The organism is Aquabacterium lacunae, assembly GCF_004310865.1.
GTDB lineage: Bacteria > Pseudomonadota > Gammaproteobacteria > Burkholderiales > Burkholderiaceae_C > Aquabacterium > Aquabacterium lacunae.
Genome location: NZ_SIXI01000002.1, coordinates 684,030 through 741,700, shown reverse-complemented (window position 1 = coordinate 741,700; position 57,671 = coordinate 684,030). Strand labels below are relative to the sequence as shown.

36 protein-coding genes (2 of these 36 cut by a window edge) are annotated in these 57,671 nt (G+C 64.6%); 16 read left to right on the top strand and 20 right to left on the bottom strand.

The window, feature by feature from the left end:
- Positions 1-1,444, top strand: the 3' portion of a protein-coding gene (gene ppk1, locus EYS42_RS07035) for a polyphosphate kinase 1 (protein ID WP_425358872.1). The gene continues 647 nt to the left of window position 1, outside the view; only the last 1,444 of its 2,091 coding nucleotides appear in the window; its start codon lies beyond the left edge, outside the window; it ends in the stop codon at positions 1,442-1,444.
- Positions 1,445-1,466: 22 nt separating this feature from the next.
- On the opposite strand, the gene EYS42_RS07030 is transcribed toward ppk1, so the two are convergent.
- From EYS42_RS07030 to EYS42_RS07015, 4 genes are all read right to left on the bottom strand, one after another.
- Positions 1,467-2,531 (bottom strand): acyltransferase family protein, encoded by a 1,065-nt coding sequence (locus EYS42_RS07030; protein WP_130967138.1) that lies wholly within the window; start codon positions 2,529-2,531, stop codon positions 1,467-1,469.
- A gap of 71 nt (positions 2,532-2,602) precedes the next feature.
- The gene (locus tag EYS42_RS07025; protein WP_165456655.1) at positions 2,603-7,846 is read right to left on the bottom strand and encodes a calcium-binding protein; all 5,244 of its coding nucleotides are present in this window, start codon (positions 7,844-7,846) and stop codon (positions 2,603-2,605) included.
- A gap of 349 nt (positions 7,847-8,195) precedes the next feature.
- Positions 8,196-16,655 carry a calcium-binding protein gene (locus tag EYS42_RS17425; RefSeq protein ID WP_165456654.1) on the bottom strand — a complete coding sequence of 2,820 codons (8,460 nt, stop codon included), beginning with the start codon at positions 16,653-16,655 and terminating at the stop codon, positions 8,196-8,198.
- A 317-nt stretch (positions 16,656-16,972) separates the two neighbouring features.
- Complete coding sequence (locus EYS42_RS07015; RefSeq protein ID WP_130967133.1) at positions 16,973-20,431, bottom strand: calcium-binding protein; 3,459 nt, start codon at positions 20,429-20,431, stop codon at positions 16,973-16,975.
- Between the two features lie 296 nt (positions 20,432-20,727).
- Between EYS42_RS07015 and EYS42_RS07010 the strand changes: the two genes are divergently transcribed.
- From EYS42_RS07010 to EYS42_RS06990, 5 genes are all read left to right on the top strand, one after another.
- A complete protein-coding gene (locus EYS42_RS07010) occupies positions 20,728-21,198 on the top strand; it encodes a SixA phosphatase family protein (protein ID WP_130967131.1) in 471 nt (156 codons plus the stop codon).
- A 39-nt stretch (positions 21,199-21,237) separates the two neighbouring features.
- A complete protein-coding gene (gene sbcB, locus EYS42_RS07005; protein ID WP_130967129.1) occupies positions 21,238-22,698 on the top strand; it encodes an exodeoxyribonuclease I in 1,461 nt (486 codons plus the stop codon).
- Positions 22,695-23,216: a M48 family metallopeptidase gene (locus tag EYS42_RS07000; RefSeq protein WP_130967127.1), complete on the top strand. Its 522-nt coding sequence runs from the start codon at positions 22,695-22,697 to the stop codon at positions 23,214-23,216. The genes sbcB and EYS42_RS07000 overlap by 4 nt, the downstream gene beginning before the upstream one ends.
- A 189-nt stretch (positions 23,217-23,405) precedes the next feature.
- Positions 23,406-23,972, top strand: coding sequence for an OmpA family protein (locus EYS42_RS06995; protein ID WP_130967125.1), 567 nt, complete (start codon positions 23,406-23,408; stop codon positions 23,970-23,972).
- Entirely contained in the window at positions 23,969-24,940 is a 972-nt protein-coding gene (locus EYS42_RS06990; protein WP_130967124.1) for a patatin-like phospholipase family protein, read from the top strand. Before EYS42_RS06995 ends, EYS42_RS06990 begins: the two co-directional genes overlap by 4 nt.
- A gap of 10 nt (positions 24,941-24,950) precedes the next feature.
- Here EYS42_RS06990 and EYS42_RS06985 read toward each other — a convergent pair whose 3' ends face one another.
- The gene (locus EYS42_RS06985) at positions 24,951-25,745 is read right to left on the bottom strand and encodes an alpha/beta fold hydrolase (RefSeq protein ID WP_130967122.1); all 795 of its coding nucleotides are present in this window, start codon (positions 25,743-25,745) and stop codon (positions 24,951-24,953) included.
- 117 nt (positions 25,746-25,862) lie between these two features.
- On the opposite strand from EYS42_RS06985, the gene EYS42_RS06980 reads away from it, so the two are divergent.
- Positions 25,863-26,417 carry a winged helix-turn-helix transcriptional regulator gene (locus EYS42_RS06980; RefSeq protein ID WP_130967120.1) on the top strand — a complete coding sequence of 185 codons (555 nt, stop codon included), beginning with the start codon at positions 25,863-25,865 and terminating at the stop codon, positions 26,415-26,417.
- Here EYS42_RS06980 and EYS42_RS06975 read toward each other — a convergent pair.
- The 4 genes from EYS42_RS06975 to EYS42_RS06960 all read right to left on the bottom strand — a co-directional run bounded on the left by EYS42_RS06975 (position 26,355) and on the right by EYS42_RS06960 (position 32,548).
- On the bottom strand, positions 26,355-27,299 hold the full coding sequence (locus EYS42_RS06975) for an AEC family transporter (protein ID WP_130967118.1): 945 nt from the start codon (positions 27,297-27,299) through the stop codon (positions 26,355-26,357). The genes EYS42_RS06980 and EYS42_RS06975 overlap by 63 nt on opposite strands.
- A gap of 75 nt (positions 27,300-27,374) precedes the next feature.
- Complete coding sequence (locus tag EYS42_RS06970) at positions 27,375-28,043, bottom strand: hypothetical protein (RefSeq protein WP_130967116.1); 669 nt, start codon at positions 28,041-28,043, stop codon at positions 27,375-27,377.
- 136 nt (positions 28,044-28,179) lie between these two features.
- The gene (locus tag EYS42_RS06965; RefSeq protein WP_165456653.1) at positions 28,180-29,988 is read right to left on the bottom strand and encodes a lipase family protein; all 1,809 of its coding nucleotides are present in this window, start codon (positions 29,986-29,988) and stop codon (positions 28,180-28,182) included.
- Between the two features lie 172 nt (positions 29,989-30,160).
- Entirely contained in the window at positions 30,161-32,548 is a 2,388-nt protein-coding gene (locus EYS42_RS06960; RefSeq protein ID WP_130967112.1) for a penicillin-binding protein 1A, read from the bottom strand.
- Positions 32,549-32,660: 112 nt separating this feature from the next.
- On the opposite strand from EYS42_RS06960, the gene EYS42_RS06955 reads away from it, so the two are divergent.
- Positions 32,661-32,990, top strand: a complete 330-nt coding sequence (locus EYS42_RS06955; RefSeq protein ID WP_130967110.1) for a YkgJ family cysteine cluster protein — start codon at positions 32,661-32,663, stop codon at positions 32,988-32,990.
- A 109-nt stretch (positions 32,991-33,099) separates the two neighbouring features.
- Here the strand turns inward: EYS42_RS06955 and acnB are convergent, their stop codons facing one another.
- From acnB to prpF, 3 genes are all read right to left on the bottom strand, one after another.
- Positions 33,100-35,691: a bifunctional aconitate hydratase 2/2-methylisocitrate dehydratase gene (acnB, locus tag EYS42_RS06950; RefSeq protein ID WP_130967108.1), complete on the bottom strand. Its 2,592-nt coding sequence runs from the start codon at positions 35,689-35,691 to the stop codon at positions 33,100-33,102.
- Between the two features lie 253 nt (positions 35,692-35,944).
- Entirely contained in the window at positions 35,945-36,436 is a 492-nt protein-coding gene (locus EYS42_RS06945) for a hypothetical protein (protein WP_130967106.1), read from the bottom strand.
- A gap of 60 nt (positions 36,437-36,496) precedes the next feature.
- A complete protein-coding gene (gene prpF / locus EYS42_RS06940; protein WP_130967104.1) occupies positions 36,497-37,684 on the bottom strand; it encodes a 2-methylaconitate cis-trans isomerase PrpF in 1,188 nt (395 codons plus the stop codon).
- 269 nt (positions 37,685-37,953) lie between these two features.
- On the opposite strand from prpF, the gene EYS42_RS06935 reads away from it, so the two are divergent.
- Positions 37,954-39,189: a lipase family protein gene (locus tag EYS42_RS06935; RefSeq protein WP_165456652.1), complete on the top strand. Its 1,236-nt coding sequence runs from the start codon at positions 37,954-37,956 to the stop codon at positions 39,187-39,189.
- 110 nt (positions 39,190-39,299) lie between these two features.
- A complete protein-coding gene (locus EYS42_RS06930) occupies positions 39,300-40,712 on the top strand; it encodes a S8 family peptidase (RefSeq protein WP_165456651.1) in 1,413 nt (470 codons plus the stop codon).
- 117 nt (positions 40,713-40,829) lie between these two features.
- Here the strand turns inward: EYS42_RS06930 and acnD are convergent, their stop codons facing one another.
- The 3 genes from acnD to prpB form a co-directional block, all read right to left on the bottom strand.
- Positions 40,830-43,454, bottom strand: coding sequence for a Fe/S-dependent 2-methylisocitrate dehydratase AcnD (acnD, locus tag EYS42_RS06925; RefSeq protein WP_130967099.1), 2,625 nt, complete (start codon positions 43,452-43,454; stop codon positions 40,830-40,832).
- Positions 43,455-43,545: 91 nt separating this feature from the next.
- Positions 43,546-44,712, bottom strand: a complete 1,167-nt coding sequence (prpC, locus tag EYS42_RS06920; RefSeq protein ID WP_130967097.1) for a bifunctional 2-methylcitrate synthase/citrate synthase — start codon at positions 44,710-44,712, stop codon at positions 43,546-43,548.
- Between the two features lie 33 nt (positions 44,713-44,745).
- Complete coding sequence (prpB, locus tag EYS42_RS06915; protein WP_130967096.1) at positions 44,746-45,630, bottom strand: methylisocitrate lyase; 885 nt, start codon at positions 45,628-45,630, stop codon at positions 44,746-44,748.
- 318 nt (positions 45,631-45,948) lie between these two features.
- Between prpB and prpR the strand changes: the two genes are divergently transcribed.
- Complete coding sequence (gene prpR / locus EYS42_RS06910; protein WP_245503534.1) at positions 45,949-47,955, top strand: propionate catabolism operon regulatory protein PrpR; 2,007 nt, start codon at positions 45,949-45,951, stop codon at positions 47,953-47,955.
- Between the two features lie 8 nt (positions 47,956-47,963).
- On the opposite strand, the gene EYS42_RS06905 is transcribed toward prpR, so the two are convergent.
- The 3 genes from EYS42_RS06905 to EYS42_RS06895 all read right to left on the bottom strand — a co-directional run bounded on the left by EYS42_RS06905 (position 47,964) and on the right by EYS42_RS06895 (position 49,595).
- The gene (locus EYS42_RS06905) at positions 47,964-48,350 is read right to left on the bottom strand and encodes a hypothetical protein (RefSeq protein ID WP_130967095.1); all 387 of its coding nucleotides are present in this window, start codon (positions 48,348-48,350) and stop codon (positions 47,964-47,966) included.
- 35 nt (positions 48,351-48,385) lie between these two features.
- Positions 48,386-48,736: a hypothetical protein gene (locus EYS42_RS06900; protein WP_130967094.1), complete on the bottom strand. Its 351-nt coding sequence runs from the start codon at positions 48,734-48,736 to the stop codon at positions 48,386-48,388.
- A gap of 181 nt (positions 48,737-48,917) precedes the next feature.
- The gene (locus EYS42_RS06895) at positions 48,918-49,595 is read right to left on the bottom strand and encodes a PEP-CTERM sorting domain-containing protein (RefSeq protein WP_165456650.1); all 678 of its coding nucleotides are present in this window, start codon (positions 49,593-49,595) and stop codon (positions 48,918-48,920) included.
- 233 nt (positions 49,596-49,828) lie between these two features.
- Here EYS42_RS06895 and EYS42_RS06890 point away from each other — a divergent pair, with 233 nt between their 5' ends.
- The gene (locus EYS42_RS06890) at positions 49,829-51,754 is read left to right on the top strand and encodes a B12-binding domain-containing radical SAM protein (RefSeq protein ID WP_130967092.1); all 1,926 of its coding nucleotides are present in this window, start codon (positions 49,829-49,831) and stop codon (positions 51,752-51,754) included.
- A gap of 12 nt (positions 51,755-51,766) precedes the next feature.
- On the opposite strand, the gene EYS42_RS06885 is transcribed toward EYS42_RS06890, so the two are convergent.
- Both EYS42_RS06885 and EYS42_RS06880 read right to left on the bottom strand, forming a co-directional pair.
- Complete coding sequence (locus tag EYS42_RS06885) at positions 51,767-52,780, bottom strand: HpcH/HpaI aldolase/citrate lyase family protein (RefSeq protein WP_130967091.1); 1,014 nt, start codon at positions 52,778-52,780, stop codon at positions 51,767-51,769.
- A 115-nt stretch (positions 52,781-52,895) separates the two neighbouring features.
- A complete protein-coding gene (locus EYS42_RS06880) occupies positions 52,896-53,882 on the bottom strand; it encodes a malate dehydrogenase (protein ID WP_130967090.1) in 987 nt (328 codons plus the stop codon).
- Positions 53,883-54,125: 243 nt separating this feature from the next.
- Here EYS42_RS06880 and EYS42_RS06875 point away from each other — a divergent pair, with 243 nt between their 5' ends.
- The 4 genes from EYS42_RS06875 to sdhA all read left to right on the top strand — a co-directional run.
- Entirely contained in the window at positions 54,126-54,929 is an 804-nt protein-coding gene (locus EYS42_RS06875; RefSeq protein ID WP_342635515.1) for a GntR family transcriptional regulator, read from the top strand.
- Positions 54,930-55,072: 143 nt separating this feature from the next.
- The gene (gene sdhC, locus EYS42_RS06870) at positions 55,073-55,510 is read left to right on the top strand and encodes a succinate dehydrogenase, cytochrome b556 subunit (protein WP_130967088.1); all 438 of its coding nucleotides are present in this window, start codon (positions 55,073-55,075) and stop codon (positions 55,508-55,510) included.
- 31 nt (positions 55,511-55,541) lie between these two features.
- Complete coding sequence (gene sdhD, locus EYS42_RS06865; RefSeq protein ID WP_130967087.1) at positions 55,542-55,904, top strand: succinate dehydrogenase, hydrophobic membrane anchor protein; 363 nt, start codon at positions 55,542-55,544, stop codon at positions 55,902-55,904.
- Positions 55,905-55,906: 2 nt separating this feature from the next.
- Positions 55,907-57,671, top strand: partial view of a succinate dehydrogenase flavoprotein subunit gene (gene sdhA / locus EYS42_RS06860; protein ID WP_130967086.1) — the 5' portion only. The gene runs 8 nt beyond the window's last position; 1,765 of the gene's 1,773 nt are visible here — the first part of the coding sequence; it begins with the start codon at positions 55,907-55,909; the stop codon falls past the right edge of the window.

Genomic DNA, 57,671 nt, shown 5'->3' with positions numbered 1-57,671 from the left:
TGTGGTGCGGGCCCACCTGACCGAGCTGTTCCCGGGCCGCGAGATCAAATCGTTTTCGCAGTTCCGCCTCACGCGCGATTCCGACATCGACGTCGACGAAGACGACGTGACCAACCTGCGTCAGGCCCTGCGCTCGAAAATGAGCACGCGCCAGTTCGGTCAGGCCGTGCGCCTGGAAGTGGTGGCCTCGTGCCCCGCCGAGCTGTCTGACTTCTTGCTGGAGCAGTTCAGCCTGAGCGAGCAGTCGCTGTACCGGGTCGATGGCCCGGTGAACCTGGGGCGCCTGACTCAGCTGGTCGACCAGGCCGACGCTGACCACCTGCGCTTTGCGCCCTACCTGCCTGGCTGGCCCGATGACCTGCCGCGCCATGGCGATGTGTTCGAGCGCATCAGCGAGGGCGATGTGATGCTGCATCACCCCTTCGAAACTTTCGATGCCGTGGTGCATTTCCTGCGCGAAGCCGTGCACGACCCCGACGTGCTGGCCATCAAGCAGACCATCTACCGCACGGGCAGCGAGTCGGTGCTGATGGAGCTGTTGCTGGAAGCCGTGCGCCGGGGCAAGGAGGTGCTGGCCGTGGTGGAGCTGAAGGCACGCTTCGACGAGGAAGCCAACATCAACTGGGCCGAGCGCCTGGAGGCCCTGGGTGCCCAGGTGGTGTACGGCGTGGTGGGCCTGAAAACCCACGCCAAGATGCTGCTGGTCACGCGCCGCGAGGGCAAAAGCCTGCGCCGCTATGCCCACTTGTCGACCGGCAACTACAACCCGCGCACGGCCAAGCTGTACACCGACGTGGGTTGGCTGACGGCCAGCCCCGAACTGACCAGCGACGTGGACATGATCTTCCAGCAGCTGGCCAGCCTGACCCAGCTGAAGGCGCCCAAGCAATTGCTGCTGGCCCCGTTCACGCTGCACAAGCGCATGCTCAAGCACATCGAGCAGGTGGCGCATGCGGCCGATGCCGGCCAGCGTGCGCGCATCGTGGTGAAGGTCAATGCCCTGACCGACGAGCCCCTGATCCGCGCCCTGATCGATGCGGCCCAGCGCGGCGCCCAGATCGACCTGATCGTGCGCGGTGCCTGCATGCTGCCGCCGGGTGTGCCTGGCCTGACCGACCGCATCCGCGTGCGCTCGGTGGTGGGCCGCATGCTGGAGCACACCCGCGTGCTGTATTTCAGCTGGGGCGAGGGCGATGCGCATGAGGCGCTGTACCTTTCGAGCGCCGACTGGATGAACCGCAACATGAGCCGGCGCGTGGAAGTGGCCTGGCCTGTGAACGATGCGGCCTTGCGCCAGCGCGTGATCGATGAATGCCTGGTCCCCTACCTGCTGGATGGCCGCGATGCCTGGCAGCAGCAGCCTGATGGCCACTATGTGCGGTCTGGCGAAAGCGGTGTCAGTGCGCAGCATGCATTGATGGACCTGCACCGCGCCAGCAGTTGACACGGCGGTAGCCCCAAGGGCTTCAAGCCAGTTTCCGGGCCCGTCGCATGCCTGGAGCCTCGATCCATCGGTAACCCAAGGCGGCCATCGACAGAGCGGCCAGTACGCTCACGCCCAACGCCAGCCAGGGCTTGTCCAGCAAAGCAGTAGCGGCCATGGCAATGCCCAAGGGATGCCAAAGGTACAGTGAATACGACCATGCACCCAGGCGTTCCAGTGCGCCAGGCACGTTCAGGCGTGTTGCGCCCAGCAACAGCAACAGCAGCCCGGCAGTGTGCATCCAAGGCATCACGAAGCGCTGGGCTTGCAGGCCCCAGCTGCCCGGCAACAATGGCAGGGTCAAGCTGGCGCAAAGCAGACCAATGCCCAGCCAGGCGCCGATGCGTGACTTTGGCAGCCGCTGGGTCCATGCAGGACGATGGGCCAGCACGTGTGCCAGCCAGGCGCCCAGGCACCATGTCCACCACGTGGCGGCGAAAGTGTGTTGGATCAAAGTGCGCGAATCACCTGGTGGAGCCCACGCAGAAATGCCATACGTCAGTGCGCCCAGGCCCATGGCCAGCATCAGGGTGCGGCAAAGCTGGGCGCTATCCTTGAACCATGGCCACAACCATGCGTACAGGAGGTAGAAATGGCACTCGACCACCACCGACCAGACCACATTGTTGATCGCCACCCTGGATGGCACGTCGAAGCTTGAGAGCAGCAACAGGTGCATGCCCAGGTCGCGCCAACTGCCTGGTGCAAGCAAGTTGCCATCCAAGCGCCCCTGCAGCAAGAAAAAGCACAGCAGGCAAATCAGCAGCGATGGGTAGATGCGAAGGAACCGTCGCGCAAGGAATGTGGCGCGGTTCAAGGGCTCGTGGGAGCTGGCGAGCCGCCAGTGGATGCACAAGCCACTGAGAATGAAGAACAGGCCCACAGCCCAACGCCCGGCGCCTTCGAGCACACGTGCTCCTGCACTGTGTGCAGAGAAAAGCTCAAATTGCTGACTCCCGTGATGCAGCAGCACGGTCAATGCAGCGATGCCACGCCAAGCATCCAGATGCTTCCAAGGCAAAGAGGCCGGGGCGGGGGAATGACTCATGAAGCCTCAATGGACCAGGGGTGACATTGTCGGCCACATCCCGGCTGAAGACGCGGGATGTGGCCAGTGGTTCACACCCAGCTGCTGGCCAGCACCGGTTGCAGGGCCTTGGCAGTGGCCGTGGGCAGTGTGGTGGTGCCTTCAGCGGGAGCGCTGAACTTGGCCATGGCGCTGACCAGGCTGTTGACCTTGCTGCTGCTCAGGCTCTTGCCGTCGCTGCTGGTGAAGGCCTCGACCCGGTAGGCGCTGCCCTTGAACCAGTCTTGCACCGTGACACGGTCTTGCGTGCCGATCACCGACACCACCAGGCTTTGGCCACTGCGGGTGAACCACAGCTGGTTGGCGGCCACGTCACCGAAAGCCAGCACGTCCTTGCTGAACAAGCTGATGTCAGTTTCGATCAGGGTGTCCTGCCCATCGCCACGCTTGAAGCGGTAGGTGTCGGCCCCGCTGCCACCGATCAGGGTGTCGTTGCCCTGGTTGCCGATCAGCGTGTCATTGCCTGCCAGGCCACTGAGGTTGTCGGCCTTGCTCTGGCCGGTCAGCATGTCTTTGCCACTGGTGCCCTTGAGCGTGAGCGGCTGCACACGGGCCTCCTGGATCAGCGCTGCGCCCGTGGTGCGGGTGCCGTCGGCGAACTGCACGGTCAGGCCGTCCCAGCTGCCCAGCTGGTCGAGCGTGATGCGGTCGGTGCGGCCGGCAAAGCCCAGGCTGAGCTCGCTACCGCCCGTGGTAGGCAGTTGCGACAGCTGCAGGCTGCTGCGGGTCAGGCCGGCGCCCAGCACCAGGGCGTCGAGGCCGTCGGCATGCAGCAGGTCCTGTCCGTCACCGGCGTTGAAAAACACGGTGTCGGCGCCTTCGCCGCCCGTGATCTCGTCGTTGCCCAGGCCACCGGTGAGTTGGTCGTTGGCCAGGCCACCGCTGAGAGAGTCATTGCCACCGCCGCCGAACAGGGTGTCTGCGCCGTTCTTGCCCGTGAGGGCCTCGGCGGCGTCGGTGCCTTGCAGGTTCAGAGGGGCCAGGTCACGGGCAGCTTGCAGCAGGGCCGCGCCGCTGGTGGCAGTGCCGTCGGCAAACTGCACGGCAAGGCCGTCCCAGGTACCGGCGTTGTCCAGCGTGATGCGGTCGGTGCTGGCGGCCGTGCCCACTGCGAAGGTGAGGGCGGTGTCGCTGGCCGTGAAGGCCTGCAGTTGCAGCGAGTTTTGCGTGATGCCGGAGCCAAAGCTCAAGGTGTCGAGGCTGTCGGCGTGGATCAGATCCAGGCCATCACCCACGTTGAAGAACACGGTGTCGGCGCCTTCGCCGCCACTGATCTCGTCGTGACCTTGGCCGCCAGTGAGCTGGTCGGCATCAAGCCCGCCGTTCAGTGTGTCGTTGTCGGCGAGTCCTGTCAGCGTGTCAGCACCATCGCCGCCAACGAGCATGTCTTGTGAATCGGTACCTCGCAATTCAAGAGGAAGAGGGCGCTCTGGTGTGGTCGGGAGACTGTCCAGCAAGATGGACGATTGGTCTGAGAAATTCAGAACGACATTTTTCGGTGATGAGACACCAGTCATGATGATGTGGCCATTGCCTTGTGGCATCACCAGCCGCAGGACCGTGGGATCTTGCAAGGATTGCTTCACACTCAGATCGGCCTGCTGGATGCCTTCGCCCAAGGTCAATTCGAGGCGAGCGCCATTCAGCTGGATCGTGTCTTCGCCATCGCCCCGTTGGTAGGTCACGCGAGCACGACCGCCAAGGGCATCGGCATGGAAGACCAGCAAGTCATTGCCCGTCCCTCCGTCCAACGTGGCGTATCCCGGGCTTCCGGTCAATGTGTCGTTCCCTCCGAGGCCTTTGATGGTCAGGTTATCCAGATTGCTGGACAGAACGTCGTCCGTTTCCAATCCGAACAGCGTGGCATCGAAGTTGGACCATGCATCCAAAAACACCTTGCGATACCCGTCCTGGAAACGGAAGTTGTAGCCTGAGAACGGCGTGTCAGGTTTCAGCTGGAACGCCGGATTTCGGTCGATGTAGACATCAGCGATTTCATGACCGGAGCGCTGCCTCGGAAACACATCAAAGACCATGCCCACATCATGTTCATTCAGCTTCCATCCCAGCTCGATGACATCGTTGTATCCAGCAGTGACCAGGTCTCGTCCGTCACCCAGGTTGTAACGTATGGTGTCGCTGTTCGCGCCAGTGATGATGATGTCGTTGCCTGGGCCGCCGGTGTAGTCGTCAAGACCCGATTGACCGATCAGCGTGTCATTTGCGGCTGATCCCACCAGGGTGTCGTTGCCTGCTGTGCCCTCCAGCAACCCAGAGCCCGTCACAGTGATGCCTTTGGCTGCCGTGATGAACAAGGTGCCCAAAGACATGGTGGATCCATCACTGAAGGCCACCTGTGTCTGACCGCCTGCAGCCGACTCTTCAATGGTCAGACGGGTTGGCAGCCCTTCAAAGCTCAGCGTGTGGATGTTGCCCGCCGCATTGACCGTGACAGCGATTTGATCCAGCCTGATGCCGTTCGGGAGCTTCACGGTGTCTTCCGATGAGCCCTTCACGCGCACCTCCACTGCGTCGTTTGCGATGACGTAGGTGTCTGCTCCTGTTCCTCCGTCCAACGTGTCGGAAGTGCCTGCGGCGACCAGCGTGTCTTGCCCACGACCTCCCAAAACCAGGTTGTTGCCGGCAGCGCCAGACAAGACATCGTCGCCTGTCGACCCGTACAGGGTGTCGTTGCCCGTCGATCCTGTCAGTTGGCTGAACCCGGGGTGCATCACCAGGACGCCTTCGCGGCCCGAATCGTGCGTTTGCTGGAAAACGTCTGCCAGCTTCAGGGGGCTTTGTGCGCCCCAGCTCACTTCGTCCAGCGCGGAGGTCCAGGTGCGCGTCTTGGGGTCGACCAACCCATGGATCGTCACCCGGTGCGTCGGTACATCATTTCCGGCGGGGTGCAGGGTCAGTTCCAGGTACTGGTCCACCGTGTCCAGTGTTTGGCTGTTGTCAGACCAGGCAAAGATGCGGGTCGCCAAGCGTGCGCCCTCGGGGGCACCTTCAAACACGACCCGGTCTGTGCTCACAGCAGCGTCGTCAGTGTCTCCAGCAGCGATCCGGGCTGACTCACCCGATCGGACAACAAATGTGTCAGACCCTGGGGTGTTGTCCATCCCAAACTGGCCACTCACGAGGGTGTCGTTCCCAATGTTCCCGATGACTTGCACTCTGTTGCGTCCATCCAGCAGTGATCCTTCTGGCAGCGCATAAAGGGGGGAGGTGCGCTGGCTGGATGCAACCGTCCCGATTCGCATCAGATCGGTCGCGCTCAAAGTCTGGTCGTCAAACAGCAGTCGGTCGAATGCCACCCGATCCTGAATCAGCGCGTTGCCCGCATCTTTGAGGTAAACCGTGCTGCCATCTTTGAACGTGATTCGCAGGTCGTGGTTGATGGCCTCCGGAGGCGCACCAGTATCACCCACCGGGTCCTCGATGCCTGGGCGCCAGTCGCCTTGGTAGTTGAGTGCACCGCCAGTTCCGATGGCTCGTGCCCAGGAGGTGGCGCTTCGCCAGTCCGCATGCATCAGATGGCCTTGCTCGACGTCGACAATGTCGCCGACGGTTCGCCCTTTGAAGTGAATGTCGACCTCTTCCTGGATGCGTGCTGCAGCAGAATTCTGGTCCGTGTGGCGTGTGCCCAGTACTGCGCTTGCACCGGCCTTGATGAAGATCTGGTCGTTGCCGGCAATGTCGAAAAACCAGTCCTTTTCACCGCCGCCAATCAGGGTGTCGTCCCCATCGCCGCCAGCGATGATGTTGACGCCATAGCTGCCATCGAGTCTGTCATTGCCACCCGAGCCGATCAAAGTGTCATTGCCGATTCCGCCTTTCAATGTGTCAGCTTCTGATGTCCCGTTCAGACCTTGGTTGGCGGTCGATCTCGCCATCAGCGTCCGGATTTGATCTGTATCCAGAACGGTACCATCGGGCAGTGTGACGGTCTCTCCGAGGTGTGTGCGATCGCTGTTGAAATACCCTTCAAGCACCACGCCAGAGGTCGAGGTGGGTTGCGACAGGCCACCTTGCTTCATGCGAACGTAGGTGTCGGCATCTCGGATCAACAGGCCGTTCGCGGTGTATGCGAGTGAGTCACCTGTGATGAACACATAGTCATCGACGCCAAGTTCAGGCGCGCCTTCAAGAACAAGGTGGTCCGGGGAATTGCCCTGCCCGAAATCAGACACGCGGACTGTCGTGGTGGTGTCTCCTACTCGGCCAGTGAGTGCGCCTGTTCGCAAGGTGTCCTCGCCGTCACCCAGGATGATCGTGCCTGAGCGTTGGGCGATTCTGAGGTCATCGTCGCCGCCCAACGCATTGATATTCAATGCTTCGCCACTGGCCAGGGACGGCGCGGTATACGTGTCAGATTGCTCTGTGAATGCCTGGCTTTGTTCCACCTGTTGGCGATTGAACCTGCCCACACCGGTGATCACGAATGAGCCGTCTGCACTGGCTTCCGCTCCCCAGTAATGAAGAATGTCCGCGGCGTAGGTGTTGCCAGCGGCATCCTGCATGCTGACTTTCAGCGTGTCTTCGATGCGCTCGAATCGCACGCTGGCAGGCGTGGCATTGACGCGATTGATCCAGCTCACGAGCTGTTGGGCCGGTCCTGCGTAGAACCGCTGGCCGTTGCCGTGCATGACTTGGCTGGTATCGAATGTCTGAGCGCTGAAGGTGGCGTCCTGAGTGAGTGACAGCACCATCTCGCCACCGAGGCGATTGTCGATGACGTCGCGGCTGCCTGCATCGATCAGGTACTCGTTGCGCCCTTGACCACCTCGCAGGGTGTCTGTGCCTGCAGCTCCGAACAGGACATCATTGCCATGGCCTCCCACCAGCAGGTCGTTGCCGTCGCCGCCGTCAATCGTGTCGTCATCGCCGCCACCCCAAAGGCTGTCGTCGTCGGCTTGCCCGTAGAGAGAGTCCCGGCCCGCCCAGCCTCGCAGTTCATCTCTCCCTTGTCCTCCCTCCATCAAGTCCGTCCAGCTGCCACCACGCAAGGTGTCGGCATGCGCACTGCCCGTCACGCTCTGGAATGTGGCAGTGAGCCCCGTCAGGGCACTCAGCCCATAGCGCTGAGTGCCCAATTGAATGGCCTCGAAGTCATCTCTGCCGAAAATAGACGAGGCGCCAGGGTCGTTGGCATCCCAGGCGATGTTCTCCAGGACCACGGTGCCATTGGCAGGCGGCGCGTCTTCTTCAGTTTGCCTGAGTGTGATCTCGATGTTGCCGTTGAACTGAATGCCGGACATGGCGTCCGTTCGCATGATGCTTGGAGCGAGTGAAACGACCAGATCCTCGCGAGAGACGCTGCCTGTGGGGCCGTTATAAACCACGATGTCATCGGTTGAGGGCACGAAAGGTAACCCTCGGTCTGGGTGCTGGTCCCGGATGGTCAGTGTGCCGTTGAGCTGATTGATGACATACGTGTCGTCACCCGAGCCGCCACTGAGGCTCGATGCATCGGGCTCTGCCACCCAGGTTTGTGGTGCGGGTGTGCTGGGCCCAGGTAAGGATGAGAGGTCTTGCCAAGTGCTCATGTCGGTGTTCCTTTGGATTGAAGTGGGTTCAGGCAGTGACGAAACGTGGTGGGGCCACTCAGGGCCCTCCAGGACATCACACCCAGCTGCTCGCCAGCACAGGTTGCAGGGCCTTGGCAGTGGCCGTGGGCAGTGTGGTGGTGCCTTCAGCCGGTGCGCTGAACTTGGCCATGGCGCTGACCAGGCTGTTGACCTTGCTGCTGCTCAGGCTTCTGCCGTCGCTGCTGGTGAAGGCCTCGACCCGGTAGGCGCTGCCCTTGAACCAGTCTTGCACCGTGACACGGTCTTGCGTACCGATCACCGACACCACCAGGCTCTGGCCACTGCGGGTGAACCACAGCTGGTTGGCCGCCACATCACCAAAGGCCAGCACGTCTTTGCTCAGCGTGTTGAAGTCGTTCTCGATGAGGGTGTCTTGCCCATCGCCACGCTTGAAGCGGTAGGTGTCGGCGCCGGTGCCGCCCATCAGGGTGTCGTTACCCTGATTGCCGATCAGCGTGTCATTGCCACCCAGGCCACTGAGGGTGTCGGCCTTGCTCTGGCCAGTCAGCGTGTCCTTGCCGCTGGTGCCCTTGAGCGTGAGCGGCTGCACACGGGCCTCCTCGATCAGCGCTGCGCCCGTGGTGCGGGTGCCGTCGGCGAACTGCACGGTCAGGCCGTCCCAGCTGCCCAGCTGGTCGAGCGTGATGCGGTCGGTGCGCCCGGCAAAGCCCAGGCTGAGTTCGTTGCCACCGGTGGTGGGCAGTTGCGACAGCTGCAGGCTGCTGCGGTTCAGGCCGGCGCCCAGCACCAGGGTGTCCAGGCTGTCTGCGTGCACCAGATCTTGCCCATCGCCGGCGTTGAAGAACACGGTGTCGGCACCTTCGCCACCGGTGATCTCGTCGTTGCCCAGGCCGCCGGTGAGCTGGTCATTGGCCAGGCCCCCCTTGAGCGTGTCGTTGCCACCGCCACCGAGCAGGGTGTCGGCGCCGTTCTTGCCTGTGAGGGCCTCGGCGGCGTCGGTGCCTTGCAGGTTCAGAGGGGCCAGGTCGCGGGCGGCTTGCAGCAGGGCTGCGCCGGTGGTGGCGGTGCCGTCGGCGAACTGCACGGCAAGGCCGTCCCAGGTGCCGGCGTTGTCCAGCGTGATGCGGTCGGTGCTGGTGGCCGTGCCCACTGCGAAGGTGAGGGCGGTGTCGCCTGCCTTGAAGGCCTCCAGTTGCAGCGATGCCTGGGTGATGCCGGCGCCGAAGCTCAGGGTGTCGAGGCTGTCGGCGTGGATCAGGTCCTGTCCATCACCCAGGTTGAAGAACACGGTGTCGGCGCCATCGCCACCGGTGATCTCGTCGTTGCCCAGGCCGCCAGTGAGCTGGTCGTTGGCCAGGCCACCGCTGAGCGAGTCATTGCCACCGCCGCCGAGCAGGGTGTCTGCGCCGTTCTTGCCTGTGAGGGCCTCGGCGGCGTCGGTGCCTTGCAGGTTCAAGGGGGCCAGGTCACGCGCAGCTTGCAGCAGGGCCGCGCCGGTGGTGGCAGTGCCGTCGGCGAACTGCACGGCAAGGCCGTCCCAGGTGCCTGCGTTGTCGAGGGTGATACGGTCGATGCTGGCGCTGCCCACCGCGAAGGTGAGGACGGTGTCGCCTGCCTTGAAGGCCTGCAGCTGCAGCGAGTCCTGTGTGATGCCTTCGCCAAAGCTCAGGGTGTCGAGGCTGTCGGCGTGGACCAGGTCTTGGCCGTTACCTGTGTTGAAGTACACGGTGTCGGCACCTTCGCCGCCAGTGATCTCGTCGTTGCCCAGGCCGCCGGTGAGCTGGTCGTTGGCCAGGCCACCCTTGAGCGTGTCGTTGCCACCGCCGCCGATCAGGGTGTCGGCGCCGTTCTTGCCTGTGAGGGCTTCGGCGGCATCGGTGCCTTGCAGGTTCAGGGGGGCCAGGTCACGCGCGGTTTGCAGCAGGGCTGCGCCCGTGGTGCGCGTGCCGTCGGCAAACTGCACGGTCAGGCCGTCCCAGGTGCCCGCGTTGTCGAGCGTGATGCGGTCGGAACCGGTGCCCGTGCCCACAGCGAAGGTGAGGGCGGTGTCGCCTGCCTTGAAAGCCTGCAGTTGCAGCGAGGCTTGCGTGATGCCTGCGCGGAAGCTCAGGCTGTCCAGGCTGTCGGCGTGGATCAGGTCTTGCCCGTCACCGGCGTTGAAGTACACGGTGTCGGCACCTTCGCCGCCAGTGATCTCGTCATTGCCCAGGCCGCCAGTGATCTCGTCATTGCCCAGGCCGCCACGGAGCGTGTCATTGCCACTGCGGCCGACCAGCGTGTCGTCGGACGACGTTCCCGTCAAAACCAGTGGTGCCAATGCCTGGGCTGCCTGGACCAAGGCACCCACGCGTGTCCTGTAGCCGTCTGCGAACTGGATGGCCATTTCACTGTAGTCACCCACATTGACCACCGTGATCTGGTCGGTGCTGTTGGCAAATCCGAAGACCAGATTGCCATAGCGCTCGGTGAATGGCTGAAAGGTCAAACTGTTGTAGGTGAGTCCGGCACCCAGCACCAGGGTGTCGAACTGATCACCGTGGATCACGTCCTGTCCGTCATTCGCCCTGAAATAGAACGTGTCGTCGCTGTATCCACCAAAGAGCTCGTCATTGCCTGTTCCTCCGGTCAGCTTGTTCGAGCCTGGGCCACCGATCAATGTGTCGTTTCCCGCGCCGCCGTTGATGGTGTCGTTGCCCAGACGGCCCTCCAGCAGGTCGTCCTGGTCGGTGCCTTTCAGCGACAGCGGAACCAGGTTCCGTGCCTCTTGCAGCAGCTTGGCGCCGGTCCAGTCGGGGCCGGTGAAGCTTTTCACCACCAGGTTGTCCCAATTGCCGGGGGCGGTCAGCTGGATGGTGTCTGTCGTGTTGTAGAACCCAATGGTGAGTGTCGTGTCTCCGTCTCTGAATGGGCGGACGGCCACGATCAGCGAGTTGTCCAGGATCACGGTGTCCTGATTGTCTGCGTTCAGCGTGTCCTGACCATCCTTGGCACGGAAGTAAATGGTGTCGTGGCCTGCGCCTCCAGAGACCAGGTCATTGCCTTTGCCGCCAGTCAACACGTCATCTCCATCGCCCCCATTGAGCCTGTCGTTGCCTCCCATGCCAGACAGCGTGTCGTCCATTGGCGTGCCATTCAGGGTGTCGGCTGTGTCTGTGCCTGTGAGCGAGGTGCCCTGCCATGCCCCTGTGGCACGCAACAGCTCTTTGCCCGTGATGACTGTCGTATTGGCGTATCGCGGATCAAAGTGGATCTGCAGGTCATCCCATGAGCCCACGCGGTCCAGGGTGATGCCGGTTGTGCCGCCATGCATGGTGAAACTCAGCGATGCATCACCCATCTCGAATGGTTGGAGCGAGAGTTCGCTCATGCCGGAGACATCAGGCAGGTACAACATGTCCTGGTTGTCGACATGAATGAGGTCGAACCCATCGCCCTTCGCGACGGCGATCGTGTCGGCGCCTTCTCCGCCTGTGACTTCGTCGTTGCCCGTGCCGCCTCGCAGGAGGTCGTTGCCAGCGCCACCCTCCAGGAGGTCGTCACCACCCAGGCCCAGCAAGGTGTCTGGCTGATCGGTGCCGATCAGCGTATCGGCCGCGTCGGTGCCACGCATGGACAGGGCTTTGCCCGTGGAGGCCTGGAGCCACAAGTCATTGACGGTGACCTCGGAGCCGTCCGCAAACGTCAACACCGTGGAGTCGTCGAGGAGGTAATCGTCACGCGGGTAAAGCGGGAAAAGGGTGGTTGGCAGCGTCAGTTGGTCATTGCTGTCGCTGAAGCCGATGGTGATCACTTCGCCACGGGCTGTGCTCTCGGTCAGCACACGCAGCGACTCGCGCAACAACCCTGGTCCGAACAGCACGGCAGCCCCTGCGCCGTCCAGCGTGTCCTTACCATCACCCTTCTGGAACTTCAGGGTGAAGCGCCCCGAGTTCTTGATCAGGTCGTCACCTTGGCCGCCATCCAGCAGGTTGTCCCCAAAGCCGCCGATCAGGGTGTCGTTCCCCCCACCCCCGATGAGGGTGTCATGGCCGTTGAATCCGGTGATGAGTTCTGGCAGGTCTGTGCCTTCCCTCAGGACGGGTGCTTTCAACCGGCCCTGGTGTATCAGCTCGGTGCCGCTGATGAGGCTGTTGTAGCCGATCTTGACCGAGAGGCCGTCCCAGCTGCCGATGTTGGCCAACGTCAGCACGTCATCGGTGTCCTGGATGCGGATGCGGAGGTCTTGATCGCCCGCGAGGACCGGCAGGACGTCCACCCCGAGATAAGCTGGCCATGGTGCGCTGAGTTGCAGCACATCGAGGTGATCGGCGTAGATCGTGTCCGAGCCGCCGCCCATGGTGTACTGGATCGTGTCACGACCTTGCCCCCCGCTGACCACGTCGTTCCCCATGCCTGACTGGATCAGGTCATCGCCCGCTGTGCCTTGCAGCGTCTCAGGGGCATCCGTGCCGGTGACGGTGGTGCCGACCTCTCCAAATGCCGAGCGTGTCACGCTCAGTTCGCCCAGCGTGCCAGCGCTGCCATCCGAGAAGTTGATCAGGTAATCCTTGGGCTGCCCCATGTTCTGGAACGTGAGGCTGCCTTCGGTGCCGCCGATGTGCAGGCGGTACAGCGTGGGGTTGAGGCTGGATTGCTCCAACGCAAGGGATCCTCGGGTGATGCCCTCGCCAAACTTCAGCGTCATGCCGTTGCCACCCAGGATCACCGTGTCATGCCCGTCGCCCTGACGGTAAACGATGGGGGTACGGTCGTAGACCCCGGCAGAGGTTTGGCTGGTTTCGAACAGCAGGGTGTCATCGCCCCTGCCCCCGTCAAGGGTCACGCCCCAGGGGCCGGCGATGAGGGTGTCATTGCCGTCCATGCCTTGCAGCACATCGGCCTTCAAGGTTCGGGTGTCGAGCAGATTGTCAGCCTGTGTGCCGGTCAGGGTGGTGGTCAGTCCGCTGGTGGCTTGCACCCCGTCACTGAACTGCAGGCGAACTGTGCCGCTTTTTGCAAGGCCTTCGAACAACATGCCCTGTTCGTTCGGATAAGGCGAAGATGCCGACACCACCAGGCCACCCTGTCCGGAGTAGCTGGAGCCGATGTACATCGGCACACTGGCTTGTTTCCAGTCCAGTTCGATCAGGTCCTGAGCGGACACCGACCGGATGGTGTCCATGCCGTCTCCGAACGCGTAACGGACGGTGTCGGCGTCGGCGCCCAGCTCGATCAGGTCGTTTCCCTGGCCGCCCACGTACAGGTCCTTGCCCGAAACGCCACGAAGCGTGTCGTTACCGCTCAGCCCCAACAGCGAGTCATTGGCCGGAGACCCCTGGATCAGGCCCGAGGCAGGACTGGTCAGCCCGGCAATGGTGTTGCTCACCAGCTCGTCAAGTGTGACGCTGGGCGCATCGCCAAACTGGATGCGGAGGTTTCGAGTGTCTTGGGTATTGGCGATGCGCACCTCGGTGGTTTGGCCCGCGAAGCGCAGCGTGTAGGCTTTGAGGCCCGCATTCGTGGCGGTCTTGTCCCATTCAAGGCGCAGGTCTTCTGGTCGCAGCGTGCCCGTGAAGCGGATGAGGTCCTTGCCCAGTGGGGTGATTTCAGCGATGCCAGTGAGGTTGGAGATCTCGAACACATCGTCACCCAGACCGCCGTTCAGGGTGTCATGGCTGCCGGTGGAGATCAGTACGTCGTTGCCATCGCCAGCAATCAGGAGGTTGTTCCCAGAGCCGCCTTCCAGCGTCTCTGCGCTGGCGGAGCCGTACAGGGTGTCATCGCCAGCCAGGCCCTGGATGCGTCGCCGGCCATCGAATGTCAAGAGCGTGTCCGCACCATCGGTTCCTTCGATTTGCTCTGCGATGTTGCGCAGCTGCAAAACTGGACCCGTGCCCAGTTGCACCTCGTCAAACGCACTCGCCCATGCGCGTTCCTGCCCGATCCACGCGTAGGGGAGATCGGCTGTGTGGGTTGTGGTGCCATCAGGCAATTGCACGGTGAGTTGCAAGTGGGTCACCGCGTTGGTGTCGCTCGTGCCATTGGTGGGCCCCACGTACTTGACACGCAGCTGAGACTCCGCCGTGGTGCCTTCGAAGACGATGCGATCGGTGGTCTCTGCCAGGTCTTGCACATCGAAGGCGGTCAGGCTGATCTTTTCACCTGGCCGAATGACAAAGGTGTCTGAACCCGCTGAATTGTTCACGCCATAGGCCGAGCCCACGATGGTGTCGTCACCCACATTGCCAACGACCCCGACCTTGCCTTGTCCGTCCAGCAGCCCGCCCTCTGGCAGTCCGAACAGGTCACCCGAGGTGATCTTGTCGGCTTGCGTGCCCAGCTTGAGGAGATCCTGAACGGTCAAGGTGGTGTCATCGAAGACCAGTTGATCAAACACCTTCCGGTCGGTGATGTTGTTGTTCACTGCCGCGAGCAATGCGATGGTCGAGCCATCGTTGAAGGTCACCAGCAGGCTGTGTGTGCCGGCTGGGTCATCCACAAATTCACTCTCAATAGCCGGCAGCCACCGCCCCTTGTAGTGGGCAGGGCCTTGCTCTTGCTGTGGGTTGCGGTAGGGATTGATGCTGGCCAGGAGCTGGTAACGGAGATGTCCATGAGACACACCGGCGATGTCCTGGCTGCTGCGGCCGTTGAGCATCACCTGGATGTTCTCGGCCTGCCATTTCTCGGCATTGCCGATGTCGGTGGCCAGAGGGGCCAGCACAGCACTCGCGTGGGGGCGGATCACGATGGTGTCGTTGCCCGTGATGTCCAGCATCCAGTCCATGATGCTGCCGCCCTTCAGGGTGTCGTTGCCCTGGCCACCGTACAGATTGTTGACCCCGTAGCCACCATCGATGAGATCGTCGCCATCGCCGCCTCTGAGGGTGTCATTGCCCATTGCGCCCTTCAGGGTGTCCGCGCCGGCAGTACCGTTCTGGATGGTCGAGTCGGTGGTTGCGAATGGAATGTCGGACCAGATCAGGACCGTGCCGTCAGGCAGCGTGATGGTCGAGTCTGTCGCCTTGGGCTGGCCATCGTCACCGAAAAAGTTTTCCAGAACGATCCGGCTGGAGGCGTCCGCCTCACCAGGCGCTCCATTCACGCTGCGGGCATAGCCGTCCGCGTCGCGAATCACGAGGCGCCGGCCATCTCGTGCGAACAGGAAATCGTTGACGCCGAGGCTTTCTGGGCTGCGCAGCACGAGCTGGTCGGGTTCTGTTCGGGCGCCGAAATCCGTGATCACCAGTGTTTGTCCCTTGTCGGGGCCTGTGCCATTGAACAGGTTGCTGACGAGGGTGTCTCGCCCTTCCCCCAGGGTCACGGTGCCACCAACTTCACCCATGCTCAGCACGTCGTCGCCTTGTTTCGCGTCGAGGTGCAGCAAGGTGTTGCCGGTGGTGAGCGGTGCGCCGTAAGTGTTCGCCCCGTTGTCCAGCAGCCCCTGCTCTTCGATGCTCTGGCGGTTGTAGGTGCCCAGTCTGCCCAGCGTGAACGTGCCAGCGGCGTCGGCTTCTGCCCCCCAGTAATGAAGGATGTCGGCCGAGTACGCTTGCCCGGTGGTGTCGTTGACAGTGAGTCGCAGGGTGTCACCCCACCGTTGAAACTGCAGGGAGTCGCCGTCCAGCGCCGCTTCGCTGACCTGCGCGTTCAGCGTGTAGCTGCCCGCTGTGTAGAGATTCGCGTAGTGCGTCGAGGTGTACAGCAGGCCGCTCAGATCGACCTTGTTCAGCGTTGCTTCGGTGTCGGTGGTGAACCGGATGCTGAATGGAGCACCGCCACGGTTGTCGATGACATCCTGGCCCGACGGGGAGAGGATGTACACATTGCTGCCCTGGTTGCCAATCAGGGTGTCCGTGCCTGCGGCCCCGAACAGGGTGTCGTCACCGTAGCCTCCTGCGAGCAAGTCGTTGCCTATGCCGCCATCCAGAAAGTCTTCGTCACCGCCGCCCCACAAGGTGTCGTCGCCTGCCTGCCCTTGCAGCGTGTCGCGTTCTGCCATGCCGCGCAATTCGTCGGCTCCCTCACCACCTTGGATCAGGTCACGCCAGTGATTGCCGCGCAGGGAGTCGGTCTGGTCCGTGCCATTGACGGTGTTGGGTTGGGCGCCTTTTTGGGCCAGGTCGCTGAACGAGTACCAGCTTGTGCCCAGTTGAATCGACGAGATGACATTGGAGTTGACCGCCCAGTCGTAAAAGGGGCCCACACCATCCCAGACGGCGTCGACCAGCACGAGGCGACCATTCGCGGGTGCGGCATCTTCTTCGGTCTGTTTCAGGGTGATCTCGATGTCGCCTCCCTGAACATTGATCAGGAGGTCAGCTGGCGTCAGCGTGCGGGAGGCGTCAGGGCCGTTGTAGACGATCCTGTTGTATTCGCCGTCAGAGCTGGTGTCGTTGTACCGATCGTAAAGACGGACGGTGCCATCGAGTTGATTGACGATGTAGGTGTCGGAGCCGTTGAGGTCCGAGATCTGGGTGTCGTTGGGTTGCAGCGTCCAGGTCTGAAGGACGGGCTCTCCGTAGGCGTTGTAAGTGGTCGTGACTGAGGCCATCTGTTGCTCCCTTGCGCTGTGATGTGTGAGCATCCAAAGGGAGCCCCCCGCCTGGATGGGTGGGTAGTGATGGCTCCCGTTGAATGGATTTCTTTCAACTCAGATTAGCAAGTTGCGGCGATGAATGAAATGGTGACCCGCCATGTGTGGCGTGCTGGCGTGGCCTGAAAGTGCCGACATCGTCGCGGTTGGTGCCGACTCCCCCCTTAGGGGTGTTCGTGTTTCCTCGCACCGCAATGACAAAGGCCCCCGAAGGGGCCTTTTTTCATGGGGCTTGTGGCCCGATGGAGGGTGAGCGCCATGGGCGCTCAGGGCGGTCACACCCAGCTGCTGGCCAGCACCGGTTGCAGGGCCTTGGCAGTGGCCGTGGGCAAGATGGTGGTGCCCTCAGCCGGCGCGCTGAACTTGGCCATGGCACTGACCAGGTTGTTGACCTTGCTGCTGCTCAGGCTCTTGCCGTCGCTGCTGCTGAAGGCTTCAACTCGGTAGGCGCTGCCCTTGAACCAGTCCTGCACCGTGATCTGGTCTTGCGTGCCGATCACCGAGACCACCAGGCTCTGGCCGCTGCGGGTGAACCACAGCTGGTTGGCCGCCACATCACCAAAGGCCAGCACGTCTTTGCTCAGCGTGTTGAGGTCGTTCTCGATGAGGGTGTCTTGCCCATCGCCACGCTTGAAACGGTAGGTGTCGGCGCCGGTGCCGCCCATCAGGGTGTCGTTGCCCTGATTGCCGATCAGCGTGTCATTGCCACCCAGGCCACTGAGGGTGTCGGCCTTGCTCTGGCCAGTCAGCGTGTCCTTGCCGCTGGTGCCTGTGAGCTTGAGCGGCTGCACACGGGCCTCCTCGATCAGCGCTGCGCCCGTGGTGCGAGTGCCGTCGGCGAACTGCACGGTCAGGCCGTCCCAGCTGCCCAGCTGGTCGAGCGTGATGCGCTCGGCGCGGCCGGCAAAGCCCAGGCTGAGTTCGCTGCCACCCGTGGTGGGCAGTTGCGACAGCTGCAGGCTGCTGCGGGTCAGACCGGCGCCCAGCACCAGGGTGTCCAGGCTGTCTGCGTGCACCAGATCTTGCCCATCGCCGGCGTTGAAGTACACGGTGTCGGCACCTTCGCCACCGGTGATCTCGTCGTTGCCCAGGCCGCCGGTGAGCAGGTCATTGGCCAACCCGCCGTTGAGGGTGTCATTGCCGCCTGCCCCCAGCAGCGTGTCGGCGCCACTGCGCCCTTTGAGGGTCTCAGCGACATCGGTACCCTGCAGGCTGAGTGGCATGAATTCGCGAACGCGTTCTACCAGTTGTCCCCCAGTGGCAATCACTTCGACGTTGTCGGAGAACTTCAGGTCGTCCCATGAACCCACCTGATCCAGGGTGAGCTTGATGTTTCCGAAATCTATCAACAGGTTGCTGCTGTCGGTACCGGTCAGGCTGAGGGTGGCCGTTTCCAGCAGCATTCCCTCGCCGAATACGATGGTGTCATCGTTGTCTGCATGCACCGTGTCCCAACCATCTTCTAAATAGTTCACGCACACGGTGTCCGCGCCAGCACCGCCGTCGATGAGGTCGTTGCCTGAACTGCCAAGCAGCAAGTCGTTGCCTCCACCACCCAGGAGGGTGTCGTCTTGCAGAGAGCCGATCAGGGTGTCGTTCTGTGCCGTGCCCAGAAGTTGCCCCGGCTTGAATGAAGGCAGTTGTTGATACTGCGGGAACGTGCCTTTGGCCATGCTCACGAGCTGCGCCCCGGTGAACTGGGTCTGGTCATGGAGTCTGACCACCAGACCATCCCAGGAGCCAACATTGGCCAGCCTGATGCCCGACATGGTGCTGGCCATGCGCATGACCAGCGATGAAGTTCCGTCTTGCTCTGAAAAAATGCGCAGTCGCCCGATGGTGGCGCCAGCCCCCAGGACCAGCGTGTCCTGGCTGTCTGCGTGAACCAGGTCTTCGAAATAGTCACCGAAGATGACGGTGTCGGCGCCTTCGCCAGTGGTGATCACATTGCGACCCGCCCCGGCGTCCAGGAGGTCGTTGCCTTCGCCGCCGTCCAGTGTGTCGTCACCCCAATCGCCCACGATGGTGTCGGCGCCCACATTGCCCACCAGCAGGTCGGGGCCAGTGGTCCCATTGAGTTGCAGCGGCTTCTGCGCTGCAGCAATCCGGGTCAGTGGGTCGTTGAAATCCTGGCTGCCGTCAGCCCATTGAACAACCCAGGCGTCCTGGTTCAGGTTCAGAGAACCGGAATGACCGTGCACGCTGATGCGCAGGCCCTGGCCGGTGGTTGCCACACGGATGTTGTCTCGGGTGACGTCGGGGCCAAAAGACAGGATGTCCGACCCGCCCAAGGTGGCCGAGTCATCGCCCTCGTTGGCGTTGAACACGATGGTGTCTTCGCCCAGGCCGCCCAGGTAATGGTCATTGCCCAGTCCGCCGATCAGCACGTCATTGCCCGCGCCGCCATAGAGCGTGTCGTCACCGGCCAGGCCGCGCAAAGTGTCTCGGCCTCGGCCACCGGCAACGTAGTCGCCCTGTGCAGTGCCCTCGATCAATCGGTTGTTGGCATTCTGGACAATGTCGCGGATCTGTTGGCCGGTCAAGGTGAAGCCATCAGGCAGGCGAACGGTCAGGTTGTCGTACAGATCGTAGGACTGCAGCTCGATGTAATCACCCAACGAACTACCATAGAGTCGCGCAGGTCCGTAGCTATCTGCTTGAGTGCGGATTTGAAGCGTGGCCAGGCTGAACCCTTCACCCAGCTCGATGATGTCCTGATCATCGACTTTGACAGTGTCGGGACCATCATTGGCCGTGAAGCGATAGACATCGCGGCCCTCGCCACCTACCAGCAAGTCAGCGCCGCTTCCACCCACCAGGGTGTCGTTGCCGACGCCTCCGAGCAGCACGTCGTCACCCGCTTCTCCCAGGATCAGGTCGCTCCACTGCGTACCCAGGAGTGTGTTGGGTGCATCGTCGCCCGTCAAGGTTGCGCCGGTGGTGGCGTTGACGCTGTTGTATACATCGGCGCCCGACAGTTCTCGCCCGTTCGAGAAGCGGAACACCGTCTGATTGATCGATGAACTGTTGTCGAACGAGAGCTGCGAGTTGTCTGCTGAAAAACCCATGGAGAGGCGAGTGCCTGAGGGGTCTTTCTTGACGTCGACGGACGACAACTCAAGGCCTTGGCCCAGCTCGATGACGTCGTGGCCGTTGGATTGGATGAAGTCAGCTCCATCGCCCGCATTGAAACGCAGCGTGTCGGCGCCGCCGCCGGTGCTGATCGTGTCGTTGCCCCAGCCCCCCTCGAAGACGTCGTCACCCAGGCCACCTTGGAGCAGGTCAGACTGCCGTGAACCGATCAAGGTGTCGTTGCCGTCGGTGCCTTCAAGGGTCAGGCCCGGGAGCGCTTGCGTTGCGATCAGCAAGTCTCGCCCGGTGGTGCTGCTGCCGTCACCGAAGGTGACCGTCAATCCTGGCCACTGGAGGTTCAACGGCAGGAGCACATTGGGGGCTTGCCCTGGCAGACCGATGGTCAGGTAGCTGGCGCCATCCTGGTCGACGAACCCCAGAGCGGCGGACGCCAGGTTGGGAATGTTGTTCAACACCAGGCTGTCGTCTGTGTCAGCCAGGACGATGCTGTTGCCTCCAGAGATGATGTAGGTGTCTCTGCCTGTGTATCCCCAATCCATGCTGCGACTGGTTCCGCCGTCCAGGATGTAATCGCCCGAATCGGCAGTCAGCGTGTCATTTCGGTAAGTTCCCAGAACATAGGTTCGGTTGATGGTCGACATGCAGGCCTCCTTGTGGATGTGTGAGTTGTTGGAACTTCGCAATTCAGCTTACTCAATGAGGCACACAACCCCAAGGTTCATCGTGCGCCTGAGGCCTCAATTGACATAGCAGCATCCCCCTTGAATCTGTGCCTCTGGTGGCAGTTCCCCCATCGGGGTGTGAGAGAAAACCTGAGCGCTGCGTCATCCGTTCGTCATGGCTTGGCCCCATCATGTCGTCCACAGGCGCAAACGTGCGGGGCATGTATCTGGCTCCATTTGCGATGTGTTTCACCCAGGCAAGCATCGCTCAGCCCATGGACCTTCTCCTCTGGCGCCACGCCCACGCCGGCGACCCCTTCGATGACCCCGTCGAAGACCTGACCCGCCCCCTGAGTGCCAAGGGCGAGCGTCAGGCCGCGCGCATGGCCGGCTGGCTCGACCAGTACCTGCCCGATTCCACACGCATTTTGGTGAGCCCGGCGCGGCGCACGCAGCAGACGGCGCAGGCCCTGGTGCGGCCCTTCAAGATCGTCGAGGCCCTGGGCCCCGACGGCACGGTGGAAAGTCTGCTGCAGGCCGCGAAGTTCCCGCACAGCCGAGACCCGGTGCTGGTGGTGGGCCACCAGCCCACACTGGGCCGGGTGGTGGCGCAACTGCTCGATGCCACCGACCCCACGCAGCCCTGGTCGGTGCGCAAGGGCTCGGTGTGGTGGTTGCGCCTGCGCGAGCGCGAGGGTGTGCCGCAGTTGACCTTGCACGCCGTGGTGGGGCCTGACACGGTCTGAAGCCCAAGGGCAGGGCGGTTCTCGGGTATCGTGCCGGGCATGAGCGAATTCAGTTTCTTCTGGCACGACTACGAAACCTTTGGCGCCGTGCCGCGGCGCGACCGCCCGGCCCAGTTCGCCGGGGTGCGCACCGACGCCGAGCTCAACGAGGTGGGCGAGCCGCTGATGGTGTATTGCCAGCCCACCCCTGATTACCTGCCCAACCCGGAAAGCTGCCTGCTCACGGGCATCTTGCCGCAGCACTGCCTGCAGCGCGGCGTTCCCGAGCACCAGTTCGCCCAGCAGGTCGAGCAGGCGCTGGCGCTGCCCGGCACCGTGGGCGTGGGCTACAACACCATCCGCTTCGACGACGAGGTCACGCGCTTCATGTTCTGGCGCAACCTGATCGACCCGTACGCGCGCGAGTGGCAAAACCAGTGCGGCCGTTGGGACCTGCTCGATGTGGTGCGCACCACCTGGGCCCTGCGCCCCGAAGGCATCGAGTGGCCGAAGCATGAAGATGGTCGCCCCTCGTTCAAGCTGGAGCACCTGACCGCCGCCAATGGCCTGGCCCACGAAGCCGCGCACGATGCGCTGTCTGACGTGCGCGCGACCATCGCGCTGGCCCGCCTGATCCGCCAGAAGCAGCCCCGCCTGTGGGATTTCTGCCTGAAGCTGCGCAAGAAGGACGCGGTGCTGGCCGAGATCGGCCAGGGCAAGCCCTTTGTGCACATCAGCGGCATGTATGGCGTGGAGCGCGGCTGCATGGCCCTGGTGTGGCCGCTGGCCCAGCACCCCACCAACAAGAACGAAATCATCGTGTGGGACCTGGCCTATGACCCGGCCGAACTGTTCGGGCTTGATGCCGCCACGGCCCGCCAGCGCATGTTCACCCGCACCGACGAGCTGCCTGAGGGCATGACCCGCCTGCCGGTGAAAAGCATCCACATCAACAAGTCGCCCATCGTGATCGGCAACCTGCGCACGCTCACGCCCGAGGTGTGCCAGCGCTGGTCGATCGACACCGAGCGAGCCTTGCGGCATGCCCAGGTGCTGGCCGAGCGCGGCGGCAGCCTGACCGGCCTGTGGCTGGAGGTGTACGAGCGCGACACCGCGCGCGGCCCGGCCCCCGATGTGGACGAAGACCTGTATGGCGGCTTCGTGGGCCCTGACGACCGCAAGCTGCTGGAGCGCATTCGCCGCATGCCGGGCGAAGAACTGGCCGAGCGTGTGTCGGTGCGTGAACCGGCTTTTGCCGACGAGCGCCTGGGCGAGCTGCTGTTCCGTTACCGTGCGCGCAACTTCCCCGCCACCCTCACCGAGGCCGAGCAAGCCCGGTGGTTGCAGCATTGTCAAGGCCGATTGATGGCAGGGGAGGGCGGTGCACTGACGCTGCAGGCCTTCTTCGAGCAGATCGATGCCCTGGGCGAAGGCCTGAACGACGAAGACGAGCGTGGCCAGGACATCCTGGGCGCGCTGTACGAATACGCCGAGCACCTGGCCGAGCAGATCGGGTCATGACTGCGCCGCTGACGCCGCTGCAGCGTTACCTGGGCGGCTACCCGCCCAATCTGCTGGCCCAGGTGCAGCCCCTGATCGACGCCGGGAAGCTGGGCGAGAACCTGCTCAAGCGCTACCCCGAGCGCCACGGCGTGCAGTCGGACAAGGCCTTGTACGACCATGTCATGGCGCTGAAGCAGGCGCGCATGCGCAGCAGCGAACCGGTCAGCAAGGTCGCCTACGACAACAAGCTCAAGGTGATCCAGCACGCGCTGGGCACGCACACCGCGGTGTCGCGCGTGCAGGGTGGCAAGCTCAAGGCCAAGCGCGAGATCCGGGTGGCCAGCCTGTTCAAGGCCATGCCGCCCGAGTTCCTGCAGATGATCGTGGTGCACGAGCTGGCCCACCTCAAGGAGAAGGACCATGACAAGGCCTTCTACCAGCTGTGCTGCCACCTCGAACCCCGCTACCACCAGTACGAGTTCGACCTGCGCCTGTGGCTGGTGGCGCAGGACATCGGGCAGATCCAGGCGGCCTGATCAGGCTGGGGCGGCCCGCGAGCAAGGCGGTGCATGGGCAGCCCCTTCCCCAGAAGGCTTAGGCCACGAGGGTAAGGGACGGCATCGCCACCCCGCGTTCAGGCGCCACAGGTGAAGGAGGCATGGGCACAAGCGTCTTGAAGGCTCCTACAGTGCGCTCACCGCCACGAACGCACCCGAGTGATCGCCATGAAGTTCGCCCGCCGCACCCTGATGCTGGCCCTGTGCGCCGCCACCCTGAGCGCCTGCACCCACCGCCCGCCGCCGCCGGCCGTGACGCTGCCGATCGCGCAGACCGAGCGCGGTGTGATGATCTGGCTGCCAGACAACGTGATGTTCGAATTCGGCAAATCGGAGCTGTCCCCGGCGGCTGCCGATTACCTGCGGGAAGTGGCGCAACTGGCGCTGACCCGCACAGACAAGGCCCTCGCGCTGGAGGGCCACACCGACAACGTGGGCTCAGCGTCTTTCAACCAGACGCTGTCGGAAAAACGTGCCCAGGCGGTGGCCGCGGCGCTGGCGTCGCAGGGGGTGCCCGCTGCACGCATGGAGGTCAAAGGCCTGGGTCTGGAAAGCCCGATCGCGCCCAATGACAGCGAAACGGGCCGGCGCCTGAACCGACGGGTCGAGATCATCGTGTTGAACGAAACCGTCGAGCGCCTGACCGCGGGGGCGCCGGCCAACGCCTTCGAGGACGCCTTCGCACGCTTGCGCCGGGAGCTGGGTGATGCGGTCGAGCAAAAGGGCCTGAAATGAGCGCCCCGACAGCTCGCCGCCAGTCGCTTCAGCGCCTGCTCGCCTTGGGCGCGACCGGCTGGATGGCCCATCAGCAGGCCCAAGCACAGACGCCCTCAGCCCCAGCCGCCCACAATTCACGCAGTGGCAGTACCGCCGGCAAAAGCAGTTCCGGCAACAAAGGCAGTACCGCGCCCACGCCCCCCCGCCTGGCCGTTGTGCTGGGCGGTGGGTCGGCCCGCGGTTTTGCGCACATTGGTGTGGTCAAGGCCCTGGAAGCGCAGGGCATTCGCCCGGACCTCATCGTCGGCAGCAGTGCGGGCGCCCTGGTGGGGGCCTTCTGGGCGGCAGGCCATGACGGTTCGCAAATGGAACGCCTGGCCCTGCAGGTGCGCGACAGCGATGTGATCGACCTGATCGGCACGTCCGTGCAAGGCCGCCGCGGGCTGGTCAGCGGGCAGGCCCTGCAGATGTTCGTGAACGCTGGGCTTCGCGGCCGCAGCATCGACGGCCTGCCCACGCCTTTCGCGGCGGTGGCCACCCGCTTTCCTTCCGGAGAACTTCAGGTGTTCCAGAGCGGCGAGCCAGGCTTTGCCGTGCGCGCCTCGTGCAGCATCCCGGGCGTGTTCATGCCGGCCAACCAGCAAGGCCAGGACTACCTGGACGGTGGGCTGGTCAGCCCGATCCCGGTTCGCACGGCGCGCCAGATGGGTGCCACCTTCGTGGTGGCGGTCGATGTCGGTGCCGACGACCCCAAGGCCCAGCAGGCCGTGGGTGGCGGCATGTACGAGCTCATCGTGCGCTCATTCGAGATCATGGGCCAGGCCCTGCGCAGGCAGGAAGCCGAAGATGCCCACCTGGTGATCCGGCCCGATGTCGGGCGCATCGCCAGCACCGACTTCTCGGCGCGCCGCGCACTGATCGATGCAGGCTACAAGGCCGGCATGTTGATGGGGCCGGTGATCAAGCAGAAGATGCGCACCGCCTGATCGGCTCTGTTCAGCCTGCGAGCCCCAGGCGGGCCCAGTGCGCCCGGAAGGCAGGCAGCACCGCGTCGGCCTGCGTGATCAAGGACATGTGCGCCAGGCCTTCGAGCACCTCCACCTGCGCCTGAGGGTTCACCAGGGCCAGCTGGCGCACCATTTCCTGGGCAGGGCTGGGGCTCAAGGCGCCGTGCAGCAGCGTGACAGGCGTGTCGAAGCGGTAGTCGCTCACAGGGCGCTCCAGCAGGGCCTGGCTGCGCACTTCCATGAACATCTTCCAGCCCACCGCGCGGTTCATGTCCTTCACCTTGTCAGGCATGGCGGCCCACACGCCTGGCGCGCTCCAGTAATCCACGAAGCCTTCCAGCCAGGTGTCGGTGCCGCCCACCTCCAGGTCGTTGAACAGGCGCGTGTTGGCGAACACGCCTTGCAGGTCGGCCATCACGGCGGCCGGCAAGCGCTCGGGGTTTTGCGCGCTCAGGGCTTTCATGCTGCCGAACATCACGGGTTCGTACAGCCACAGCGACTTCACCGGCACCTCGGGGTCTAGGGCCAGCTGCATGGCCAACAAGCCGCCATACGAGTGGGCCACCAGGTGCAGGCCCGTGGCGTCGGCGGGCAGCTGCTGTTTCACATGGGCCAGGTCCATCGGGATCTCGAAGGGCGTGCCGCGGGCCATCAGGTCATGGGGGGCATAGCCGCGGTTCACCGGGGTGACGGCCGGCAGGCCGTCGGGCAGCCCCGCCATCAGGCGCTTCCACATGAAGGGGCCGGTGCCGGTGGAGTGGATGAACACGGCGTGGTCGGTCATGGCGTCTGGCACGCAATTACTTGCATGAGAGTAGTAAACGGGTGCAGTATAGGCATCACCGATGGCGCCGTGCAAGATGCTTTCGGCGACACTGTGCAATCTGCTGACCGAACCCCCATGCGCCGCACCTCCTTTGCCGACATGCCCTGCTCGATCGCCCGCGCACTCGAGGTGATCGGCGACTGGTGGACGCTGTTGATCATCCGTGAAGCCTTTTTCGGCAGCCGCCGTTTCGGTGAGTTCGAAAAAGCCCTGGGCATTGCGCCCAATGTGCTCACGGCCCGTCTGAGCAAGCTGGTGGACAGCGGCATCTTGCGGGTGGAGGCCACGGCGCAGAACGGCAAGGCGCTGTCTTACAGGCTCACACCGGCAGGGCACGACCTGTTCCCGGTGCTGGTGGCCTTGCTGCAGTGGGGTGATCGCCATGCGGCCATGCCGGAGGGCGCCCCGGTGCGCATTGTCGAGCGACGAACGGGCCAGGACATCGCGCCCATGCACATGCAGTCGGCCAGCGGGCAGACCCTGCGGGTTCAGGATGTGATGCCCCTGCCGGGCCCCGGGGCGGGGCAGGCCGTGCGTCAGCGCCTGCAGGCGGTGGCCGAGCGGGCGTCAGGTGCCCCGGCTGACCAGGGCGAGGACCAGCGGCGTGGTCAGGGCCGACCCGGCGGTTGACAGCACCAGGCTGGCGGCCACAGGCCCCTCGAGCGCCTGGAAGTGCCGCGACATCAGGTACACATTGGCGCCCACCGCGATCGAGCCCAGCAGCACCACGGCCTGGGTTTCGACCAGGCCCAGGCCCAGGGTGCGGGCCAGCAGCCACACCACCAGCGGCTGCAGCAGCAGCTTCAGGGCCGTCATGGACAGGCTCAAGGGCCACTGCGCTTTCAGCCCATGCTGGGCCAGGCCCATGCCCAGCGAGAACAGCGCCAGCGGTGCGGCCACCCAGCCGATGCCGTGCAGCACCTGCCGCGCGCCCTGAGGCATCTGCCAGCCGCTCAGACCCACGGCGGTGCCGCTCAAGATGGCGAGGATCAAGGGGTTGCGCAACACGCTGCGCAAGGTGGCCAGGAACCCGGTTGCGTTGAGCTGCCCGTGGCGGGCCCATTCCACCGACACGGTCACCAGTGTCCACAAGGTCAGCGAGTTGAACACCAGCACCAGCGCCACGGTGGGCATGGCCGCATCACCCAGCGTGGCCTGAGCCAGGGGCAGCCCCAGCAGGGCGTTGTTGGAGAAGATGGCCGCCAGTGCAAACAGCGACTGCGAGACACCGTCCAGCCTGAAAGCTCGCCAGGCCAGCCAGCGCGCCAGTGCGAAGACGATGAAACAGCTGCCGAAGAAGGCCAGCAGCACACGCGGATCGACCGGTGGCAGTCGGCTGAGGTCGCTCATCAGGCCGAACAGCAGGCCTGGCAAAGCGAACTGGAACAGCAACCGCGTCAGGCCCTCATCCAGGGCCGGGCTGGGCCGCCAGCGCCGGGTCAGCAGGTAAGCCAGGCCCACGATGGCGAACATCGGGGCGCACAGGGCGAGGTAATGAAAAAATGCAGGCATGGAGGCCTGCATTCTCATCTGTCATGGCGAGGAATCAGGCTGTGACCGTTGTGTGTCGACGGTTCAGCCCACGCCTTACTGGATGTTCTGTGCTTTGCGCCAAGCTGCATCGGCCTGTGCCAGACGATGGGCTTCTTGCGCACCTCGGCGAGTTCGCAGTTCAGGGTCACGCTCTGCGTCGTCGAGCAGTCCAGCCAGCATCTGTTGCGCATCTTTCAGCGCGAAATCGCCATGTTTCACCCGCTCGGGCAGGTCCTTCACCAGCGCAACCGCCAGTTCGTGTCGCTTGGCATCCGGTTGATCTTTCGGCATGTCCTGCCAGAGTTCGAGTTGTTTGGCGAACCGCAAAGAGTTTGTCAGGCGTGTCAGTTGACCTTCAGGATCCGGGTGTTGATCCGCCACAGCCTTCAGCGCTGCCCACTCCATTTCAGACACGTAAGAGGGACGCTGGATCACTGTGGTCTTGATCGGTTCGGGTGCCGTCTGCAGGATCACCTCTTTGGCCTGTGCTTGCTCCGTTTTCAGTTGCTCGAGCCGCGCATGGTCTTCGGCCGTGTGCTGGGGTGTGACAGCTTCAGGCGCTGTTGTCAGGGCTTGATCTTGCTGAAGGGGCGAGGCGGTTGCTTCCAGCACTTCGTCGTGCGCGCTCCAGCGTTGCCATGCAATGGCCAGGCTCAAGGCAGATACACCCGCCAATACCCACAGCCATCCCTTGCTCGTGCGTTCGATCATCACCTGGGCCATGATCAGACTCCTGCTCAACGGTCAAAAAAGGGTCTTCCCCCTGCTGGAAGAAGACCCTGAGTGCTTGCTTGTTTCGTGCTGCCGAGGGATCTCGCTGTCTGTCGATTCTCACCGCGAAATCCCTCGGGTGCCTCCATCAGTAGCGGATGGGGGCGGGCGGAGCGACGTTCAGCTTGAACGTCTGACCGTTGCCCGACATCAGGGCGGTCAGGATGCCGGAGATGAAGCAACCCTTGATCTGCGGGAAGCTCGTGGTGCCAGTGAAGTTCAGCGTGCCATCACCCAGCGTACCCACATTGCCCTTCAGGTTCAGCGGGAAGATCACCGGCGACACGGTCTTGCACTGACCGAACGGGATGCCCAGCACGCTGGTCACGGTGATGTTGGCCGGCGATTGGCCCGTGATGGTCAGCGAACCGTCGTTGCCCACCACGTTCGAGCCCGTGGTGGCGCCAGCGGCTTCCACACGCAGACCCACCGAGGTGTTGATGCCGATCAGCTTGACGGTGGTCTTGTAGTCGGGGATCGACAGCGAGCCGTTCAGGGTCTTGGCGGTCACGTCGGCGTCGGCAGAGAAAGTCGAGCCAGCGGGCAGGAAGACGGTCTGAGCCAGTGTCTTCAGGCCGATTTCACCAGCCAGGTTCCACTTGTCCAGGGTCACGACGAAGTTGCCGCCGCCGGGGTTGGCGGTGCTGACCGGAGCAGGCTTGGTGCTGTTGCACGAGCTCACAGGAGCCTTGCCAGCCAGGCGCTCATTCAGCCAGGGCAGCGCGGTGGCCGCGGCCTGGAACTGGGTCACGATGTGCTCGCTGGGGAACAGGTCGAAGGTGACGCTGGTGCCCTTGGCGCAGTAGGCGTTCTTCAGGTTCACGCCTTGAGACACGGGGATGAACTCGTCAGCCTTGCCGTGGTAGATGTACATCGGCACGTTGATCTTCACGTTGCCGAGGTTTTGCTGGTCCAGGGTCGGGGCGCCGATCTCCAGCAGTTCATCCAGAGGGATGTTGTCGCGGGTGTAAGCGGGCAGGCTCTTGTTCTGGAACTCGAACAGGGCTTCAAACACGCACTGGGTGTTGATCTTGTTCAGAGCAGCCAGGCCTTCTTCGCTGGCCAGCAGGCGGATGGGCAGCGTGCCAGGGTACTGGTTGTTCAAGCCGTTCAGAGCGGCGCCCAGGAAGGCGAAGCCGATGTTGCCGTCCAGGGTGGGAGCCACTTCGCGCAGGTTGCCCGGCACGCCACCGGCTGCCACGCCAACCACCTTCAGCTCGGGGGCGTAGCCATTGGCCAGCTGTTCAGCAGCCCAGGTGGCCGATTGGCCGCCCTGCGAGAAGCCCCAGATGGCCACTTGCGAGTTCAGGCTGAGGTTGGCACCAGGGATTTGAGCGGCAGCGCGCACGATGTCCAGGACGGCATTGCCTTGGGCCTTGCCCGACAGGTAGGTCGAACCCAGCTTGGTGGCCGAGCCGGTACCGGTCAGGGCGCCCTTGTAGTCGGTGACCATCACGGCATAGCCAGCCTTCAGTGCGGCGGCAATGTTGGCGGCTTCATAGTCGGTGCCAGCGGCCAGTTGCTTGGAGGGCGCGCACTTGGGGTCCAGGCCGTGGGTGCCCACAGCGTACGACAGGATGGGGCGGGGGCCGGTGCCGGTCCAGGCAGCGGTGGGAACGATCACGGTGCCGGCGATGGCCACCGCAGCGTCCTTGGAGTCCGACGACTTGTACACCACGTTCCATGCCTTGGCGGCAGGGGCGTTGGCACCCAGGTTCACCTGCGCATCGCGGTAGGAGATCAGCTCGCCGTTGGCGGCTGGCAGGGCGGCGGGGTAGGTGTAGAAGCTGGCGTCAGCCGGGCCCTGGACGGGGGCTGCAAATGCGGCAGAGGCGGCCATGGCGATGGCAGCCAGCGGCAGGACGCGGAAAGCCGTCGCGATCTTGCGGGTGTTCATGCGTGTTCTCCAGTTGATCTTTGGTCGAAATGAAACGCTCATTCCGTAGATTGATTTTGCAATTCCAAAAAATCAGATTGGCTAGAGGCAAACCCGAGATGTGACCAGCAATGCATCGGAAACCCGCCCATTCAGTTGAGGGGGGTGGGGGCACACTGGCGCAAGTAAACCCTCAGGGGGGTGTGGGCGAGGCCGGCTTGTCTGTCCAAAGCCGGATCATCGATTCCAGGCCGTCTTCGCTTTCTGCAGCAGACGCGCCTGACGACGCCGTGGGCACATGCGGAATCATCTCCGGACTGATCGGTTGCCCGTCGAGCCCGACACCGGCCAGGAAACCACCATCGGCCCATTCGCTGTAACGCCAGCCATTTTCCAGCGCCACCACGCCCTCAGGTGCAGGCGGCATGGCCACCGGGCGTCCGGCAACCGCCGTGCCCATGTACTGGATCCAGGCCGGCAGGGCCAGCGAAGCGCCCGAGGCGTGACTGCCCAGGCTGCGGGGGGTGTCGTAGCCCAGCCAGACCACCGCCACCTGGGTGGGCTGGTAGCCCGCGAACCAGGCGTCCACCACGTCGTTGGTGGTGCCGGTCTTGCCAAACAGGTCGGGGCGGCGCAGCTGGCCCTGAGCGCGGGCCGCCGTGCCGCTGCGCGTGACTTCGTTCAGCAAGGTGCCCGTGAGAAAGGCGTTGCGGGCCGGGATCACACGGTCGGCTTCGGTGGCCACTTTGGGGCGGGCACTGAACACCACCTTGCCTTTGGCGTCGGTGATGCGGGTGATCAGGGTGGGCGTGACCTTCAGGCCGCCGTTGGCGAACACCGCGTAGGCGCTGGCCAGTTGCAGCGGCGTGGTCGAGCCAGTGCCCAGTGCCAGGGTGAGGTTGTCCGGGTGCTTGCTCGCCTCGAAGCCGAACTGACTGGCCCAGGCCCGGGCCTTGCCGGCGCCCACCAGCTGCACCAGGCGGATGCTGACCAGGTTCTTGGAGCGGGCCAGGCCTTCACGCACCGTGACCGGGCCATCGGCGCTGCCGTCGGAGTTGCCCGGGTTCCAGTCACCCACATCGGTCAGTGGTGCGTCGTTGACCAGGGTTTCGGGCATGACGCCGTTTTCCAGGGCGGCCGAGTACAGGAAAGGCTTGAAGCTGGAACCTGGCTGGCGCCAGCCCTGCGTGACGTGGTTGAACTGGTTGTGCTTGAAATCGAAGCCGCCCACCAGGGCCTCCACCCGGCCGTCTTGCGGGTTGAGGGCGACCAGCGCCCCGTCGGCCTCGGGCCACTGCGTGATGCGCCAGTTGCTCTTGTCCATGCGGGCCAGTCGCAGCACCGAGCCCCGTTTGATCTTCTGTGCCGCGGTGGCTTTGGGGCCCAGCCCCACCTGGGCCTGTCGCAGGCCCTTGCCACTGATCAGCCGCACTTCACCCGCGGCCGTGACCACCGTCAGCTCTTTGGGGGTCACCCGGGTGACCACGGCCACCGGCAAGGTCTCGTCGTCGATGTAGTCCTCCAGCACGTCGGAGGCATCGGGGTCATCGGCGGCCATCGCATCGTCCAGCGACTCATGGCCCTCGGGGCCACGCCAGGGCATGCCCGATTCGCGGTCGATCAGGGTCTGGCGCAGGGCGTTCCATGCTGCACGCTGCCGGGCCGCATTCAATGTGGTGCTCACCTTCATGCCTGAGGTGTAGGCCGCTTCACCGTATTGGGCGTACACCTGCGCACGGGCCATTTCGGCCACGTGTTCGGCGTGCACCTCGACCTCGCCCGGGGTTCGGATGGCGGGCCGCTCCTTCATGGCGGCGGTGTAGGTGAGCTCGTCGATCACTCCGGCCGCCTTCATGCGGCCCAGGACCACCTGCATGCGCTTGAGCGCGCGTTCCTGGTTGCGCACCGGGTTGGCGTTGGCGGGGTTCTGCGGCAGGCCTGCCAGCATGGCTGCTTCGGCGGGGGAGAGCGCTTTCAGCGGCTTGCCGAAATAGGTTTGCGAGGCCTCGGCAAAACCGTAGCTGCGCGCGCCCAGGTAGATCTCGTTCATGTACAGCTCAAGGATGCGGTCCTTGCTGAGCTGGCGCTCGATGCGCAGCGCCAGCATGGCTTCCTTGAGCTTGCGCGTGATGGTGCGCTCTCGGGTGAGAAAGAAGGTGCGTGCCACCTGCTGAGTGATGGTCGAGGCGCCCTGCTTGCGGCCGCCGGTCATGTTCGACACGATGGCCCGCAGCACGCCCACGGGGTCGATGCCGTTGTGCTCGTAAAAGCGCGCGTCTTCCACGGCCAGCAGGCTGTCCTTCATCAAGGGCGGCATGTCCTTGAGGGGCACGAATTGCCGCTTCTCCTGCCCAAAGCCGCCAATTTCGACCCCGTCGGCGGTGTACACCCGCAGCGGTTCTTTGGGCTGGTAGCTGCCGAGGTGATCGGTGTCAGGCAGTTGCGGGTACAGCACCAGCAGGGTCAGGCCCAGGGCGGCCAGCGCAGCGACCACGATGCCCAGACCGATCAGGATCACGCCCTTGGCATTCCGGGGACGCCCGCGTCGTGGGTGGGGCAAGGGGGCAGGGGCGAGGGGCATGGGCGACAGGGTCAAGGCAGGCACCTGGTGAACTGCGGATGCGGGATTATCTCTGGCGCTGCGGTGCACGCCGTCTCGTCGGCACGATGCCGAATGGGCACAATACCGGACCATGTCCGAGCATGCTGGTTCTTTCGACTGTCAGGCCTGTGGTGCCTGCTGTGCATATTTCCGAGTGTCCTTTCACTGGTCCGAAGCCGACGACGGCCCAGGCGGCACCGTGCCGGTGGCCCTGACCGAGCCGGTCGGGCTGCACTTGCGTTGCATGAAGGGCACCGGGGCGCGGCCTGCGCGGTGTGTGGCCCTGTCGGGCACCGTGGGGCAGCAGGTGGGCTGCACCATCTACCCCTTGCGCTCCAGCAGCTGCCAGGAGCTGGCCCCGGGTGACCCCAAATGCCTGCAGGCGCGGGCCCACCACGGTTTGCCGATCCAGCCCGACTGACGCCTGCGGAGGCGCACACCCACCGCGCGCCCATGAAAAAACCCGCCAGGTTGCCCAGGCGGGTTCTTCAGGCCCGCCCCTGAAAGGGCGGGCGGCGTGCTCCGAAGGATCAGGCCTTCACGGTGGCAGCGGTCTCGACGTACTCTTCAATCTGGTTGAAGTTCATGTACTTGTAGATCGAGTCGGCGTTGGCCGTGACCACGCCGGTTTCGGCCAGGTACTCTTCCACAGTGGGCAGCTTGCCCAGCTTCGACGCCACAGCAGCCAGCTCGGCCGAGCCCAGGAACACGTTGGTGTTCTTGCCCAGACGGTTGGGGAAGTTGCGGGTCGAGGTCGAGATGCAGGTCGAGCCTTCCTTGATCTGGGCCTGGTTGCCCATGCACAGCGAGCAGCCGGGCATTTCGGTGCGGGCACCGGCCTGGCCGAAGGTGTTGTAGAAGCCTTCCTTGGTCAGCTCGGCGGCGTCCATCTTGGTGGGCGGGGCCACCCACAGGCGCACCGGCAGGTCCTTCTTGCCTTCCAGCACCTTGCCAGCGGCACGGAAGTGGCCGATGTTGGTCATGCACGAACCGATGAAGGCTTCGTCGATCTTGGTGCCGGCCACTTCCGACAGGAACTTGGCGTCGTCCGGATCGTTCGGGCAGCAGACGATGGGTTCCTTGATGTCGGCCAGGTCGATCTCGATGACGGCAGCGTACTCGGCGTCGGCGTCGGCTTCCAGCAGGTTGGGGTTGGCCAGCCAGGCTTCTTGCGCGTCGATGCGGCGTTGCAGGGTGCGGGCGTCGGCGTAACCGTTGGCGATCATGTTCTTCATCAGAACGATGTTCGACTTCAGGTACTCGGCGATCGGTTCCTTGTTCAGCTTGATGGTGCAACCGGCAGCGGAACGCTCGGCCGAAGCGTCGGACAGTTCGAACGCTTGCTCGACCTTCAGGTCAGGCAGGCCTTCGATTTCCAGCACGCGGCCCGAGAAGATGTTCTTCTTGCCGGCCTTGGCCACGGTCAGCAGACCGGCCTTGATGGCGTACAGGGGGATGGCATGCACCAGGTCACGCAGGGTGACGCCGGGCTGCATCTTGCCCTTGAAGCGCACCAGCACCGACTCGGGCATGTCCAGCGGCATCACGCCGGTGGCGGCACCGAAGGCGACCAGGCCCGAACCAGCGGGGAAGGAGATGCCGATGGGGAAGCGGGTGTGCGAGTCGCCACCGGTGCCGACGGTGTCGGGCAGCAGCAGGCGGTTCAGCCACGAGTGGATCACGCCGTCACCCGGACGCAGGGCCACGCCACCGCGGTTGGAGATGAAGGCGGGCAGCTCGCGGTGCATCTTCACGTCCACGGGCTTGGGGTAAGCGGCCGTGTGGCAGAACGATTGCATGACCAGGTCAGCGCTGAAGCCCAGGCAAGCCAGGTCCTTCAGCTCGTCGCGGGTCATCGGGCCGGTGGTGTCTTGCGAACCCACGGTGGTCATCTTCGGCTCGCAGTAGGTGCCGGGACGCACGCCTTGGCCTTCGGGCAGACCGCAGGCGCGGCCGACCATCTTCTGGGCCAGGGTGAAGCCCTTGCCGGTGTCCTTGGGGGCCACGGGCAGGCGGAACGCGGTCGAAGCGGGCAGACCCAGGAATTCACGGGCCTTGCCGGTCAGGCTGCGGCCGATGATCAGGTTGATGCGGCCGCCGGCTTGCACTTCGTCGAGCAGCACTTGCGACTTCAGGGCGAATTCGGCGGCCACGGCGCCGTTCTTCTCGATCTTGCCGGCGTAGGGGTAGATGTCGATGACGTCACCCATTTCGAAGTTGGACACGTCCACTTCGATGGGCAGCGAGCCGGAGTCTTCTTGCGTGTTGAAGAAGATGGGGGCGATCTTGCCGCCCAGGGTGACGCCGCCGAAGCGCTTGTTGGGCACGAAGGGGATGTCTTCGCCGGTGGCCCAGATCACGCTGTTGGTGGCCGACTTGCGCGAAGAACCGGTGCCGACCACGTCGCCCACGTAGGCGACCAGGTTGCCCTTTTTCTTCAGGTCTTCGATGAACTGCATCGGGCCGCGCTTGCCGTCTTCTTCGGGCTTGAAGGCCGCGTCAGGACGGGTGTTCTTGAGCATCGCCAGATAGTGCATCGGGATGTCAGGACGGCTCCAGGCGTCAGGGGCAGGCGACAGGTCGTCGGTGTTGGTCTCGCCAGGCACCTTGAACACGGTCACGGTGATCTTTTCGGCGACCTTCGGGCGGGTGGTGAACCACTCGGCGTCGGCCCACGACTGCATCACGGCCTTGGCGTTGGCATTGCCGGCCTTGCACAGTTCGGCGACGTCATGGAACGCGTCGAACATCAGCAGGGTCTTCTTGAGGGCTTCAGCGGCCACGGCACCGACATCGGCGCTGGTCAGCAGGTCGATCAGGGGCTTGACGTTGTAGCCGCCCACCATGGTGCCCAGCAGTTCGGTGGCCTTGGCCTTCGAGATCAGGGCGACGGCGATGTCGCCATGGGCCACGGCCGACAGGAACGAGGCCTTGACCTTGGCGGCGTCGTCCACGCCCGGGGGCACGCGGTGGGTCAGCAGGTCCAGCAGGAAGGCGTCTTCGCCAGCGGGCGGGTTCTTGATCAGCTCGATCAGGTCAGCGACTTGCTGAGCGTTCAGAGGCAGCGGGGGGATGCCCAGCGCGGCGCGCTCGGCAACGTGTTGGCGATAGGCTTGCAACATGTGGTTCACCTGGTGTGAGAGGAGGACGGGACGGGGGTCCCCGCGACGGCGCGGGAGCACGGCCTGAGCCTGAGTCTTATACAAGACTTGAGCAGCCGATATTGTGGCGCAGTTTCGGCATTCGGGGCCGTTTCTGAACCCGGCTGCAGGGTTTCATAGCGATTTTCGTGCCCAGCATGCGCAAAAAAGGCCCCGGTCAGGGGCCTGAGGGCGACACCGCGCTGGCTCCGGGGGCAGAGGTCGCGGACGTGGATCAGTTCAGCGCCGAGGGCTGCGGGTTGGCCCGCAGGTGTTCTTCTGCGGCGCGCTGGGTGTCGTGCACGCAGGCATCCACCATGCGACGACCCGATTTGGTGTCCATCAGCATCGACTTCGTCAGGATCTGCAGCAGCAGCGTGCGGCCTTTGACGTCTTCCAGTCGCACGGCCCCGGTGCTGGACACCACAGGCTTCATGGTCCATGTGTCTTTGGCCAGCTTCAGGGTGACATACCCGGCATGCACCGCGTGGCGCGCCACTTCGATGCTTTTGCCAAATTCGCACCCGTACCGGCCGGTCAGCACACGCTCGACGGCCGCCAGTTGCTCCGCACTGGCCGACGGCAGTTGTTCAGCGGTTTTGGCAGGGCGTGGCTTGGCGGCGTGGGCCATGGAGGGCGCCAGGGTGCCGGCGCACATGCCCAGGAGCAGCCCCAGGCTGATCGAGATGACGCGGGTTTTGGACGTGTTGGGCGTGGTGGGGTGCATGGTGTGGGCCTCCTGGAGGGGCCAGTGTAGCGACCTCCAGGCTGGCCTTGTTACAGGGTTTTAGAACGTGTCGCCCGGCACGCGCACCCAGCCTTCCATCACGATGCGCGCGCTGCGGCTCATGATGGCCTTGGTCACTGTCCACTGGCCATTGACCTGCTGGGCCTGAGCGCCCACACGCAGCGTGCCCGAGGGGTGACCGAAGCGAACGGCTTCGCGCGCACCACCGCCAGCGGCCAGGTTCACCAGCGTGCCCGGGATGGCCGCGGCCGTGCCGATGGCCACCGCGCAGGTGCCCATCATGGCGTGGTGCAGCTTGCCCATCGACAGGGCGCGCACCAGCAGGTCGATCTCGCTGGCCTCGATGGTCTTGCCGCTGGATGCCGTGTAGGTGGTGGGCGGGGCCACGAAGGCGATCTTGGGCGTGTGCTGGCGGGTGGCGGCCTCTTCGGGCGTTTTGATCAGGCCCATGCGCAGGGCGCCCGCCACGCGGATGGCCTCGAAGCGCTTGAGTGCCTCGGGGTCGGTGTTGACCTGCTCGCGCAGTTCGGTGCCGGTGCAGCCGATGTCTGCCGCGTTCACGAACACGGTGGGGATCCCCGCCGTGATCATGGTGGCCTGGAGCGTGCCGATGCCAGGCACTTCCAGGTCGTCGACCAGGTTGCCGGTGGGGAACATCGAGCCGCCTTCGTCGCCATCGTCGGAGGGGTCCATGAATTCGAGCACGATCTCGGCGGCCGGGAAGGTCACGCCATCGAGTTCGAAATCACCGGTCTCCTGCACCTGTCCGTTGGTGATGGGCACGTGGGCGATGATGGTCTTGCCGATGTTGGCCTGCCAGATGCGCACCACGGCCACGCCATTGGCGGGGATGCGGGCCGGGTCGACCAGGCCGGCGTGGATCGCGAAGGCGCCCGCAGCGGTCGACAGGTTGCCGCAGTTGCCCGACCAGTCGACGAAGGCCTTGTCGATCGAGACCTGACCGTACAGATAGTCCACGTCATGGTCGGGCACGCTGGCCTTCGACAGGATCACGCACTTGCTGGTGCTGGACGTGGCGCCGCCCATGCCATCGATGTGGGCACTGTAGGGGTCGGGGCTGCCGATCACGCGCATGAACAGCTTGTCTCGGGCTGCACCGGGCACCTGGCAGGCCGCAGGCAGGTCCTGCAGGCGGAAGAAGACACCTTTGCTGGTGCCGCCTCGGAGGTAGGTGGCCGGGATGCGGATCTGGGCTGCGTGCGTCATGGCAAGGCTGGATGCGAAAGTTGCAATCAAACCCACATCATAGGGAGAAGCCCGGGGGTGTGTGGGAATCGTGGCCGCGCAATTTCGGACGCACTTGTCATTTGCGCGCCCCCGAAGCGAGGGGCCTTGTGGTGCCGCTAGGGAAAACAGGGGGAAGTGCCCAAGACGTTCACCGATCCAATTTGACGTATGCGCCATGCAGATTTGTCTTTTGTGTGGTGCAGCGGGCTCCAACCCTCGAACACCCACCCACACACAAGGAAATAGGCATGTCGTTCACCACCCGTCGTCTGGCCGCTCTGGCCGGTGCCACTTTGCTGGCCGCGCTGTCGTTCTCATCATCGGTTCAGGCCCAGCAGGTGCTGCCCACCGCTGACCCGAAGGTGGCGCCCAGCGCCGACAACTTCTACACCCCGCCAGCCGATTCATTCCTGGCCTCGGTGCAGCCGGGTTCGGTGATCCGCTACCGCCCCCTGCCGGCCAGCGCCCTCTGGACCGATGTGAAAGAAGGCTGGCAGATCATGTACCGCTCGACCGGCCAGAAGGGCCAGCCGGTGGCCATGGTGACCACCTTCCTGGTGCCCAAGACCGCGTCGACCACGGGCAAGAAGCTGGTGTCTTACCAGTCGTTCTACGACAGCCTGACCTTGAACTGTTCGCCCTCGGGCCTGACCCTGACCGGCAAGCTGTTCGACAAGACCTTCTACAAGGAAGCCCTGGCCAAGGGCTACCACGTGAACCTGTCGGATTACGAAGGCCTGCAGTCGCAATGGATTGCGGCGCTGAACACCGGCCACGGCGTGCTCGACAGCATCCGCGCCGTGCAGGGCTTCAGCAAGAGCGGCCTGAGCGCTTCCACTCCGGTCGGCCTGTTCGGTTACTCGGGCGGTGGCTTTGCCACCATGTGGGCGGCCGAGCTGGCCCCCACCTACGCCCCTGAGCTGAACATCGTGGGTGTGGCAGGTGGTGGCCTGCCAGTGAACCCGGTGAACGTGGCCAAGAAGGTCGATGGCACCTTGTTCGCAGGCGCCTACTTTGGCGCCGTGGTGGGCCTGTCGCGTGCCTACCCCGAGATCGATGTGGACAAGTACGCCACCGATGCGGGCAAGGCCATGGTGGCCGATGTGGGCACGCGCTGCCTGGGTGGCACAGCCTCGGGCCAGCCTGAACTGCTGGTCAAGTACGCCTACAAGAAAGGCGCCAGCTACCTGAAGGACCCCAACTTCCTGGACCTGCCCGAAATGCAGGCCATCAATGCCGAGAACACCATGGGCAAGCGCACGCCCAAGGCCCCCGTGTTCATCTGGCAGGGCACGGCCGACCAGCTGATGCCGATCGCCGATGCCGACACCCTGGTGTCCAAGTACTGCGCCAACGGCGTGAAGCTGCAGTACAAGCGCATCACGGGCGGCGACCACGTGCTGAGCGCCCTGCAACTGGGCAATGCGCTGGATTACCTGGTCGATCGCTTCAACGGCAAGGCACCGACCACCACCTGCAAGTAAGGGGCGGGGCATTGCCGACCGGGTGAATGCGCAGAGGGATGCCCCCGTGGCAGGCCCTCTGCGCCCTGGTCAACATGCACACCACGCGGCATACCTCTGAGGAGCAGTCAATGAGTTCGTTCGCTTCACCTTCCCGTGTTCACTCAGCGGCTTGGCGTGCCGCGTCGGGTGCTTTGCTGAGCCTGGTGGTGGCCGCTCCGGCCTTGGCGCAGGCCCAGCGTGTGCCTTCAGCCGTGGCTCAGCCTGTGGTTGCCGAGGCGCTCTTGCCGCAGCAGGCCCGGCAGGTGCTGGCCCAACTGCCAGGCAAGGCCCGCATGAAAGTGCGCATGGCCCGGCTGGACGAGTTGTTCAGCCGCGAATCGAACGATGTGCTGGTCGAGCTGGAAGATGACGGCAACGACGCACGGGACGCCGACGCACCCCAGACCCGCGAGCGTCGTGGTCTGCGCAAGCGCGATCTGCTGGCGCGCCTCGGCAAGGGTGCCGAGCTGCTGGAAGACTTCGACCGCCTGCCGATGGCGTTCAAGCGTGTGCGCAGCAGCCAGGCCCTGGCCGCGCTGCTCAATGACCCGGATGTGAAGGCTGTCTACCCCAATGTGGCGCACCAGCGCATGGACCTGCAAGCCCTGCCGCTGATCGGCCAACCCTATGCCGCCGGTTCGGGCTACCAGGGGCAAGGCACCGCCGTGGCCGTGCTGGACAGTGGCCTCGACTACAAGCGGGCCGCTTTTGGCAATTGCACCCTGCCTGGCATCCCATCCAGCTGTCGTGTGGCCGCAGCCACCGACATCGCTTTCCCTGATTTCGCCCGCGACACCGGCAGTTTCCACGGCACCAACGTGGCCGGCATCATCGCGGCCGTGGCGCCGGCCACCCGCCTGATCGGGCTGGACGTGTTCACCGCGGGCGGCGCCATGACCAATGACCTGGTGCGCGCCGTGAACTGGGTGATTGCCAACAAGGCCAAGTACAACATCGTGGCCATGAACCTGAGCCTGGGTGACAGCACCAAGAGCGCAGGCGAGTGCCCTGGCTCGTGGGCCACCACGCCCTTTGCCAATGCGCGTGCCGCCGGCATCATCCCGGTGGTGGCTGCGGGCAACTCTTCGGCCAAGGATGGCCTGGCCTCGCCAGCGTGTGCGCCGGGCGCCGTGCGCGTGGGGGCGGTCTATGACAGCAGCCTGGGGGGCGTGAAGTTCAGCGCCTGCAGCGATGCGAGCACCGCCGCCGACCAGGTCACGTGTTTCAGCCAGAGCAGCCCGGTGCTGACTTTGCTGGCCCCAGGCTCGACCATCACGGCCGCGGGCATTTCCATGAGCGGCACCTCGCAGGCGGCGCCGCATGTGGCCGGTGCCATCGCCGTGCTCCGAGGCAGCAACGCAGCCCCCAACGACACGCTGGACGCCACCATCCGCCGCCTGATGGCCTCGGGGGTGCCGGTGACCGATGCGCGCAATGGCGTGGTCACGCCGCGCATCGACCTGCTCAAGGCACTCCAGAACATCGGTCAGCCGGCGCCTTGATCGGTCGGGCCTGAAAAGCCACCGGCCGCACGAAGCGGCCGGTCTGGGGGGCAGTTGCCCGTCACCCGCACGCAAGGGCCTCGCTCAACGAGGCCCTTTGCGTTCAGGTGTGTTGGCTCAGGCCTTGTTGGCGGCCAGGAAGTCCTGGGCGAAGCGCTGCAGCACGCCACCGGCTTCGTACACCGACACCTCTTCGGCCGTGTCCAGGCGGCTGGTCACGGCCACACGCTCGGTGCTGCCGTTCTTGCGGTGGATCACCAGCGTCAGGTCGGCGCGTGGCTTGAGGTCGCCTTCGACGTCAAACGTTTCGGTGCCGTCCAGGCCCAGGGTCAGGCGGGTGGTGCCCGGCTTGAACTCCAGGGGCAGCACGCCCATGCCGATCAGGTTGGTGCGGTGAATGCGCTCGAAGCCTTCGGCCACGACCGTCTCGACACCGGCCAGGCGAACGCCCTTGGCGGCCCAGTCACGCGACGAACCCTGGCCGTAGTCGGCACCGGCGATGATGATCAGCGGCTGGCGGCGGTTGAGGTAGGTCTCCATGGCCTCCCACATGCGCATGACCTGACCTTCAGGCTCCACGCGGGCCCACGAGCCCACCTTGATCGAGCCGTCTTCCTTGCGCACCATTTCGTTCTTCAGCGTGGGGTTCGCGAAGGTGGCGCGCATGGCGGTCAGGTGGTCGCCACGGTGGGTGGCGTATGAGTTGAAGTCCTCCTCAGGCAGGCCCATCTTGTGCAGGTACTCACCGGCGGCCGAGTTCATCAAAATCGCGTTGGAAGGCGACAGGTGATCGGTGGTGATGTTGTCCGGCAGGATGGCCAGCGGGCGCATGGCCTTCAGGGTGCGCGGGTTGGCAGCCAGGGCGCCGACGCCTTCGGTGTCCCAGTAAGGCGGGCGACGGATGTAGGTCGACATCGGGCGCCAGTCGTACTGCGGGGAAGCCTTCTCGCCCTTGTCGACTGAAATAGCGAACATGGGCTCATAGACAGCACGGTACTGCTCGGGCTTCACGGCGGCCTTCACCACGGCGTCGATCTCTTCGTCCGACGGCCAGATGTCCTTCAGGCGGATTTCCTTGCCGTTCACGGTGGCCAGCACATCGTTTTCGATGTCGAAGCGCACGGTGCCCGCGATGGCGTAGGCCACCACCAGCGGGGGCGAGGCCAGGAAGGCCTGCTTGGCGTAGGGGTGGATGCGACCGTCGAAGTTGCGGTTGCCCGACAGCACGGCGGTGGCGTACAGGTCGCGATCGACGATTTCCTTTTGGATGACCGGGTCGAGTGCGCCCGACATGCCGTTGCAGGTCGTGCAGGCAAAGGCCACGATGCCGAAGCCCAGGGCTTCGAGGTCGCCCAGCAGGCCGGCTTCCTTCAGGTACAGCTCCACGGCCTTCGAGCCAGGGGCCAGCGAGGACTTCACCCAGGGCTTGCGCGTCAGGCCCAGCTTGTTGGCGTTGCGAGCCAGCAGGGCTGCCGCGATCACGTTGCGCGGGTTCGAGGTGTTGGTGCAGCTGGTGATGGCCGCGATGATCACGGCGCCATCGGGCATGGTGCCTTCTTCGGCCTTGGGCATGGCCCATTGGCCAGCGATGCCCTTGGCGGCCAGATCGCTGGTGGCCACGCGGGCGTGCGGGTTCGAGGGGCCGGCCATGTTGCGCACCACGCTCGACAGGTCGAACTCCAGGTTGCGTTCGTACACGGCGTTCTTCAGGCTGTCGGACCACAGGCCTGCAGTCTTGGCGTAGGTCTCGACCAGCTTGACCTGCTCGGCGCTGCGGCCGGTCAGGGTCAGGTATTCGAGCGTCTGGTCGTCGATGCTGAACATCGCGGCCGTGGCGCCGTATTCGGGTGCCATGTTCGAGATGGTGGCGCGGTCACCAATGGTGAGCTTCGAAGCACCTTCGCCGTAAAACTCGAGGTAGGCGCCCACGACCTTGTTCTTGCGCAGGAACTCGGTCAGGGCCAGCACCACGTCGGTGGCGGTGATGCCAGGTTGGCGTTGGCCGGTCAGCTTCACGCCCACGATCTCAGGCAGGCGCATCCACGAGGCGCGGCCCAGCATCACGTTCTCGGCTTCCAGGCCGCCCACGCCAATGGCGATCACGCCCAGCGCATCGACGTGCGGGGTGTGCGAGTCGGTGCCCACGCAGGTGTCGGGGTAGGCCACGCCCTTGTCCGCATGGATCACCGGCGACATCTTCTCCAGGTTGATCTGGTGCATGATGCCGTTGCCCGCGGGGATCACGTCCACATTGGCGAAGGCCTTCTTCGTCCACTCGATGAAGTGGAAGCGGTCTTCGTTGCGGCGCTCTTCGATGTCGCGGTTCTTCTGGAAGGCTTGCGGGTCGAAGCCGCCGCACTCCACGGCCAGCGAGTGGTCCACGATCAGCTGCACGGGCACCACGGGGTTCACCTTGGCGGGGTCGCCGCCTTCCTTGGCGATGGCGTCACGCAGGCCGGCCAGGTCCACCAGGGCGGTCTGGCCCAGGATGTCGTGGCAGGCCACGCGGGCCGGGAACCAGGGGAAGTCGAGGTCGCGCTTGCGCTCGACGATCTGCTTCAGGCAGTCGGTCACGATGGCCGGGTCGGCCTTGCGCACGATGTTCTCGGCGTGCACGCGGGCGGTGTAGGGCAGGGTGGCCCAGGCGCCCGGCTGGATGGCTTCCACAGCGGCTTGCGTGTCGAAATAATCGAGGGAGGTGCCGGGCAGCGGCTTGCGGTATTGGGTGTTGATGTGGCTCATGACCGTGGGGGCATCGAGGAAATCGGAGGGCGCTGGAAGCTGAAAAGGCGCCACATCACCCGGGGCAATGTGGCGCCTGGCGAAGGCCTGCTTACTTGCGGTCCTTCAGGGGCACGAACTTCTGGTCTTCGGGGCCGGTGTAGTTGGCCGAGGGGCGGATGATCTTGCCGTCGATGCGTTGCTCGATCACGTGGGCCGACCAGCCGCTGGTGCGGGCGATCACGAACAGCGGGGTGAACATGTCGGTGGGCACGCCCATCATGTGGTAGCTCACGGCGCTGAACCAGTCCAGGTTCGGGAACATCTTCTTGATTTCCCACATCACCGATTCCAGGCGCTCGGCGATGTCGTACATCTTGGTGTTGTTCTGCTCGTCCGACAGGTCCTTGGCCACCTTCTTGATGACCACGTTGCGCGGGTCGCTCACGGTGTACACGGGGTGGCCGAAGCCGATCACGACTTCCTTGCGTTCGACGCGGGCGCGGATGTCGGCCTCGGCTTCATCGGGGGTGTCGTAGCGCTTCTGGATTTCAAAGGCCACTTCGTTGGCGCCGCCGTGCTTCGGGCCACGCAGGGCGCCAATGCCACCGCACAGGGCCGAGTACATGTCGGAGCCCGTGCCGGCCACCACGCGCGAGGTGAAGGTCGAGGCGTTGAACTCGTGCTCCGCGTAGAGGATCAGGCTGGTGTGCATGGCGCGCACCCAGCTGTCACGCGGCTTCTCGCCGTGCAGCAGGTGCAGGAAGTGGCCGCCGATCGAGTCGTCGTCGGTTTCCACGTCGATGCGCTTGCCGTTGTAGGCGAAGTGGTACCAGTACAGCAGCATCGAGCCCAGGCAGGCCATCAGCTTGTCGGCAATGTCGCGGGCGCCTGGGTGGTTGTGGTCTTCCTTCTCGGGCTTGACGCAACCCAGCACCGACACGCCAGTGCGCATCACGTCCATCGGGTGGCTGGAGGGGGGCAGCTGCTCCAGGGCCACCTTCACGGCGGCGGGCAGGCCGCGCAGCGACTTCAGCTTGGCCTTGTAGCCAGCCAGTTCGGCCACGGTGGGCAGCTTGCCGTGCACCAGCAGGTGGGCGATTTCTTCGAATTCGCAGGTGGTGGCCACGTCGAGGATGTCGTAGCCGCGGTAGGCCAGGTCATTGCCGGTGCGGCCCACGGTGCACAGGGCGGTGTTGCCAGCGGCAGTGCCCGACAGGGCGACCGACTTCTTGGGCTTGAAACCAGGGGTGGTGGTGTTTTCGGGGGTGGCGCTCATGGTGCGTCTCCAGGGTTCAGCGTTGGCAATGGGTTACTTCTTGGCGGCAAACAGCGCGTCGAGCTTTTGCTCGAAGTCGTGGTAGCCGATGCGGTCGTACAGCTCTTCGCGAGTCTGCATCAGGTCGATCACGTTGCGCTGGTGGCCGTCACGGCGAATGGCGGTGTACACGGCCTCGGCGGCCTTGTTCATGGCGCGGAAGGCGCTCAGGGGGTAGAGCACCATGCCCACGCCGGTGGGGCGCAGGTCGTCGACCGAGAACAGCGGGGTCTTGCCGAACTCGGTGATGTTCGCCAGCACCGGCACCTTCACGGCGTCGACGAATTTCTTGTAGGTCTCCAGATCATAGGCGGCTTCCGCGAAGATGCCGTCGGCACCGGCTTCCACGCACTTGATGGCGCGCTCGATGGCGGCGTCCACGCCGTGCACCTGGATGGCGTCGGTGCGGGCGATCAGGAAGAAGTCAGGATCCAGCTTGGCGTCGGCGGCGGCCTTCACGCGGTCCACCATCTCTTCGGTGGTCACGATTTCCTTGCCGGGGCGATGGCCGCAGCGCTTGGCACCCACCTGGTCTTCGATGTGGCAGGCGGCAGCGCCCGCCTTGATCAGGTTCTTGACGGTGCGCTCGATGTTGAAGGCGCTGGGGCCGAAGCCGGTGTCGATGTCGACCAGCAGGGGCACGTCGCACACGTCGGTGATGCGGCGCACGTCGACCAGCACGTCTTCCAGGCCGCTGATGCCCAGGTCGGGCAGACCCAGTGAGCCCGCAGCCACGCCGCCACCCGACAGGTAGATGGCGCGGAAGCCCGCACGCTTGGCCAGCAGGGCGTGGTTGGCATTGATGGTGCCCATGACTTGCAGGGGGGCTTCTTCCTTCAGGGCCAGGCGGAATTTCGCGCCAGGGGTGAGTTGGGCCATGTGTGCTCCAGCGAGGGCGGCGGCTGGGGCCGCCAGGGTTGCGAAGTGTTGCGACAGGGGTCTGCCGACCCGCTTGGCGTGTACTGCCTGAGGGATCGCAACGCGTGTGCCAGGCTTTCGGTGGCTACGCCGACACCTTGCCCGCGAGGTGGGTGACCGTGCTGCGCTGCGTCAAGTGATTGTCAGCATTGAGAAATGTCTGTCCAGTGCTTTGTGGCGTCGGCAGGTGGTGTGTTTCAGTGTTTCAGTATGATGTTCCATTGATGTGTTTCAATGTGGTTCTGAAACATTGATTGAAACGTTTCCCCCACATCTCCCGTGCGACACGACGCCCTGGTCAGCCCCCGTCCGCCCTCAGCCCTTCCGCAGATCGTGGCGGTGGGTTTTCGGCGCATCCACGCCTTGCTTCAGGCGCTGGCGCCCACGTTCTCTGACAAGGCGCGTGTGACGGTGCTCGACGTCGGCTTCGAGCAGGCCGTGGCGCGCATCCGCCAGTTGCAGGCCCAGCAAGGCGTGGACGTGGTGGTGGCCGCGGGTTCGAACGGCGCCTACCTGCGCCAGCACCTCGACACCCCGGTGGTGCTGGTCAAGGTGGGCGGCTTCGACGTGATGCAGGCACTGGCCCAGGCCAAACGCCTGGCCGACCGCCAGGCTGACCACGGAGCCGCTGCGGTTGGCCTGGTCACCTACGAAGGCATGGCGCCTGACCTCAGCCCCTTCGGCGAGCTGTTCGGCCTGGGCCTGCAGCAGCGCAGCTACCGCACCGAAGACGAGGCCGTGCAGTGCGTGCGCGAACTGCGAGAGCAGGGCGTGCAGGTGGTGGTGGGCCCGGGCACGGTGGCCGATGTGGCCGATGCCCAGGGGCTGATCGGGCTCTTCCTGTACTCGCCCGACGCCGTGCGCGAAGCCCTCGACGACGCGGTGGAAGTGGCGCGCGCGGCCCGCATCGAGCTGGCCAAGCGTGAGCGCCTGAACGCCATCCTGTCGCACCTCAGTGACGGCGTGGTGGCCGTTGACCTGCAAGAGCGTGTGCAGACCCTCAACCCCACCATGGCCCGCTGGCTGGGCATCACGCCCGAGCAGTGGCTGGGCCAGCGCCTTGGCGAGGTCTGCCCGCCGCTGAGCCTGCAGGACACCTTGCGCCTGGGCACCGAATCGCTCGAAACCATTGAGCGTGTGCACGGCAAGACCCTCATCCTCAGCCGCATGCCCATCGTCGAGCAGGGGGTGCTGACCGGTGCCGTCATCAGCGGGCAAGACCCCATCAGCATCCAGCGGGTCGACCGCCACATCCGCACCCGCACCAAACCCCAGGCCAGCGGCCCGCGCTACACCCTGCAGCAGTTCATGGGCGACAGCGCGCCGGCCGTGGCCTTGCGCGCTCTGGCCGAAGCCGCGGCCCGCAGCCAGGCCACCGTGCTGCTGGTGGGCGAAAGCGGCACCGGCAAAGAGCTGATCGCCCAGGGCATCCATGCCGCCAGCGACCGGCGTGAACTGCCCTTCGTGGCCGTGAACTGCGCGGCCTTCACCGAAACCCTGCTCGAAAGCGAGCTGTTCGGCTATGAAGACGGTGCCTTCACGGGTGCGCGCAAGGGTGGCAAGGTGGGCCTGTTCGAGGCCGCGCACCGCGGCACCTTGTTTCTCGACGAAATCGGCGAAATGCCGCTGGCCCTGCAAAGCCGCTTGCTGCGCGTGCTGCAGGAGCGTGAGGTGCTGCGCGTGGGCGCCACCGAGCCCACGCCCGTGAACGTGCGCGTGGTGGCCGCCACCCACCGTGACCTGATGGCCTGCGTGCAGGCGGGCACCTTCCGCCAGGACCTGTACTACCGCCTCAACATCCTGCGCCTGGAGGTGCCGCCCCTGCGTGCGCGGCTGGACGACCTGCCCCGGGTGGCCGAGGCCCTGCACGCCCGCGTGTCGGCCCGGCTGGGGCTGTCGGTCGTGGCCACGCGGCCCTGGTTGCAGGTGCTGCTGGCGCAAGCCCCGCACCATGGGTGGCCGGGCAATGTGCGTGAACTGGAAAACATCATCGAGCGCTTGCTGGTGGCGTCCGTGTTGCCGGGTCAGCTGCCCGATGCCGGCACTTTGAAGCGCCTGGCGCCCGAGTTGTTCGATGCGGTGCCCATGCCGGTGGCGTCAGCCCTGCGGACTGGGCAGCAAGGTCAGCCTGCGGCGGCGGCAGCCGTGACACGTCCCCAACCCTCCGAGGGCGAGCTCCTGAAGGCCTTGCAGGCCCATGGCGGTGACCGTCAGGCCGTCGCTCGGCATTTGGGCATCAGCCGCACCACGCTGTGGCGACGGCTGAAGAGCATGTCAGGCGGCTGAGCCTGCACTCAGCAAGCCATCGACTCGCGGAAGCGATCGAGGTCTGCACGGGGCGAACTCAGGCCCGTGGCCACCAGTTGCAGTTCGGTGCCGTTGTGAAAGCCCAGGGTGCACACCACGCGCCCATTGAGTTCACAGGGCATGTCCAGGTGGCGCAGGGGCTGGCCGTTCAGGTGCAGCTCGCACTCGGCCAGGGTGCCGATGGCCAGCTCGGCATCACCCTCCAGGCGAGCGTCACGGAAGGTCAAGGTCACGCCATTGAGATGCCCCCACACCGAGCCCGTTTCAGCCAATTGCAGCTGGGCGGTGGCGGCCGACAGCTGCAGCAGCCAGTGGGGCCCATTGCTCCACAGGCGGCTCACTTCGGACGATGGCAGGATCAGGTGCACAGACATCTTGCGATGCTACCGCGCACGCTGGCAAGCCAGGTTCAGAACGGCCCCGGCAGGAACTTGAAACCGAGCAAGATCACCGAAGTCACCGCATTGAAGGTGAACCCGAAGATGGCGTTGATGTACAGCACGGCCGACAGCACCGGTGCGCGCAGGCCATGCTCCATCAGCATGCCCACCGCGAAGCTCAGCACGGTCAAGATGGCCCAGCGTCGCAGGTACAGCGGTAGCCAGCGGGCCTGTTCCTGGTTGTGGCGCCAGGCGGCCGCACGCTCCATCAGCGTGGCCCGGTTCACATCCTTGAACAGCCAGTCGAAAAACCAGTAACGGTACAGCAGCTGCCTGAACGGCAGTCGACGAGACACCTGGGGCACTGCGGTGACGTTCATGGCGAACCCTCCGACCTTTTGCGCCCATCATGCCCAGCCTGTGCGAAAGCCATGTGTGCAAAACACCGGAAACCGTGCCGCAATTGAGGTTGATCACAGGCCGCTGGATGAGAAAAGCCGCCCGAAGGCGGCCTGGAGCCGTGCAGTGGCTGCAGTGCAGGGCGGCTGCCGATGCGCGCCCTCAGGCCTGTTGACGCTGGCGTGCACGCCAGGCCAGCGCCCCCAGACCCAGCAAGGCCAGGGCCAGCGAGCCGGGCTCCGGCACGGGTGACACCGCCGCCAAGCGAATGCCATCGATCGACAGGTAGGCGTTGTTGTAGTTGGCCAGCTGGAACGACACCTGCTGTCGGGTGGTCGTGGCCACAAAGCTCAAGGTTTCAGCCTGCCACTGCGAGCCCAGGTTCAGTGTGTTGCCTGTGCCCAGCAAGCTGCCGTCGAGGTTCACACGAATGGCGTTGCTGTCCACGTAGTTCACGCTGCCGCGCGAGTAACCGAAATTGCCAGCCACCCACGACAGTGAATAAGTCTGGCCGATCACCAGGTTGTCCACCCACTGGCCGAACTCTTCCATGTACGAGCCGGTGCGAGCGCCCAGCCCGACCCAGGTGCCACCATCGGGCGATGCTTCGGGGGCAGCGCCGAAGAACTGCAGACCCGCCACACCCGCATTGTTGGCCGCGTCCATCACATCGGGTGAGTTCAACAGGATCTGCCAGCCCATGGGCACACTGCTGTTGCCGATGGCGCCGCTCAGGGAGCCGTTGACCATCAGGTTGTCAGTGGCGGCATTGGCCAATGGTGCGCTGGCCAGCCAGGCGGCCAGGGCAACAGGGGCAAACAGACGGTGAAAGCGGCGCATGGGGGTCATCCTCGGTCGAAACACGCAGCGGGCGTGCGCGCGCAGTTGCATGGACTGCGTCTCATGTGCCGATGGTAGGCGCAGTTGGGCCTGGCCTCAAGCCAATCAACCCCCGCAATTGCGCTTTTCCCGATGGTTCTTTGTCGCAGGTCGGTACTTGCGCACGTTTTGGCGCCTTCAGGCCGCGGCTGGCACAATCGCGCAGCGCTCGCTTTGCCCCTGTTTCGCCCCGCATGACCCCCACCAGCCTCCGGGTGCTGTCGTTCATCCCCCCGATGACGCAGCTCAACACCCCATACCCGTCCACGGCCTACCTCACGGGCTTTCTGCGCAGCCGCGGCATCGAGGCGCAACAGGAAGACCTGGCCCTTGGCCTGGTGCTGGCGCTGTTCAACCGCGAGGGGCTGGCCCACATGCTGGAGGCCGTCCAAGCGGTGCCCGAGCGCAAGCGCCCCCCTGCGCTGCAGTCGTTTGCCGAGCAGTTTCCGCGCTACCTGGCCACCATCGAGCCCCTGATCGCCTACCTGCAGGGGCGGGACGCCACCCTGGCCCACCGCATCAACACGCGCCACTTCCTGCCCGAAGGCCCGCGGTTCGCGGCCCTTGACCATTACCTGAACGAAGACGACGGTGACCCGCTGGCCTGGGCCTTCGGCACCTTGGGTCTGCAGGACCGTGCCCGTCACCTGGCCACGCTGTACCTCAACGACCTGGCCGACGTGGTGCGCGACGCCATCGACCCACGGTTCGAGTTCGTGCGCTACGCCGAGCAGCTGGCCATGAGCCAGCCCACCTTTGCGCCCCTGCACGAGGCCCTGCTGGCGCCACCCAACCTGATGGACCGCACGCTGCAGCAGCTCACGCTGGCCGCTGTCGAGCGCCACCGGCCTGACCTGGTGCTGTTGTCGGTGCCCTTCCCGGGGGCGGTGTACGCCGCCTTGCGCATCGCCCAGACCGTGAAGGCGCATCACCCGCAGGTGCGCATCGCCCTGGGCGGCGGCTTCGTCAACACCGAACTGCGCGAGCTGGCCGAGCCCCGCGTGTTCGACTTCGTCGATTTCGTCACCCTCGACGCCGGCGAACGCCCGCTGCTGGCCCTGGTCGAGCACCTGCAGGGCCAGCGTTCGCGCGCGCGCCTGGTGCGTACCTTCGTGCGCGACGACACGGCCGACCGCGTGGTCTACCAGAACTGGCAAGAGCCCGACGTGCCCTTCGGTGAGGTGGGCACCCCCACCTGGGACGGCCTGCCGCTCGACCGCTACCTGTCGTTGCTGGACATGCTCAACCCCATGAACCGGCTGTGGAGTGACGGGCGCTGGAACAAGCTGACGGTGGCCCACGGCTGCTACTGGAAGAAGTGCAGCTTCTGTGATGTCAGCCTCGATTACATCGGCCGCTACGAGGGCACCACCGCCGAAGTGCTGGTCGACCGCATCGAAGCCATCGTCAAGGAAACCGGCCAGACGGGCTTTCATTTCGTCGACGAAGCCGCCCCGCCCAAGGCCCTCAAGGCCCTGGCGCTCGAACTCATCCGCCGGGGGGTGTCCATCAGCTGGTGGGGCAATGTGCGCTTCGAGAAAACCTTCACGCCTGAGCTGTGCCAGCTGCTGGCCGACAGCGGCTGCATCGCCATCTCGGGCGGGCTGGAGGTGGCCTCAGACCGCTTGCTGCAGCTGATGAAAAAGGGTGTCTCGGTCGAGCAGGTGGCCCAGGTCACCAAGGCCTTCACCGACGCCGGCATCCTGGTGCACGCCTACCTGATGTACGGCTTCCCCACACAAACCGTGCAGGACACCGTCGATGCACTGGAGTACGTGCGCCAGCTGTTCGCCGAAGGCTGCATCCAGTCGGGCTTCTTCCATCGGTTTGCCTGCACCGTGCACTCGCCGGTGGGGCAAGACCCGGCCGCCTATGGCGTCGAGCTGGTGCCGCTGCCCGAGGTCACCTTTGCCAAAAACGACGTGGGCTTCATCGACCCCACCGGCACCGACCACGACGCCATGGGCCGTGCCCTGAAAAAAGGCATCTACAACTTCATGCACGGCATCGGGCTCGACCACGACGTGCGCCAGTGGTTCGACGTGCGCGTGCCCAAACCCACCGTGCACAAACGCTTCATCGAGCAGGCCCTGAACCCGCAACCGGCCAGGCGCCGCTGAGGCGCAACTCGCTCAGGCAAAAAAGGTCTTGACCACCTCGGCGGGCAAGGGCTGGCCCGTCAGCCAGGCGCGCTCCAGCACGTACCAGTAGTGGCGGTAGCTGGCGCGGTCGTGCAGCTTGCCCCGGTGCGAAATCGGGGCCCAGTGGGCGGCCTGGGCATCGGTCAGGATCTCGACCGCATCGTCCACCTCGGCCACCACCGGCGCAAAGGCGTCAATGATCACGGGGATCTGGTCGGGGTGGATGCTCCACATGCGCGTGTAGCCCAGTTCGCGGCAGGCCGTTTCGGCCGCGCGTGACAGCGCGTGCGCATCCTTGAACTCGGTCACCACGCAGTGCGAGGGCGTGATCCCGGCGGCGTGACAGGCCGCGGCAATCTCCAGCTTGGCGCGCAGCACCAGCGGGTGCCTGAACTGCCCCTCGATGCCCATGGCCGAGGCCGGCACCGCCCCGCGGTGCTCCGACACGAAATCCATCAGGCCGAACGACAGCGATTCCAGGCCGGGCAGTGCGGCCATGCTGGCCACCTGCTGCAGCCCCTTGTGGGTTTCGATCAGGCCATGCACCGGCACCACGTGCGGCACGTTGTGGCGCAGCCGGGCGTGCTTGATGAAGTCGATGGCGCGGCGGGCCTCGTCCACACTGCCCAGCTTGGGCACCATCAGGTAAGCCAGCCGTGGGCCCGCCAGCCGAATCAGCGTGTCCACATCGTCCTCGAAGCGCGGGTGGCTGACGTCGTGCACGCGGGCGCCCACGCGACCCCAGGCATTCGCCGGGCTGTTCAGCAGTTCGGCCACCAGCAGGGCCTGCTCGTGCTCGCCGCCCACCGGGGCGCCGTCTTCCAGGTCCAGCGTCACGTCGAACACCGCACGGCCGGCCTCCTGGGCCATGTGGTCCTGCAGCGTCAGGCTCTTGCGCATGCGCGCCTCCACCCCGGCGTAGTGGTCGCACACCGGCAGGTGAGGGCGGGGCAGTTCGGTGCCGAACAGGGCTTGCTTGGGGTGGATGGCGGTCAGGGTCGACATGCGCTCAGTGTGCCGCCAAACCGTGTGAAACGGGCATGAAAAAACCGACCGGTGTTGCCACGGGTCGGCTTTTCTTGTGCAGGATCAGGCAGCGTTCAGGCTGCCTGCCCAGGCATCACAGCAGGTGCTTGACGCCGTCTTGTTCGCCTTGCAGCTCGGCCAGGGTCTTGTTGATGCACTCTTGCGAGAAAGCATCGATTTCCAGGCCTTCGACGATCTTGTACTCGCCGCCTTCGCAGGTGACGGGGTAGCCGAACATCACTTCAGCGGGGATGCCGTACTCGCCCTTCGACGGGATGCCCATGGTGACCCACTTGCCGTTGGTGCCCAGGGCCCAGTCGCGCATGTGGTCGATGGCGGCGTTGGCAGCCGAAGCAGCCGACGACAGGCCGCGAGCGGCGATGATGGCGGCGCCACGCTTGCCCACGGTGGGCAGGAACACGTTGGCGTTCCAGTCGTGGTCGTTGATGGTGTCCTTGACCGACTTGCCGTTCACGGTGGCGAAGCGGTAGTCAGCGTACATGGTGGGCGAGTGGTTGCCCCACACGGCCAGCTTCTCGATGTCGCCCACGGCGCAGCCGATCTTGGTGGCGATCTGCGAAGCAGCGCGGTTGTGGTCCAGGCGCAGCATGGCGGTGAAGTTCTTGGCCGGCAGGTCCGGAGCCGACTTCATGGCGATGTAGGCGTTGGTGTTGGCGGGGTTGCCGACCACCAGCACGCGCACGTTGCGCGAAGCCACGGCGTTCAGGGCCTTGCCCTGGGCGGTGAAGATCTGGGCGTTGGCGGCCAGCAGGTCAGCACGCTCCATGCCGGGGCCACGGGGACGGGCGCCGACCAGCAGGGCGTAGTCGGTGTCCTTGAAGGCGGTCATGGGGTCGCTGTGGGCTTCGATGCCGGCCAGCAGCGGGAAGGCGCAGTCTTCCAGCTCCATGATCACGCCCTTCAGGGCGTTCTGGGCCTTCTCGTCGGGAATTTCCAGCAGTTGCAGGATGACGGGCTGGTCCTTGCCCAGCATTTCGCCCGAGGCGATGCGGAACAGGAGGGCGTAGCCGATTTGACCAGCGGCGCCGGTGACGGCGACGCGAACGGGTGCTTTGCTCATGTGCAACTCCGAATAAGAGAAGGTAAGGGAAGCGGGTTTTAGAGACAACCTACGATTCTAGCGGGCCCTGATGGCCTGTGTGCGTTCATCCGACTGTCATGCGGTGTCTTATGTCTTATATAAGACATCATTCAACCGGGTGGTGGACTCGGAATGTCACTTTGTGGTGCAATCCAGCCCGTCGCGCCCAGGCTTGGGCACATCCACTGCGCCCTACCGTCCGATCTTTGCATTGCCGTGACCGTGCCGTCGTCCCACCCTTCAGCTGCCTCGGCAGCCGACAACACCCCCGCAGCGGGCGGTGAGGGGGACGTCGTCAACACCCCCGGCCCCTCGTTCAGCCCCCTGTACCAGCAGATCAAGTCGCTGATCCTGCGCAGCTTGCAGGCCGGCGAATGGAAGCCTGGCGAAGCCATTCCCAGCGAACTGGAACTGGCGGCCCGATTCAAGGTCAGCCAGGGCACGGTGCGCAAGGCCATCGACGAGCTGGCGGCCGAGAACCTGCTGGTGCGCCGCCAGGGCAAGGGCACCTTCGTGGCCACCCACGCCGAAGAAACCGTCCAGTACCGCTTCCTGCGCCTGACGCCGGACAGCCCGGAGGGCAACGGCCTTGTCAAACGTCAGTTGCTGGACTGTCGCAGGTTGCGCGCGCCGGCCGACATTGCCCGCGCTTTGAACCTCAAGACTGGCGACACGGTGGTCGAAATACGGCGGGTGTTGCATTTTTCCGGTCAGCCGACCGTGCTCGACGACATCTGGCTGCCTGGCCAGCTGTTCAAGGGGCTCACGGCCGAACGACTCACTGAATACAAGGGGCCCATGTATGGGCTGTTCGAAACGGAATTCGGCGTCCGCATGATCCGGGCCGAAGAGAAGCTGCGGGCAGTGTTGGCCGACCCGGCCGACGCTGCGCTGCTGGGTGTCGAGGTGGGGGCCCCCCTGCTGAGCGTCGAGCGCCTTGCGCGCACCTACGACGACCAGCCGGTGGAACTTCGCCGAGGCCTGTACCGAACGGAGGCGCACCATTACCGCAATGAGCTGAATTGATGTCCACCCACAGGCCTTCTGGACCATCGAACATGCTTGTCCGATGACTGCCCAGACCCTCCACTGGCGTCATGCCCGAGGGATTGCCCTAAAATTCACAGTTCTTCAACCGTTCCCCGACGCTCGGTAGAGCCCTTCACAACATGGCTGACAACGCGAAATCCCCCCGCCCCGTCTACCGGAACATCCATGTGACTGACATCGTCAGTTACCGCCTGCCCCCGGCCGGCATCGTCTCGATCCTGCACCGGATCAGTGGCGTCGTGATGTTCCTGCTGCTGCCCTTCATCTTCTGGATGTTCGACACCAGCGTGACTTCCGAAATCTCGTACGACCAGTTCACCTCGGTGTTCACGGCCGGTTGCGCCGACGGCGCCGTGCCGGGCTGGTTCTTCAAGCTCATCGCCCTGGGCCTGATCTGGGCCTACCTGCACCACTTCACCGCCGGCGTGCGCCACCTGATCATGGACGCCACCCATTCGGTGAGCAAGGAACAGGGCCACAACTCGGCTGTGGCCACGCTGGTCATCAGCATCGGCCTGACCGCGGTGCTGGGTGCCAAGCTCTTCGGTCTGTTCTGACCCGTTGTCGATCATTTCCGGGAAACACACCATGTCTCAAAACTACGGAACCAAGCGCGTCGTCACCGGCGCCAGCTATGGTCTGCGCGACTGGCTGGCCCAGCGCATCACCGCTGTCCTGATGGCCCTGTACACCGTCGTCCTGCTGGTGCAGGTCATCTTCGGTGAGCCGGTCAGCTACTACAAGTGGGCCGGCATCTTCTCCCAGCAGTGGATGAAGTTCCTGACCTTCGTCGTCATCATCTCCATCCTCTACCACGTGTGGGTGGGCGTCCGTGACATCTTCATGGACTACATCAAGCCCGTCGGCATCCGCCTGGGCCTGCATGTGTTTGCCATCGTGTGGCTCGTGGGCTGCGCCGGCTGGGCCATCCAAGTGCTGTGGAGACTGTAAAAATGAGCGCTACCTCTCTTCCTACCCGCAAGTTTGATGTCGTGATCGTCGGTGCCGGCGGCTCCGGCATGCGCGCGTCGCTGCAACTGTCGCTGGCCGGCCTGAACGTGGCCGTGCTGTCCAAGGTGTTCCCCACCCGTTCGCACACCGTGGCGGCCCAGGGCGGCATCGGTGCCTCGCTGGGCAACATGTCGGAAGACAACTGGCACTACCACTTCTTCGACACCGTCAAGGGTTCCGACTGGCTCGGCGACCAGGACGCCATCGAATTCATGTGCCGCGAAGCCCCGAAGGTCGTGTACGAACTCGAACACTTCGGCATGCCCTTCGACCGCAACCCCGACGGCACCATCTACCAGCGTCCGTTCGGCGGTCACACCGCCAACTACGGTGAAAAGCCCGTGCAACGCGCTTGCGCCGCGGCCGACCGCACCGGCCACGCCCTGCTGCACACCCTGTACCAGCAGAACGTCAAGGCCCGCACCCAGTTCTTCGTGGAATGGATGGCCCTCGACCTGATCCGCGACGCCGAAGGCGACGTGGTCGGCGTGACCGCCCTGGAAATGGAAACCGGTGACGTGCACGTGCTGCACGCCAAGACCGTGCTGTTCGCCACCGGTGGCGCCGGTCGCATCTACCAGGCTTCCACCAACGCCTTCATCAACACCGGCGACGGCCTGGGCATGGCGGCTCGCGCCGGCATCCCGCTGGAAGACATGGAGTTCTGGCAGTTCCACCCCACCGGCGTGGCCGGCGCGGGCGTGCTGCTGACCGAAGGCTGCCGTGGCGAAGGCGCGATCCTGCGCAACAGCAACGGCGAGCGCTTCATGGAACGCTACGCCCCCACCCTGAAGGACCTGGCCCCGCGTGACTTCGTGTCCCGCTCGATGGACCAGGAAATCAAGGAAGGCCGTGGCTGCGGTCCCAACAAGGACTACGTCTTGCTGGACATGACCCACCTGGGCGCAGAAACCATCATGAAGCGCCTGCCCAGCGTGTTCGAGATCGGCCACAACTTCGCCAACGTCGACATCACCAAGGAGCCGATCCCCGTGGTGCCGACCATCCACTACCAGATGGGTGGCATTCCGACCAACGTGCACGGCCAGGTGGTGATCCCCGCCAACGGCAAGCACAATGAGGTCATCAACGGTCTGTACGCCGTGGGTGAATGTTCGTGCGTGTCGGTGCATGGCGCCAACCGCCTTGGCACCAACTCGCTGCTCGACCTGGTGGTGTTCGGCCGTGCCGCCGGCAACCACATCGTGGACTTCAACCTCAAGACGAAGAACCACAAGCCGCTGCCCAAGGACGCCGCCGACTACACGCTGTCGCGTCTGGCCCGTCTGGACAACCAGAAGAACGGCGAGTACTGCCAGGACGTCGCCAACGACATCCGCGCCACCATGCAGAAGCACGCTGGCGTGTTCCGCACCCAGGCTTCGATGGAAGAGGGCGTCAAGAAGATCAATGCCATCCGCGACCGCGTGAAGAGCATCGGCCTGAAGGACAACTCGAAGGTGTTCAACACCGCCCGCATCGAGGCCCTGGAAGTCGAGAACCTGATCGAAGCCGCTCAGGCCACCATGACCTCGGCCGCTGCCCGTCCGGAATCGCGTGGCGCCCACGCCCACAACGACTTCCCGAACCGCGACGACGCCAACTGGATGAAGCACACCCTCTGGTACTCCGAAGGCAACCGCCTGGACTACAAGCCGGTGAACCTCACCCCGCTGACCGTTGAATCGGTGCCCCCGAAGGTCCGCA

Coding starts and splice junctions, on each gene's coding strand:
- EYS42_RS07030 (WP_130967138.1), bottom strand. CDS start 2,531: ATGAGTCATTCCCCCGCCCCGGCCTCTTTGCCTTGGAAGCATCTGGAT.
- EYS42_RS07025 (WP_165456655.1), bottom strand. CDS start 7,846: ATGCGAACGGACGCCATGTCCGGCATTCAGTTCAACGGCAACATCGAG.
- EYS42_RS17425 (WP_165456654.1), bottom strand. CDS start 16,655: ATGGCCTCAGTCACGACCACTTACAACGCCTACGGAGAGCCCGTCCTT.
- EYS42_RS07015 (WP_130967133.1), bottom strand. CDS start 20,431: ATGTCGACCATCAACCGAACCTATGTTCTGGGAACTTACCGAAATGAC.
- EYS42_RS07010 (WP_130967131.1), top strand. CDS start 20,728: ATGGACCTTCTCCTCTGGCGCCACGCCCACGCCGGCGACCCCTTCGAT.
- sbcB (WP_130967129.1), top strand. CDS start 21,238: ATGAGCGAATTCAGTTTCTTCTGGCACGACTACGAAACCTTTGGCGCC.
- EYS42_RS07000 (WP_130967127.1), top strand. CDS start 22,695: ATGACTGCGCCGCTGACGCCGCTGCAGCGTTACCTGGGCGGCTACCCG.
- EYS42_RS06995 (WP_130967125.1), top strand. CDS start 23,406: ATGAAGTTCGCCCGCCGCACCCTGATGCTGGCCCTGTGCGCCGCCACC.
- EYS42_RS06990 (WP_130967124.1), top strand. CDS start 23,969: ATGAGCGCCCCGACAGCTCGCCGCCAGTCGCTTCAGCGCCTGCTCGCC.
- EYS42_RS06985 (WP_130967122.1), bottom strand. CDS start 25,745: ATGACCGACCACGCCGTGTTCATCCACTCCACCGGCACCGGCCCCTTC.
- EYS42_RS06980 (WP_130967120.1), top strand. CDS start 25,863: ATGCGCCGCACCTCCTTTGCCGACATGCCCTGCTCGATCGCCCGCGCA.
- EYS42_RS06975 (WP_130967118.1), bottom strand. CDS start 27,299: ATGCCTGCATTTTTTCATTACCTCGCCCTGTGCGCCCCGATGTTCGCC.
- EYS42_RS06970 (WP_130967116.1), bottom strand. CDS start 28,043: ATGGCCCAGGTGATGATCGAACGCACGAGCAAGGGATGGCTGTGGGTA.
- EYS42_RS06965 (WP_165456653.1), bottom strand. CDS start 29,988: ATGAACACCCGCAAGATCGCGACGGCTTTCCGCGTCCTGCCGCTGGCT.
- EYS42_RS06960 (WP_130967112.1), bottom strand. CDS start 32,548: ATGCCCCTCGCCCCTGCCCCCTTGCCCCACCCACGACGCGGGCGTCCC.
- EYS42_RS06955 (WP_130967110.1), top strand. CDS start 32,661: ATGTCCGAGCATGCTGGTTCTTTCGACTGTCAGGCCTGTGGTGCCTGC.
- acnB (WP_130967108.1), bottom strand. CDS start 35,691: ATGTTGCAAGCCTATCGCCAACACGTTGCCGAGCGCGCCGCGCTGGGC.
- EYS42_RS06945 (WP_130967106.1), bottom strand. CDS start 36,436: ATGCACCCCACCACGCCCAACACGTCCAAAACCCGCGTCATCTCGATC.
- prpF (WP_130967104.1), bottom strand. CDS start 37,684: ATGACGCACGCAGCCCAGATCCGCATCCCGGCCACCTACCTCCGAGGC.
- EYS42_RS06935 (WP_165456652.1), top strand. CDS start 37,954: ATGTCGTTCACCACCCGTCGTCTGGCCGCTCTGGCCGGTGCCACTTTG.
- EYS42_RS06930 (WP_165456651.1), top strand. CDS start 39,300: ATGAGTTCGTTCGCTTCACCTTCCCGTGTTCACTCAGCGGCTTGGCGT.
- acnD (WP_130967099.1), bottom strand. CDS start 43,454: ATGAGCCACATCAACACCCAATACCGCAAGCCGCTGCCCGGCACCTCC.
- prpC (WP_130967097.1), bottom strand. CDS start 44,712: ATGAGCGCCACCCCCGAAAACACCACCACCCCTGGTTTCAAGCCCAAG.
- prpB (WP_130967096.1), bottom strand. CDS start 45,630: ATGGCCCAACTCACCCCTGGCGCGAAATTCCGCCTGGCCCTGAAGGAA.
- EYS42_RS06905 (WP_130967095.1), bottom strand. CDS start 48,350: ATGTCTGTGCACCTGATCCTGCCATCGTCCGAAGTGAGCCGCCTGTGG.
- EYS42_RS06900 (WP_130967094.1), bottom strand. CDS start 48,736: ATGAACGTCACCGCAGTGCCCCAGGTGTCTCGTCGACTGCCGTTCAGG.
- EYS42_RS06895 (WP_165456650.1), bottom strand. CDS start 49,595: ATGCGCCGCTTTCACCGTCTGTTTGCCCCTGTTGCCCTGGCCGCCTGG.
- EYS42_RS06890 (WP_130967092.1), top strand. CDS start 49,829: ATGACCCCCACCAGCCTCCGGGTGCTGTCGTTCATCCCCCCGATGACG.
- EYS42_RS06885 (WP_130967091.1), bottom strand. CDS start 52,780: ATGTCGACCCTGACCGCCATCCACCCCAAGCAAGCCCTGTTCGGCACC.
- EYS42_RS06880 (WP_130967090.1), bottom strand. CDS start 53,882: ATGAGCAAAGCACCCGTTCGCGTCGCCGTCACCGGCGCCGCTGGTCAA.
- sdhC (WP_130967088.1), top strand. CDS start 55,073: ATGGCTGACAACGCGAAATCCCCCCGCCCCGTCTACCGGAACATCCAT.
- sdhD (WP_130967087.1), top strand. CDS start 55,542: ATGTCTCAAAACTACGGAACCAAGCGCGTCGTCACCGGCGCCAGCTAT.